This is a genomic window from Curtobacterium sp. Csp2 (assembly GCF_013347165.1).
In genome coordinates, this window is the sequence record NZ_CP054593.1 from 1,386,525 (window position 1) to 1,434,183 (window position 47,659).

Annotated in this window: 38 protein-coding genes, 3 tRNA genes, 1 other RNA gene and 1 pseudogene; 33 read left to right on the forward strand and 10 right to left on the reverse strand. The window is 72.6% G+C overall.

The genetic code is table 11. The annotated features are described in order from the left end of the window. From HUN59_RS06970 to HUN59_RS06990, 5 genes and pseudogenes are all read left to right on the forward strand, one after another. A pseudogene (locus tag HUN59_RS06970) lies at positions 1-277 on the forward strand (pyridoxal-phosphate dependent enzyme); the annotation flags it as partial. Between the two features lie 192 nt (positions 278-469). Beyond that, a complete protein-coding gene (locus tag HUN59_RS06975; RefSeq protein WP_174779413.1) occupies positions 470-1,834 on the forward strand; it encodes a cystathionine beta-synthase in 1,365 nt (454 codons plus the stop codon). Positions 1,835-1,895: 61 nt separating this feature from the next. After that, on the forward strand, positions 1,896-3,041 hold the full coding sequence (locus HUN59_RS06980) for a cystathionine gamma-synthase (protein WP_174777941.1): 1,146 nt from the start codon (positions 1,896-1,898) through the stop codon (positions 3,039-3,041). A gap of 105 nt (positions 3,042-3,146) precedes the next feature. Beyond that, positions 3,147-4,535 carry an MFS transporter gene (locus HUN59_RS06985; protein WP_174777942.1) on the forward strand — a complete coding sequence of 463 codons (1,389 nt, stop codon included), beginning with the start codon at positions 3,147-3,149 and terminating at the stop codon, positions 4,533-4,535. 5 nt (positions 4,536-4,540) lie between these two features. Continuing rightward, positions 4,541-5,095, forward strand: a complete 555-nt coding sequence (locus HUN59_RS06990) for a substrate-binding domain-containing protein (RefSeq protein ID WP_174777943.1) — start codon at positions 4,541-4,543, stop codon at positions 5,093-5,095. Positions 5,096-5,127: 32 nt separating this feature from the next. Here HUN59_RS06990 and HUN59_RS06995 read toward each other — a convergent pair whose 3' ends face one another. Further along, positions 5,128-5,706 (reverse strand): TetR/AcrR family transcriptional regulator, encoded by a 579-nt coding sequence (locus tag HUN59_RS06995; RefSeq protein WP_174777944.1) that lies wholly within the window; start codon positions 5,704-5,706, stop codon positions 5,128-5,130. 299 nt (positions 5,707-6,005) lie between these two features. On the opposite strand from HUN59_RS06995, the gene HUN59_RS07000 reads away from it, so the two are divergent. Then, the gene (locus HUN59_RS07000) at positions 6,006-7,262 is read left to right on the forward strand and encodes a multidrug effflux MFS transporter (RefSeq protein ID WP_174777945.1); all 1,257 of its coding nucleotides are present in this window, start codon (positions 6,006-6,008) and stop codon (positions 7,260-7,262) included. A gap of 58 nt (positions 7,263-7,320) precedes the next feature. Further along, the gene (locus HUN59_RS07005; RefSeq protein WP_174777946.1) at positions 7,321-9,339 is read left to right on the forward strand and encodes a helicase HerA-like domain-containing protein; all 2,019 of its coding nucleotides are present in this window, start codon (positions 7,321-7,323) and stop codon (positions 9,337-9,339) included. Positions 9,340-9,407: 68 nt separating this feature from the next. Here the strand turns inward: HUN59_RS07005 and HUN59_RS07010 are convergent, their stop codons facing one another. Together HUN59_RS07010 and HUN59_RS07015 are read right to left on the reverse strand one after the other, a co-directional pair. Beyond that, the gene (locus HUN59_RS07010; protein WP_174777947.1) at positions 9,408-10,052 is read right to left on the reverse strand and encodes a hypothetical protein; all 645 of its coding nucleotides are present in this window, start codon (positions 10,050-10,052) and stop codon (positions 9,408-9,410) included. A gap of 316 nt (positions 10,053-10,368) precedes the next feature. Further along, a tRNA-Ser gene (locus HUN59_RS07015) sits at positions 10,369-10,456 on the reverse strand. Positions 10,457-10,578: 122 nt separating this feature from the next. On the opposite strand from HUN59_RS07015, the gene pta reads away from it, so the two are divergent. Next, positions 10,579-12,687 carry a phosphate acetyltransferase gene (pta, locus tag HUN59_RS07020; RefSeq protein ID WP_174777948.1) on the forward strand — a complete coding sequence of 703 codons (2,109 nt, stop codon included), beginning with the start codon at positions 10,579-10,581 and terminating at the stop codon, positions 12,685-12,687. A gap of 52 nt (positions 12,688-12,739) precedes the next feature. Further along, the gene (locus HUN59_RS07025; protein WP_114849676.1) at positions 12,740-13,936 is read left to right on the forward strand and encodes an acetate/propionate family kinase; all 1,197 of its coding nucleotides are present in this window, start codon (positions 12,740-12,742) and stop codon (positions 13,934-13,936) included. A 119-nt stretch (positions 13,937-14,055) separates the two neighbouring features. Here the strand turns inward: HUN59_RS07025 and HUN59_RS07030 are convergent, their stop codons facing one another. Further along, a complete protein-coding gene (locus HUN59_RS07030; RefSeq protein WP_174777949.1) occupies positions 14,056-14,730 on the reverse strand; it encodes an NAD(P)H-binding protein in 675 nt (224 codons plus the stop codon). Between the two features lie 36 nt (positions 14,731-14,766). Between HUN59_RS07030 and ffs the strand changes: the two genes are divergently transcribed. From ffs to HUN59_RS07090, 12 genes are all read left to right on the forward strand, one after another. Then, positions 14,767-14,863: signal recognition particle sRNA small type (gene ffs / locus HUN59_RS07035), an RNA gene on the forward strand. Between the two features lie 84 nt (positions 14,864-14,947). Then, the gene (locus tag HUN59_RS07040; protein ID WP_174777950.1) at positions 14,948-17,722 is read left to right on the forward strand and encodes a DNA polymerase III subunit gamma and tau; all 2,775 of its coding nucleotides are present in this window, start codon (positions 14,948-14,950) and stop codon (positions 17,720-17,722) included. Beyond that, positions 17,722-18,321 carry a recombination mediator RecR gene (gene recR / locus HUN59_RS07045; protein ID WP_058743291.1) on the forward strand — a complete coding sequence of 200 codons (600 nt, stop codon included), beginning with the start codon at positions 17,722-17,724 and terminating at the stop codon, positions 18,319-18,321. Before HUN59_RS07040 ends, recR begins: the two co-directional genes overlap by 1 nt. A 166-nt stretch (positions 18,322-18,487) precedes the next feature. After that, entirely contained in the window at positions 18,488-19,753 is a 1,266-nt protein-coding gene (locus tag HUN59_RS07050; RefSeq protein ID WP_058743290.1) for an aspartate kinase, read from the forward strand. A 31-nt stretch (positions 19,754-19,784) separates the two neighbouring features. Continuing rightward, positions 19,785-20,834, forward strand: a complete 1,050-nt coding sequence (locus HUN59_RS07055) for an aspartate-semialdehyde dehydrogenase (protein ID WP_174777951.1) — start codon at positions 19,785-19,787, stop codon at positions 20,832-20,834. A gap of 112 nt (positions 20,835-20,946) precedes the next feature. Then, a complete protein-coding gene (locus HUN59_RS07060; protein WP_174777952.1) occupies positions 20,947-22,434 on the forward strand; it encodes a malate:quinone oxidoreductase in 1,488 nt (495 codons plus the stop codon). Between the two features lie 51 nt (positions 22,435-22,485). Next, positions 22,486-23,634, forward strand: a complete 1,149-nt coding sequence (locus HUN59_RS07065; RefSeq protein ID WP_174777953.1) for an Rv2578c family radical SAM protein — start codon at positions 22,486-22,488, stop codon at positions 23,632-23,634. 106 nt (positions 23,635-23,740) lie between these two features. Then, positions 23,741-25,015, forward strand: a complete 1,275-nt coding sequence (locus HUN59_RS07070; RefSeq protein WP_180224946.1) for a sensor histidine kinase — start codon at positions 23,741-23,743, stop codon at positions 25,013-25,015. Further along, positions 25,012-26,211: a hypothetical protein gene (locus HUN59_RS07075; protein ID WP_174777955.1), complete on the forward strand. Its 1,200-nt coding sequence runs from the start codon at positions 25,012-25,014 to the stop codon at positions 26,209-26,211. Before HUN59_RS07070 ends, HUN59_RS07075 begins: the two co-directional genes overlap by 4 nt. Further along, on the forward strand, positions 26,198-26,899 hold the full coding sequence (locus HUN59_RS07080) for a response regulator transcription factor (protein ID WP_229666641.1): 702 nt from the start codon (positions 26,198-26,200) through the stop codon (positions 26,897-26,899). Before HUN59_RS07075 ends, HUN59_RS07080 begins: the two co-directional genes overlap by 14 nt. Beyond that, positions 26,899-27,525, forward strand: a complete 627-nt coding sequence (locus tag HUN59_RS07085; protein WP_174777956.1) for a thymidine kinase — start codon at positions 26,899-26,901, stop codon at positions 27,523-27,525. The genes HUN59_RS07080 and HUN59_RS07085 overlap by 1 nt, the downstream gene beginning before the upstream one ends. 91 nt (positions 27,526-27,616) lie before the next feature. Continuing rightward, complete coding sequence (locus HUN59_RS07090; protein WP_141862216.1) at positions 27,617-28,660, forward strand: LLM class flavin-dependent oxidoreductase; 1,044 nt, start codon at positions 27,617-27,619, stop codon at positions 28,658-28,660. Between the two features lie 148 nt (positions 28,661-28,808). Here HUN59_RS07090 and HUN59_RS07095 read toward each other — a convergent pair whose 3' ends face one another. The 5 genes from HUN59_RS07095 to HUN59_RS07115 all read right to left on the reverse strand — a co-directional run bounded on the left by HUN59_RS07095 (position 28,809) and on the right by HUN59_RS07115 (position 34,353). Then, positions 28,809-29,441 (reverse strand): response regulator transcription factor, encoded by a 633-nt coding sequence (locus tag HUN59_RS07095; RefSeq protein WP_174777957.1) that lies wholly within the window; start codon positions 29,439-29,441, stop codon positions 28,809-28,811. Then, positions 29,438-30,466, reverse strand: coding sequence for a sensor histidine kinase (locus HUN59_RS07100; protein ID WP_174777958.1), 1,029 nt, complete (start codon positions 30,464-30,466; stop codon positions 29,438-29,440). The genes HUN59_RS07095 and HUN59_RS07100 overlap by 4 nt, the downstream gene beginning before the upstream one ends. A 200-nt stretch (positions 30,467-30,666) precedes the next feature. After that, positions 30,667-30,740 (reverse strand) — tRNA-Pro (locus tag HUN59_RS07105). A 104-nt stretch (positions 30,741-30,844) separates the two neighbouring features. Continuing rightward, positions 30,845-31,801, reverse strand: coding sequence for a metallophosphoesterase (locus tag HUN59_RS07110; RefSeq protein ID WP_174777959.1), 957 nt, complete (start codon positions 31,799-31,801; stop codon positions 30,845-30,847). Next, positions 31,798-34,353: a transglycosylase domain-containing protein gene (locus tag HUN59_RS07115; protein ID WP_174777960.1), complete on the reverse strand. Its 2,556-nt coding sequence runs from the start codon at positions 34,351-34,353 to the stop codon at positions 31,798-31,800. Before HUN59_RS07115 ends, HUN59_RS07110 begins: the two co-directional genes overlap by 4 nt. Positions 34,354-34,403: 50 nt before the next feature. Here HUN59_RS07115 and HUN59_RS07120 point away from each other — a divergent pair, with 50 nt between their 5' ends. Together HUN59_RS07120 and HUN59_RS07125 are read left to right on the forward strand one after the other, a co-directional pair. Continuing rightward, the gene (locus HUN59_RS07120) at positions 34,404-34,562 is read left to right on the forward strand and encodes a DUF4177 domain-containing protein (protein WP_111227112.1); all 159 of its coding nucleotides are present in this window, start codon (positions 34,404-34,406) and stop codon (positions 34,560-34,562) included. Continuing rightward, entirely contained in the window at positions 34,559-35,020 is a 462-nt protein-coding gene (locus tag HUN59_RS07125) for a RidA family protein (RefSeq protein WP_174777961.1), read from the forward strand. The genes HUN59_RS07120 and HUN59_RS07125 overlap by 4 nt, the downstream gene beginning before the upstream one ends. An 85-nt stretch (positions 35,021-35,105) precedes the next feature. On the opposite strand, the gene acs is transcribed toward HUN59_RS07125, so the two are convergent. Further along, a complete protein-coding gene (gene acs, locus HUN59_RS07130; RefSeq protein WP_174777962.1) occupies positions 35,106-37,058 on the reverse strand; it encodes an acetate--CoA ligase in 1,953 nt (650 codons plus the stop codon). 622 nt (positions 37,059-37,680) lie between these two features. Between acs and HUN59_RS07135 the strand changes: the two genes are divergently transcribed. The 10 genes from HUN59_RS07135 to HUN59_RS07180 all read left to right on the forward strand — a co-directional run bounded on the left by HUN59_RS07135 (position 37,681) and on the right by HUN59_RS07180 (position 47,525). Continuing rightward, positions 37,681-38,694 carry a TadA family conjugal transfer-associated ATPase gene (locus tag HUN59_RS07135; RefSeq protein WP_174777963.1) on the forward strand — a complete coding sequence of 338 codons (1,014 nt, stop codon included), beginning with the start codon at positions 37,681-37,683 and terminating at the stop codon, positions 38,692-38,694. Further along, positions 38,691-39,623: a type II secretion system F family protein gene (locus HUN59_RS07140; RefSeq protein ID WP_174777964.1), complete on the forward strand. Its 933-nt coding sequence runs from the start codon at positions 38,691-38,693 to the stop codon at positions 39,621-39,623. The genes HUN59_RS07135 and HUN59_RS07140 overlap by 4 nt, the downstream gene beginning before the upstream one ends. 99 nt (positions 39,624-39,722) lie before the next feature. Next, a complete protein-coding gene (locus HUN59_RS07145) occupies positions 39,723-39,920 on the forward strand; it encodes a DUF4244 domain-containing protein (RefSeq protein ID WP_174777965.1) in 198 nt (65 codons plus the stop codon). 10 nt (positions 39,921-39,930) lie between these two features. Beyond that, a complete protein-coding gene (locus HUN59_RS07150) occupies positions 39,931-40,236 on the forward strand; it encodes a hypothetical protein (RefSeq protein ID WP_144804296.1) in 306 nt (101 codons plus the stop codon). A 470-nt stretch (positions 40,237-40,706) separates the two neighbouring features. Beyond that, the gene (topA, locus tag HUN59_RS07155) at positions 40,707-43,496 is read left to right on the forward strand and encodes a type I DNA topoisomerase (RefSeq protein WP_174779415.1); all 2,790 of its coding nucleotides are present in this window, start codon (positions 40,707-40,709) and stop codon (positions 43,494-43,496) included. Then, positions 43,493-44,167 (forward strand): dTMP kinase, encoded by a 675-nt coding sequence (tmk, locus tag HUN59_RS07160; protein ID WP_174777966.1) that lies wholly within the window; start codon positions 43,493-43,495, stop codon positions 44,165-44,167. The genes topA and tmk overlap by 4 nt, the downstream gene beginning before the upstream one ends. A gap of 25 nt (positions 44,168-44,192) precedes the next feature. Next, positions 44,193-45,335: a DNA polymerase III subunit delta' gene (locus tag HUN59_RS07165; protein ID WP_058741671.1), complete on the forward strand. Its 1,143-nt coding sequence runs from the start codon at positions 44,193-44,195 to the stop codon at positions 45,333-45,335. A gap of 144 nt (positions 45,336-45,479) precedes the next feature. After that, the gene (locus HUN59_RS07170) at positions 45,480-46,121 is read left to right on the forward strand and encodes a TetR/AcrR family transcriptional regulator (protein WP_174777967.1); all 642 of its coding nucleotides are present in this window, start codon (positions 45,480-45,482) and stop codon (positions 46,119-46,121) included. 44 nt (positions 46,122-46,165) lie between these two features. After that, positions 46,166-46,241: transfer RNA gene (locus HUN59_RS07175), tRNA-Thr, on the forward strand. Positions 46,242-46,454: 213 nt separating this feature from the next. Next, positions 46,455-47,525, forward strand: coding sequence for a Gfo/Idh/MocA family protein (locus HUN59_RS07180; RefSeq protein ID WP_174777968.1), 1,071 nt, complete (start codon positions 46,455-46,457; stop codon positions 47,523-47,525). Positions 47,526-47,659: the final 134 nt, after the last annotated feature.

Sequence of the window (47,659 nt, forward strand, 5' to 3'; positions counted from 1 at the left end):
GGCCGAGGCCTCCGGCGACCTGCGGCCCGGCGGGACGATCGTCGAACCGACCTCGGGGAACACCGGGGTCGGGCTGGCGCTCGTCGCCCAGCAGCGCGGGTACCGGTGCGTGTTCGTCCTGCCGGACAAGGTCGGCGAGGACAAGCGGAACGTCCTCACCGCGTACGGCGCCGAGATCGTCGTCACGCCCACCGCGGTCCCGCCGGAGCACCCCGAGTCGTACTACTCCGTGTCGGACCGGCTCGTGCAGGAGATCCCCGGCGCCTACAAGCCGCGCCTCCAGGCCGGATCTCCGCCCACCTCCCGCCACCTGCCCGCCCCGCCGCGCCGAGCGGACGGCCGATCCCACACCCCTCACGTGGTGACCGTGGTCCGTCCAGGAGGTCCTGCAGGCCCAGGCCCAGGTCCGCCTGCAATCCCGCGTCGCATCCCAGCGGGTCGCCCGGGGGTGCCGCCTAGACTCGCCCGCGTGCGTTACGCGAACTCCGTCGTCGACCTCGTCGGCGACACCCCGCTCGTCCGTCTGAACCGCGTCACCGAGGGCATCCGGGCGACCGTCCTGGTCAAGGTCGAGTACCTGAACCCGGGCGGCTCGTCGAAGGACCGCATCGCGACGCGGATCATCGACGCGGCCGAGGCCTCCGGCGACCTGCGGCCCGGCGGGACGATCGTCGAACCGACCTCGGGGAACACCGGGGTCGGGCTGGCGCTCGTCGCCCAGCAGCGCGGGTACCGGTGCGTGTTCGTCCTGCCGGACAAGGTCGGCGAGGACAAGCGGAACGTCCTCACCGCGTACGGCGCCGAGATCGTCGTCACGCCCACCGCGGTCCCGCCGGAGCACCCCGAGTCGTACTACTCCGTGTCGGACCGGCTCGTGCAGGAGATCCCCGGCGCCTACAAGCCGAACCAGTACGCGAACCCGAACGGCCCGCGGAGCCACTACGAGACCACCGGTCCCGAGATCTGGCGCGACACCGAGGGGCAGATCACGCACTTCGTCGCCGGCGTCGGCACCGGTGGCACCATCTCCGGCACCGGCCGGTACCTCAAGGAGGCCTCGGACGGTCGCGTCCGGATCGTCGGTGCGGACCCGGAGGGCTCGGTCTACTCGGGCGGCACCGGGCGGCCCTACCTGGTGGAGGGCGTCGGCGAGGACTTCTGGCCAGCCGCGTACGACGCCGGCATCCCGGACGAGATCATCGCCGTGACGGACGCCGAGTCGTTCGCGATGACCCGCCGCCTGGCGCGCGAGGAGGGCCTGCTCGTGGGTGGGTCGAGCGGCATGGCCGTGGTCGCCGCGCTCCGGGCCGCGCAGGACCTGACCGAGGACGACGTCGTCGTGGTGCTCCTGCCGGACGGCGGCCGGGGCTACCTCGGCAAGATCTTCAACGACCGGTGGATGCGCTCGTACGGCTTCGCCGAGACCGACGACGCGCGGACGGTGGGGTCCGTCGTCGCGGGCAAGGACGGCCGTCTGCCGGACCTCGTGCACGCGCACCCGTCGGACACCGTGCGGGACGTCGTCGAGATCATGGCGACGTACGGCGTCTCGCAGATGCCGGTCCTGAGCGCCGAGCCGCCCGTCGTGATCGGCGAGGTCGTCGGTGCCGTCGCCGAGAAGGACCTGCTCGAGCAGGTGTTCACCGGCGCTGCCGCGATGACGGACGCAGTGTCCGACTTCGTCGGGGACCCGCTCCCGCTCATCGGCACGGGGGAGTCCCTGTCCGCGGCCCGGCGGGCGCTCGAGTCCGTCGACGCCCTGCTCGTCGTCGACGACGGCAAGCCGGTGACCGTGCTGACCCGGCACGACCTGCTGACCTCCCTGTCCGAGTGACCCGGGCCGCGCACCGACGCGGCCCCGACCACGACCCCGAGCTGCAAGGAACCCCGATCGCATGACCGAGTTCGACACCCGCGCCGTCCACGCCGGCCAGGACCCCGACGCCACGACCGGCGCGGTGATCCCGCCCATCCACGTCACGAGCACCTACGTGCAGGACGGGGTGGGGAACATGCGGAACGGCTACGAGTACTCGCGCGGCGGCAACCCGACGCGGGACGCCCTGCAGACGCTCCTCGCCGACCTGGACGGCGGGGTCGCGGCGTACTCGTTCGCGTCCGGGCTGGCCGCCGAGGACGCCCTGCTCCGCGCGTACCTGGAGCCCGGCGCCCGCGTGGTGATGGGCAACGACGTCTACGGCGGGACGCACCGCCTGGTGAACCGGCTGCACGTGCCGTGGGGCGTCGAGCTCGTCGTCGTCGACATGAGCGACGTCGACCGGGTCCGCGCCGCGCTCGAGGGCGCCCCCGCGAAGACGGTCCTGTGGGTCGAGACCCCGACGAACCCGCTCATGAAGATCGCCGACATCGCGCTGCTGTCCGAGGTCGGGCACGCCGCCGGTGCGCTCGTCGTCGTGGACAACACGTTCGCCTCGCCGTACCTGCAGCAGCCGCTCGCGCTCGGCGCCGACGCGGTGTCGTACTCCACGACGAAGTACCTCGGCGGCCACTCCGACGTCGTCGGCGGTGCGGTCGTGCTCCGGGACCGGGAGTTCGCGGAGCAGGTCGGCTTCCTGCAGTTCGGTGCGGGAGCGATCGCCTCGCCGTTCGACGCCTTCCTGACCACCCGTGGCATCAAGACGCTGCCGCTGCGGATGGAGCGGCACTCCACGAACGCGCAGGCCGTCGCCGAGGCGCTCGTGTCCGCCCCGGGCGTCGAGCGGGTCTTCTACCCTGGCCTCGCCGACCACCCCGGACACGACGTCGCCGCGAAGCAGATGCGCGGCTTCGGCGGCATGCTCTCGGTCGCGCTGACCGGGGGCCCCGAGGCGGCGAAGCGGTTCGTCGAGTCGACCGAGGTGTTCACGCTCGCCGAGTCGCTCGGCGGGGTCGAGTCGCTCATCGGGTACCCGAGCGAGATGACACACGCGTCCGTCAAGGGCACGGAGCTCGCGGTGCCGGAGAACGTCGTCCGTCTGTCGGTGGGCATCGAGGACGCCGGCGACCTGGTGGCGGACGTCCTGCAGGCGCTGGCGCGCTGACGTCGCGGCGCGCTGGCGCGCGCGCAGGGCGGACGGGAGGATCGTGGCGACGCCGCCACGATCCTCCCGTCCGCCCCGTCCGAGGTCACCGGTAGCGTGACGGGGGTGAGCAGCGTGGCGACGACGACCGGGATCCTCAGCGGGCGCTACGCGCTCGCGACGATCGGCATGATCGCCATCGTGGGCGTCGCGGCGTTCCAGAACCTGGCGATGACGACGGTCATGCCGGAGATCAGCCGTGACCTCGACGGCGAGACGCTGTACGCGCTCGCCTTCGCGGCACCCCTCGCCGCGGGTGTCCCCGGGATGGTGCTCGCGGGGAACTGGACGGACCGGTCCGGCGGTCGCGTCGTCGCGTGGGTCTCGGCCGCGCTCTTCGCGCTCGGCACCGCGGTCGTGATGCTGGCGCCCACGATGGAGGTGTTCCTCGTCGGGCGGCTCGTCGAGGGCTTCGGTGCCGGGGCGATCGACGTCGTGCTCTACGTGCTCGTCGCGCGGATCTTCCCTGCCGAGCTGCACGGCCCGGTGTTCGCCGGGTTCGCCGCGGCGTGGGTCGTCCCCGCGCTCGTCGGGCCGGCGGTCGCGGGCATCGTGACCGAGACGTGGGGCTGGCACTGGGTGTTCGCCGGAGCGCTCGTCATCGCCGTGGTGTCGTTCGCCCTGCTCGTGCCGACCCTCGGGAGGCTGCACGCCCCGGCCGCCGCGCTCCGACCGGTGTGGCAACGCACCAGGATCGGCTGGTCCGTCGGCGCGGCGGTCGCGATCCTGCTCCTCAACGTCGCCCCGGACCTCGGCCCGTGGCCGCGCGTCGCGGCGGTCGTCGTCGGGGTCGTCGGCACGTGGGCGGCGCTCCGTCCGCTGCTGCCGACCGGGACGTTCCGTGCGGCGCCCGGGCTGCCGAGCGTGGTGCTCCTGCGAGGGCTCGTCGCGGCGGCGTTCTTCGGGAGCGAGGCCTACGTGCCGTTCCTGCTGCAGTCGCGGCACGGTCTGTCGGCGTCGACGGCGGGCCTCGCGCTGACCGTCGCCGCCCTGAGCTGGGCCGGTGCCAGCTGGGTGCACGGACGCGTCGGCGAGGAACGCCTGACGGCCGCCAGGACGTTCGGTGTCGGGCTCGCCCTGGTGCTCGTCAGCCTGGTCACGGCGCTCGCGGTCGCCTGGTTCGACCTGCCGTGGTGGGTGCTCGTCGTCGGCTGGTTCGTCGGCGGCGCCGGCATGGGCGGGCTGTACCCGCGGGCGTCGATGCTGACACTGCGCTTCTCGGGCGAGGGCGACGACGGGTTCGCGAGCTCGGCGCTGACGATCGCGGACGCCTCGGGCAGCGTCGTCGGGCTCGCGGTCACCGGGTTGCTGTTCGTCGGCAGCGGGGGAGCGGACGCCGCGTGGTCGTTCCCGCTCGTGTTCCTCGCGATGATCGTGATAGCGCTGCTCGCCACCGCGGCGGTCCGACGGCTCGGCCCGGTGCCGCCGCCGGCGGATGCCCAGCGGGTAGCGTGACGCTCGTGCGCATCGGGGTCGGGGCCGTCGTGGCGGTCGTGGTGGGGGCGGCCCTCGTCGCCCTGACCGGTTGCCAGGGACCCACGACCGCGGCGCCGACGCCCGTGCAGAGCTCGGACCTGACCAGCTCGGACGGCGGCTTCGACCGGCACGCCGTGGTCGGGGTGGTCCTGCCCGCCGCGGACGGCTCGCTCGGCACGGCTCTGGGCGACCGGCTCGACGCGGCGGGGTTCCGGTCGGACGTCCGGGTGGCGCCCGAGCAGGACGGCGCGGCGGCCCAGCGCGAGGCGGTCGACGCGCTCGTCCGGGGTGGCGCGAAGGCGGTGCTCGTCCGCGCGGTCGACGCCTCGGCCCTGACCGGGGTGCTCCAGACCGCGCACGACGCCGGCGTGGTCGTGGTGTCCCTCGGCGGTTCCCTGCCCGCGAGCGGGACCGGGGGCGACGGGGTGTCCGCCGACTACCGGGTGCCCGGCGACGACGACGAGGACGCGCTCGTCGACACCACGGTCGACGTGGTGCGGTCGCTGCAGCGCGGCGAGAAGCCGACGGTCAGCGACTGACGGTCAGCGATCGACGACCGGGACCGTGGTGGTCAGTGCCACCAGGACGGGAACGACAGCGTGATCGTCTCGACGAGCGACCTGCGCGACCGCCGGGGCCCGGCGAGCCAGGCCTCGATCGCGCCGACGAACCCCTGCGCGACGAACCCGGCCGCGACGTCGTCGAGCATGGTCGGGCGCTCGGTGGGGAGCTCGCGGATGTGCTGCGCGCTCGAGACGGTGAAGTGCTCGACGAGGAGCCGGTGGAGCGAAGCGTCCTCGGTGTCCGGCAGCCCCTTCGCGTAGATGTCCCGGTGGGACACCACGTGCTCGACGACCGCGTCGATCCCGCGACGGGTGATCGCCGCGAGCTCGTCGGCACTCGCACCACGGGCGGCAGCCGTCCGGCGGGCCTCGGCGTCGTCCTCGCGGATGCGGTCGAGCTCGGGCGTGAGCACGTCGGCGAGCAGCGACCCGGGGGAGACCGCGTGCGAGTAGAAGGTCGCACGGTTGATCCCGGCCGCGCGCGTGACGTCGGCGACGGTGATCGTGGACACGGGGCGGTCGGCGGCCAGCCGCAGGATCGCCTCGCGCAGGGCTGCGGTGGTGTGCAGGATCCGTGCGTCGACCACGGTCCCACCCCCTTCTCGCCGAGTCCGGTGCCCGGTCCGACCGGGTGTCGACGAGCACGGTCGACGCTACCGTACGGCGACCGCCCGGACGGGACGGAGAGCGCGGTGTGACGCGACGGATGTGATGCGGGAGGTTCCGGGAGCGCTCACGCAGCCCGTAGGATGGTTCCGTGGGCGAATCGATTCGATTCGACTCGGCCGGGTCCGCCCGGTGCGACCCCGCTCTCCCGGCGCCGGGCAACCACGGCGCCCGTGATCACCTCCCTCTCCCGTCTCTCCTGTCGAAGGACCGCTCGCTCGTGACCGCGCCCGCCACCACTGGTTCGCTCCGCGTCGTGCTCCACCCCGGTGACTCGCTCACCCGGGGGCAGCGCCTCGTCTACGTCTTCGTGCTCGGCGCGCTCACCGCGCTCGGGCCGTTCACCATCGACCTCTACCTGCCGGCGTTCCCGTCGCTCAAGGAGCAGTTCGGGGTCTCCGACGGCGCCGTGCAGCTCACGCTCACGGCGACGACGCTCGGGTTCGCGATCGGTCAGCTGCTGGTCGGCCCGTGGAGCGACAAGGTCGGTCGTCGCCTGCCGCTCATCATCGCCACCACGGTGCACATCGCGGCGTCCATCGGAGCGGCCACCGCGCCGGACATCGAGCTGCTGGCCGTGTTCCGCGTCCTGCAGGGCATGGGTGCCGCGGCGGGTGGTGTCGTCGCGATGGCCACCGTCCGCGACCTGTTCGGCGGCAAGCCCCTCGTGCGCATGCTGTCCCGCCTGGCGATGGTGAACGGCCTCGCACCGATCCTCGCGCCGCTCATCGGCTCGCAGATGCTCCGCTTCACCAGCTGGCGCGGCATCTTCGTGTTCCTCGCCTGCTACGGCCTGGCCGTCGTGATCGCGTCGATCCTGCTCATCGTCGAGACGCTGCCGAAGGAGCGCCGGCACGAGGCCGGTCACTCCACCGTCGGCCAGCGGTACAAGGCGCTGTTCTCCGACCGGATCTTCGTGGGCGTCGCGCTCATCGGAGCGATGGTGTTCAGCGGCCTGTTCTCGTACCTCAGTTCGTCGCCGTTCCTGTTCCAGGGCGTCTACGGGCTCAACGCGCAGCAGTACGGACTGCTCTTCGCGGTGAACTCCATCGGCGTCGTCGTCGGCGTGCAGATCTCCTCGCGGATCGCGCAGCGTGTCGGCCCGCAGTGGATCCTCGCCTGCTCGACCGCGACCCTGTTCCTGGCGTCGGTCGCGATCATCGTGCTCGACGCGCTCGGTGCCGGACTGGTCGGCGTGCTCGTGCCGCTCTGGTTCTTCATCGCGGCGTGCGGCTTCTCGTTCCCGCTCGTCCAGGTCATCGGCCTCGCCGCGCACGGCAAGGAGGCCGGCACCGCCGCCTCGCTCCTCGGCGCCCTGAACTTCGGTGTCGCCGGGCTCATCTCGCCGATCGTCGGCTGGCTCGGCATCGAGACCGCGGCGCCGATGGCGGCCGTGATGGCGTGCACGGCGGCGGTGGCGATCGTCCTGCTCTGGGCCGTGGTCCGTCCCCGCACGGTCCCCTCCCTCACGCACTAGTCACTCCCCGTCGTCGTGCGGCCGGACCGGCGTCGGTCCGCGTCCGTACGCTGTGGCCATGAGCGACGACGCGGTGGAGCAGGCGAGGGCAGCGGCGGCGGCGGCGCAGGCCGCCGCCGAGGAGGCGCGTCGGCTCGCCGACGAGGCCGCACGGCGGGCCGAGGAGCTCGCCGCAGCGCTGAGCCGGACCGCGGCAGCGGCGCTCGCCGAGCCGGCAGCGACGACTGCCGAGCCGACCACCGCGCCGTCGGGCCCGGCCGCCCCGGTAGCCGAGCCGACGGCGAGCACGGGCACCGAGCCTCCCGTCCGGCCCGACACCCGACCCGGCGACCAGGCGAGCCCGCCGCCCACCGCGCCACCCGCCGGACCGCTCGGCACGGACGCCGTGGCGGCCGTCCGTGCCGGGTACGCCGTCGGCGGCACCGCCCTCGAACTCGGCGCGCTCGTCAACGGCGAGGCGCTGCCGGACGTCCAGGTACGCATCCCGCTCGGCATGCTCAACCGGCACGGGCTCGTCGCGGGTGCCACCGGCACGGGCAAGACCCGCACCCTGCAGCTCCTCGCCGAGCAGATCGCCGCGGCTGGTGTGCCGGTGTTCGCGGCGGACGTCAAGGGCGACCTGTCCGGCCTCGCGACCCCCGGCCAGCCGAACGACAAGCTGCTCGCGCGCACGGCGGGCATCGGTCAGCAGTGGCAGGGTGTCGGCAGCCAGGCCGAGTTCTACGCCCTCGGCGGCGTCGGCACGGGCGTCCCGGTCCGGGCGACGGTGTCCGGGTTCGGGCCGCTGCTGCTCGCGAAGGTGCTCGGTCTCAACGAGACGCAGGAGTCGTCGCTCGGGCTCGTCTTCCACTACGCCGAGCAGGCCGGGCTGCCGCTCGTCGACCTGTCCGACCTGCGGAGCGTCCTCACCTACCTGACGAGCGACGCGGGCAAGGGCGAGCTCGCGGACCTCGGCGGTCTGTCGAAGCAGACGGTCGGCGTGATCCTGCGCGAGCTCGTCACGTTCGCCGACCAGGGCGCCGACGCGTTCTTCGGGGAGCCGGAGATCGACACCGCCGAGTTCCTCCGGACCGCTCCGGACGGCCGCGGGATCGTGAGCCTGCTCGAGGTCCCCGGCGTGCAGGACCAGCCGCAGCTGTTCTCGACGTTCCTGATGTGGATGCTCGCGGACCTGTTCAACGAGCTGCCCGAGGTCGGCGACCAGGACAAGCCGAAGCTCGTGTTCTTCCTCGACGAGGCGCACCTGCTGTTCACGGGTGCGTCGAAGGACTTCACCGAGCAGGTCGTCCGCACCGTCCGGCTGATCCGTTCGAAGGGCGTCGGCGTGTTCTTCGTCACGCAGACGCCGAAGGACGTCCCGAACGACGTGCTCGCGCAGCTGGGGTCGCGCATCCAGCACCAGCTCCGCGCGCACACGCCCGACGACGCGAAGGCTCTCCGCGCCACGGTGTCGACCTACCCGACGAGCGAGTACGACCTCGGCGAGGTCCTGACCTCGCTGGCGACGGGTGAGGCGATCGTGACCGTGATGAACGAGCGTGGTGCGCCCACGCCGGTCGCGTGGACGCGCCTGCGCGCGCCGCAGGGTTCCATGGAGCCCCTGCCGGGGGCCGACCTGGAGGCCCGGGTCACCTCGTCCCCGCTCCTCGCCCGGTACGGCACCCGCGTCGACCCCGACTCGGCGCACGAGATCCTCGCGCGCCGGATGGAGGCCGCGGCCGCCGAGGCCGCCGCGGCGGAGGCGGCGGAGCACGCCGCGTCCGCGCAGGCCGAGGCCGAGAAGGAGGCGGCGCGGGCCGCCGCGGCAGCCGCGAAGGAGGCGGCGGCACGGGCGAAGCAGGACGAGCGGGAGCGTCGGACCGCGCAGCAGGAGTACGAGCGCACGCAGCGGGAGTTCGAGCGCGCGGAGCGGGCGGCCGAGTCGCGGCGGAGCGGGCGTTCGTCACGGTCGTCGCGGACGTCGACCTCGCGGCGGTCGGGGGACCCGCTGTCGGACCTGCTCGGTCCGGGGCTCGGCGGGACCATCGCCAAGGAGGTCGTGAAGGGGATCTTCTCGACCCTGCGACGCCGGCGCTGAGGGACGGCGCGGCCGGTCGGCGAGCTTCGGCGAAGCGGTCGGTCAGCGTGCTCGGGCGGCGCGGACGGTCAGCGGGCGAGGAGCCCGATCGTCTCGACGGCGAGGACCCCGACGACGATGAGCGCCGCTGCGCCGCCTGCGACCGCGATCCCGGCACGACGCTCGTACCAGGCGCGGCTCGACGGCCAGCGGCGGGCGACCTCGCGCGCCGGCAGGACGCGGCCTTCGCGGTCCACCCGGACGTCGAGCACGTCGACCACTCGCTCGAGCGCCGCGTCGCCCCAGACGTCGCCGCGCATGCGGAACAGGTGCTCGCCGTCGGCGTCGAACGCCAGGAGCGTCCGGACCGGGCGGTCGGCCGTCCCGCGCTGCGTCGTGACGAGGACGAGGTGGTGCACCCGGGCCCGCGGGATGCGTCGGTTCGCGGTGACCACGCCGTGCAGCACGACGTCGTCCTCGTCGATCCCGAGGAACGCCGAGCCGAGCCGCACGAACAGCACGCCGGCCAGGACGGCGAGGAGCAGGACGAAGCCGGCCACGAGCGACCACCAGCGCATCGGGAGGGTGACCCAGACGAGCGCGACGACGAGTGGGACGGCGGAGCAGACGACGCTCAGGGCGGTGGAGCGGACCAGTGCGCGACGGGGCCGGAGCACCGTGTCGAACACCGGCGCGCGCAGTCGTCCCGTCGCCGGTACCGTCGCGTCCCCCACGTGGGTCTCCTCGCCCTCGGGTGCGCGGGCAGCGTCGACCGCACGCCCGTCGAGCGACGCCCCTGCCGCCCGGTTGCACCGTGTCCGACCCGTCCCGGGGTCGTCCGTGAGCACAGACTAGGGCCTCGGCGGGGCCGGAGGACAGTGCGTTCCACTGCGCAGCGGCGTGTTCCGGCCACCCCGTTGCGGACGGGGGGCACGATGGTCGGCCTGACGGGGGACACGGGCGTCGACGGGCGCCACCGGAACGACGAAGGGCACCCGCTCGGCGGGTGCCCTTCGTGCTCCTGACAGGTACGGCCCTGGTCGGAGCTGCTGGCGGAGAATGGGGGATTCGAACCCCCGAGGGCTTGCACCCAACACGCTTTCCAAGCGTGCGCCATAGGCCACTAGGCGAATTCTCCAGGCGACATCTCGCGATGACGACACCCCATGGTACAGGTTCCCGAGGGTGTGGATGACCACGAGCCTCCACAGCCCCGCCGGCTCCCAGAGGGCCCGTCGAGCGCGCGACTACCCTGGAGGTGTGTCGACCCGCATCTACATCACGTCAGCAGAGGGGCACACCGGCAAGAGCACCGTGGCCCTCGGTGTCCTCGAGACCCTCGCCCGATCCGTCGGTCGCGTCGGCGTGTTCCGACCCGTCGCCCGGTCGGTCGCCGAGCCCGACTACGTGCTCGAGCTGCTCCTGCAGCACACCGCCGTCGGGCTCTCCTACGACGAAGCCGTCGGCGTCACATACGACGACGTCCACGCGGACCCCGAGGCCGCGCTCGGCACGATCCTGTCCCGCTTCGCGCAGGTCGAGCGGCAGTGCGACGCGGTCGTGGTCCTCGGGTCCGACTACACCGACGTGGGCAGCCCGACGGAGCTGTCCTTCAACGCGAAGGTCGCGGCGAACCTCGGGGCGCCCGTGCTGCTCGTGCTCGGCGGCCGCGACTCCGCCGAGCGGGGGGCGCGCACGGCCGAGGCGATGGCGCAGGTCGCCGACGTCACGACGAGCGAGCTCCGCGCGGCACACGCCCAGCTCCTCGGCGTGGTGGTGAACCGTGCCGACCCGGACGCGCTCGCGGCGATCGTCGCGAGCGTCGAGCACGCGGTGCGCGACGACCACCCGGACACGCCCGTCTGGGCCATCCCCGAGGACCGAGTGCTCGTCGCACCGACCGTCCGGGCCCTGCTGCAGGCGACCGGCGCGACGCTCGTCCGCGGGGACGAGGCACTGCTCGACCGCGAGGCCCTGGGCACCGTCGTCGCCGGCATGAGCATGGAGAACGTGCTGCCCCGGCTCATCGAGGGCGGGATCGTGGTCGTGCCGGGGGACCGCAGCGACGTGCTGCTCGCCACGGTGCTCGCGAACCAGTCCGAGACCTTCCCGAGCCTGGCCGGTGTCATCCTGAACGGCGGGTTCGAGACCTCGCCGCAGATCACCCGCCTGCTCGAGGGCCTGTCGAGCTCGCTGCCGATCGCCCGGAACGACCTCGGCACGTACGACACCGCGCTCCGGATCACCCACACCCGCGGGCGGCTCGCGGCGGACTCCCCGCGGAAGGCCGACCTCGCGCTCGCGCTCTTCGAGCAGCACGTCGACGCCGACGCCCTGCGCGACCGGCTGCAGCTCACGCCGTCCGGCGTCGTGACGCCGCTCATGTTCGAGCACGGCCTGCTCGACCGGGCCCGCGGCTACGGCAAGCGGATCGTCCTGCCCGAGGGCGACGACGACCGCATCCTGCACGCCGCGTCCACGCTGCTGCAGCGTCAGGTCTGCTCACTGACGATCCTCGGCGAACCCGCCGCGATCCGTGCCCGCGCGACCGAGCTCGGGCTCGACCTCGAGGGTGCGCAGCTCATCAGTCCGTTCGACCCCGAGCTCCGCGAGCGCTTCGCCGAGGAGTACACCCGGCTGCGGGCGCACAAGGGCATGTCGATCGAGCTCGCCCGCGACACCGTCACGGACGTCTCGTACTTCGGCACGCTCATGGTGCAGCTCGGGTTGGCCGACGGCATGGTGTCCGGCGCGAAGCACACCACGGCGCACACCATCCGGCCGTCCTTCGAGATCATCAAGACCCGGCCGGACACGTCGATCGTGTCGAGCGTCTTCCTCATGGCGCTGGCCGACCGCGTGCTCGTGTACGGCGACTGCGCGGTGATCCCGGACCCGACGAGCGAGCAGCTCGCCGACATCGCGATCTCGTCGGCCGAGACCGCGGCGCAGTTCGGGATCGACCCGCGCGTGGCGATGCTCAGCTACTCGACCGGGGACAGCGGCACCGGGGCGGACGTCGACAAGGTCCGCGCGGGCACCGCCTTCGTGCGGGAGCGTCGCCCGGACCTGCTCGTCGAGGGCCCCATCCAGTACGACGCCGCCGCCGACCCGACCGTCGCGAGCACGAAGATGCCGGACTCGCCGGTCGCCGGCCGGGCGACGGTGTTCGTCTTCCCGGACCTGAACACCGGCAACAACACCTACAAGGCCGTGCAGCGCTCGGCGGGTGCCGTGGCCATCGGTCCGGTGCTCCAGGGCCTGCGCAAGCCGATCAACGACCTGTCGCGGGGCGCCCTCGTCGGCGACATCGTGAACACCGTCGCGATCACCGCGATCCAGGCCGGCACCGCGACCGACGCGGCCTGACCGACCGACCCGCACCGCGCCTCCAGTCCGTCCCGAGAAAGGCACCACCCCAGTGACCGCAGCCCTCGTCGTGAACTCCGGTTCGAGTTCGTTCAAGTACCAGCTCATCGAGCTCGAGGGCGAGCGCACGCTCGCCTCCGGGCTGGTGGAGCGCATCGGCGAGTCCGCCGGCGCGTGGAAGCACACGAACGCGGTGACGGGGGAGTCGTCCTCGAACGACGCCGCCGACGTCCCGGACCACGCGGCGGGCTTCCAGGCCATGCTCGACGCGTTCGCGAAGGTCGGACCCTCGTTCGACGAGCACCCGCCGGCGGTCGTCGGCCACCGCGTGGTGCACGGCGGGACCACGTTCGACCGGGCGACGGTCGTGACGGACGAGGTCGAGGAGCAGATCGAGGCGCTGAACAGCCTCGCGCCGCTGCACAACCCGGCGAACCTCGAGGGGATCCGGGCCGCGAAGCAGGTCTTCGCCGACGTCCCGCACGTCGCCGTGTTCGACACCGCGTTCCACCAGACGATGCCGCCGCACGCGTACACGTACGCGATCCCGGCCGACCTCGCCGAGAAGCACCAGATCCGGCGCTACGGCATGCACGGCACGAGCCACAAGTACGTCTCCGAGCAGGCCGCCGCGTTCCTCGACCGCCCGCTGTCCGAGTTGAAGACCATCGTGCTGCACCTCGGCAACGGGGCCTCGGCCGCGGCGATCGACGGCGGTCGCTCGATCGAGACCTCGATGGGCCTGACCCCGCTCGAGGGCCTGGTGATGGGGACCCGCTCCGGCGACCTCGACCCCGCCGTCCTGCTGCACCTGCACCGCGAGGCCGGACTCGACTTCGACGAGCTCGACACGATGCTCAACAAGCAGTCGGGCCTGCTCGGGCTCACCGGCAACGGGGACATGCGGGACGTGCAGGACGCGGCGTCGCGCGGCGACGAGACCGCCGAGGCGGCGCTCGCCGTGTACCGGCACCGGATCCGCCGGTACGTGGGGGCCTACACGGCGCAGCTCGGTGGGCTGGACGCCGTGGTCTTCACCGCGGGCGTCGGGGAGAACAACGCGCTGCTGCGCCGGCGCGTGCTCGCGGGGCTCGAGCACCTGGGCATCGAGGTCGACGCGGACCGGAACGAGTTGGCCTCACGGGAGGCACGGCGCATCTCCACGGACGCGTCGCGTGTCGCGGTGCTCGTCATCCCGACGAACGAGGAGCTCGAGATCGCCCGGCAGTCGGCTGCGGTCGCGCTGTAGCTCGCGGCGGTCGCGCGCGAGACGCCCCCGAACGCGCGAGACGCCCCCGGATCCGGGGGCGTCTCGGCGGTTCAGGGGCGTCGAAGCAGCGCGGGGGCGTCTCGTTCGTGCGGATCGGGTCAGCCGAGGGCGTGCAGGGCGGCGGGGATCGGTGTGTTGCCGCTCGTCACCTCGAACTGCACGCCGACCGCAGAGTCGTCGAGGAGCGCGTGCAGCACGACCGCGGCGACGTCCGCACGGGGGATCGACCCGCGCGGCACCGTGCGCCCGACGGCGATCGTGCCCTGCGGCGGTGTGTCGAGGAGCGCACCCGGACGGACGATCGTCCAGCGCAGGTTCCGCGCGCGGATGTTCGCGTCCGCCTCGGACTTCGCGCGCAGGTACACCTGGAAGACGTCGTCCTCGGAGCGGGCGGGCACGACCGCGCGCTCCGGGTCGTACGAGTCGGCCGCCATCGCCGAGATCATCACGTAGCGGTCGATGCCCATCCGCTCGGCGGCGTCGGCCAGGAGCAGTGCTGCGTCCCGGTCGACGGTCTCCTTCCGCTCCGCACCGCTGTTCGGGCCGGCACCGGCCGCGAACACCACCGCGTCGACCCCGCGCAGGCGCAGGGCGAGTTCGTCGTCGTCGACCTGCTCCAGGTCCACGACCAGCGCGGTGGCACCCTGCTGCTCCACGTCGGCGCGGTGCGCGGGGTTCCTGATGACGGCGACGGCGTCGTGGCCGGCGTCGGTGACGAGGCGGGCGAGGAGCAGGGCGATCTGTCCGTGTCCTCCGGCGATGGCGATCTTCATGTGTCCGATACTGCCCGTCGCGTCCGGTAGACTTCCGGAGGCTCCTCACGTGACGCCATCCAGGCCAACTCCCCCAGGGCGGAAACGCAGCAAGGGTAACCGGGCTCTGGCGGGTGCGTGAGGAGTCTTCTTCGTTCCCGGAGGGCTCTCGGACGGCCCCGTCCACAGCCTCGGTGCGACGGCTGGTGGTGTCGGCCGTCCCGGCTACCCTTGGTCCGTGGTCACCGCCCTGTATCGCCGTTACCGGCCCGAGAACTTCGCCGAGCTGATCGGGCAGTCGCAGGTCACCGACCCGCTGCGGACCGCGCTCCGGACGAACCGTGTCAACCACGCGTACCTGTTCAGCGGGCCACGCGGCTGCGGCAAGACGACCTCGGCCCGCATCCTCGCGCGCTGCCTCAACTGCGCCGAGGGCCCGACGGACACCCCGTGCGGTGTCTGCCCGAGCTGCGTCGAGCTCGCCCGCGGGGGCAGCGGTTCCCTCGACGTGATCGAGATCGACGCGGCGAGCCACAACGGTGTCGACGACGCCCGCGACCTGCGCGACCGCGCCGTCTTCGCGCCGGCGCGTGACCGCTTCAAGATCTTCATCCTGGACGAGGCGCACATGGTGACGCCGCAGGGCTTCAACGCGCTGCTCAAGCTGGTCGAGGAGCCCCCGGAGCACGTCAAGTTCATCTTCGCGACGACCGAGCCCGAGAAGGTCATCGGCACCATCCGGTCGCGGACCCACCACTACCCGTTCCGTCTCGTGCCGCCGGCCACGATGCTCGAGTACGTCGAGCAGCTCTGCGCGCAGGAGTCCGTGTCGGTCGCGCCGGGCGTCCTGCCCCTGGTGGTCCGGGCCGGTGGCGGATCGGTGCGTGACACCCTGTCGCTGCTCGACCAGCTCATGGCGGGGAGCGAGGACGGCGCCATCGCGTACGAGCGTGCCGTCGCCCTGCTCGGCTACACCGACGCGGCACTGCTCGACGACGTGGTCGACGCGCTCGCCGTCGCGGACCCGGCATCGGCGTTCGCGGCCATCGACCGCGTCGTGCAGACCGGTCAGGACCCGCGACGCTTCGTCGAGGACCTGCTCGAGCGGCTCCGTGACCTGATCGTCGTCGCCGCCACGAACGAGAGCGCGGCGGCGGTCCTGCGCGGCATCTCGCCCGAGGAACTCGACACCATGACCCGCCAGGCCGGGGTGTTCGGGGCAACGGCGCTGTCCCGGGCGGCGGACATCGCGAACCGCGCCCTGACGGACATGACCGGTGCGACCTCACCGCGGCTGCACCTCGAGCTGATGACGGCGCGCATGCTCGTGCCCGAGGCCGACGACACCCAGCGCGGGGCCCTCGCCCGTGTGGAGCGGCTCGAGCGCCGTGTCGGTGTCGGCGACGCGGGTGGACACCAGGGCGGTCCGACGGCGGACGCGGCTCCTGCCGCTCCGACCCGGACGGCGCCGCCTGCCGCTCCGCAGCGCACCGCAGCTCCGGCGCCCGCGTCGACCGGTTCGCCTGCGTCGACCGCTGCGCCCGCGCAGTCGGCGGCTCCTGCAGCGAGCCCGCGCTCGACCGGTGAGCCGTCGTCCGGCAACGGATCTGCCGCCCCCGGGGACGCCGTGCGTGACGCCGCCGCAGCGTGGGGAGCGGTCGCACCGAGCACCCCGCAGCCCGCGCAGCAGCCGCACGCCGAGCGCCCGTCGACGGATGTCCCGGCCGCCCCGTCCGCTCCGTCCGCTCCGTCCGGCACGGCCAACGCCTCGTCGACCGGGCAGGGCACGGCGGTCGGCGACGAGCCCGTGGTCCGTCCCATCGCGGCCGTGGGCTTCCAGCAGCTCCGCGACGCCTGGCCGCAGGTCGTCGAGCACGTGCAGAAGGCCCGTCGGTCGGCGTGGTCCGTGGTCGTCACGGCGCAGGTCACGGCCCTGCGTGAGGACGTGCTCACCCTGACGTTCCCGAGCCAGCAGGACGTGGCGTCCTTCAAGGAGATGTCCGATCCCGCGACGAGCGTCAGTGAGCTCCTCCGCTCGGCGATCATCGACGTCCTCGGACTCCGGGTGAAGTTCGTCGCCCGCGGGCCCGGGCAGCACCAGCAGCAGCAGCCGAACGGTCAGCAGCGGGCTCCGCAGCAGCAGATCCGGCAGCAGCAGGCCCCGCAGCAGGCGCAGCAGGCCCCGCAGCAGGCGCAGCAGGCGGCGGCGCCGGAGCGTCGTGCCCCCGAGCCGAAGCCCGAGCCCGAGGTCGCGGCGCCGCGGGCCCAGGCGCCGCAGGCTCCGGTGCAGCAGCAGGCGCCCCAGGCTCCCGCGGCACCGACTCCCGCGCCTCAGCCCGCGGCGACACCGGCACCGGCGTCCAGCAGCCCGGTCACCGACTGGGCGGTTGCCACCATCCCAGCGGCTGACCCGACGCCCGCACCCGCCGCCCCGGCCGGACGAGCGGAACCGAGCTGGTCGGCGCCCTTCGGCACGACGGACACCGGCGAGCCCGTCACCCCCGTCCCGGTCGTCGGCGACCCCGCCGCCGACGCAGCGCTCGCTGCGCAGCTGCGTCCAGCCTCGGCGCTCGGCGGAGGCGCCTCCGCGACGCCGCGCCCGCGTGCCGAGTCCGCCCCGGCCGCCGCACCGGCGGCAGCCGAGACGTCGGCGTCCGCACCCGCTGCGCCCGACACCACGGCGACCCGGTCCGACGTGCCCGTCGACGACTACCCCCTCGACGACGAGCCGTACGACGACGGCGCCCCGTTCCCCGACCCGGGCACCGGAGTGCCGGCCGCGGCGCCGACACCGCCCGCAGCGGCGTCCGGCCAGCAGCAGGGCGCTGCCCGACAGCAGGGCGCCGCCCAGCAGCAGGCCGCACCCCGACAGCAGGCCGCCCGGCCGCAGCCGACCACCACACCTCCGGCCCGTCGCGCCCCCGTCGCGGGACGCTACGGCGAGGCCGTCGTCCGTGAGATCCTCGGTGCCCAGTTCATCGAGGAGACCGCCCTGCACGAGGAAGGCGCCTGATGTACGACGGCATCGTCCAGGACCTGATCGACGAGTTCGGTCGCCTGCCCGGCATCGGCCCGAAGTCCGCGCAGCGGATCGCGTTCCACATCCTGCAGACCGAGTCGTTCGACCCGAGCCGCCTGGCGGAGCTCCTGGCCGACGTCAAGGAGAAGGTCCGCTTCTGCGAGGTCTGCGGCAACGTGACCGAGTCCGAGCGCTGCAGCATCTGCCGCGACCCCCGTCGTTCGCCGACCGTGATCTGTGTGGTGGAAGAGGCGAAGGACGTCGCCGCGATCGAACGGACGCGCGAGTTCCGCGGGCTCTACCACGTGCTCGGCGGTGCGATCAGCCCGATCGACGGTGTCGGTCCGGACGACCTGCGCATCCAGCAGCTCATGACGCGCCTGGCCGACGGCACGGTGGACGAGGTCATCATCGCGACCGACCCGAACCTCGAGGGCGAGGCGACGGCGACGTACCTGAGTCGTCTGCTCGTCCCGATGGGCATCCGGACGACGCGACTCGCGTCCGGTCTGCCCGTGGGCGGCGACCTGGAGTACGCCGACGAGGTCACACTCGGACGGGCCTTCGAGGGTCGTCGCCTGGTCGGCGGCTGAGCACGACGCCACCGGCCGGCACGCACCCGCCGCGCGGCTCCTCACGCCCAGCAGCACGCAGGATCCTTGCGTCCCACCCCGTTCCGACGCAACATCCGCGGAACACCCTCTACCATTGTCGAACCGCGTCACATCGCGGATCCGTCGTCCCCGGGAGTACCAAGCAGTGGCCTTGATCGTGCAGAAGTTCGGTGGATCGTCCGTCGCGGACGCCGAGAGCATCAAGCGCGTGGCGAAGCGGATCGTCCAGACGAAGAAGGCCGGCAACGACGTCGTCGTCGCGGTCTCGGCGATGGGCGACACCACCGACGAGCTCGTCGACCTCGCGCACTCGGTGACGCCCATCCCGGCTGGTCGTGAGCTCGACATGCTGCTCACGGCGGGGGAGCGCATCTCGATGGCCCTGCTCGCGATGGCGATCAAGAGCCTGGGCGTCGAAGCCTCGTCCTACACCGGTAGCCAGGCGGGCATGCTCACCGACGCCCAGCACGGCAAGGCCCGCATCGTCGACGTCACCCCGAAGCGCGTGCGCGAGGCGCTCGACGCCGGCCACGTCGCGATCGTCGCGGGCTTCCAGGGCTTCAACCGCACGACCGGCGAGATCACCACGCTCGGTCGCGGCGGCTCCGACACCACGGCCGTCGCCCTCGCCGCCGCGCTCGACGCCGACGTCTGCGAGATCTACACCGACGTCGACGGCATCTTCACCGCCGACCCGCGCGTGGTCCCGAAGGCCAAGAAGGTCGACCGGATCACGAGCGAGGAGATGCTCGAGCTCGCGGCCTCCGGCGCCAAGGTCCTGTACATCCGTGCCGTCGAGTACGCCCGTCGGCACGGCGTCACCCTGCACGTCCGCTCCTCCTTCAGCAACGCCGAGGGAACCATCGTCTACAACCCTGCAGAGGGGGAAACCGTGGAAGAACCGATCATCACCGGGATCGCCGGAGACCTCTCCGAGGGCAAGATCACCGTCGTCGGCGTGCCCGACACCCCGGGCAAGGCCGCCGAGATCTTCACGATCGTGGCCCGTGCCGGCGCGAACATCGACATGATCGTGCAGAACGTGTCCGAGGCCGTCACCGGCCGCACGGACATCTCCTTCACGCTGCCGAAGGACCAGGGCCAGGGCGTACTCACGGCGCTCGAGGTCGCGAAGGCCGACATCGGCTACGAGGGCATCCAGTACGACGACCAGATCGGCAAGCTCGCCCTCGTCGGTGCGGGCATGCGCACGAACGCCGGCGTCTCCGCCGCGCTCTTCCGCGCCCTGCACGAGGCGTCGATCAACATCGAGATGATCTCGACCTCGGAGATCCGCATCTCGGTCGTCACCCGTGCCGACACCCTGAACGAGGCGATGCGCGTCGTGCACGCGGCGTTCGGCCTCGACGCCGACCAGGAAGCCGTCGTCTACGCCGGCACGGGCCGCTGACCGCGGTCCCGCGAACGAGCAGGAGCACCACATGAGCACCACCGTCGCCGTCGTCGGCGCCACCGGTCAGGTCGGCGCCGTGATGCGTCGCCTCCTCGAGGAGCGCGCGTTCCCGGCCGACCGCGTCCGGTTCTTCGCGAGCGCCCGGTCCGCCGGCACCACGCTGCCGTTCCGCGGCGAGGAGATCGTCGTCGAGGACTCCGAGACCGCCGACCCGTCCGGCATCGACATCGCGCTGTTCTCGGCGGGTGCCACCGCCTCGCGCGCCCTCGCGCCGAAGTTCGCCGCTGCGGGAGCCGTCGTCGTCGACAACTCCAGCGCCTGGCGGATGGACCCGGACGTCCCGCTCGTGGTGAGCGAGGTGAACCCGCACGCCATCGACCAGGCGCCGAAGGGCATCATCGCGAACCCGAACTGCACGACGATGGCGATCATGCCCGTGCTCAAGGTCCTGGACACCGAGTCCGGTCTCCGCCGACTCGTGGCCACGACGTACCAGGCCGTGTCCGGGTCCGGGCTCGCCGGGGTCGAGGAACTGCTCGGCCAGGCCAAGGCCGCCCTCGAGCAGGACGCCGTGGCGCTGACCCACGACGGCTCGGCCGTGACCTTCCCGGAGCCGGTCAAGTACGTGCGTCCCATCGCGTTCGACGTCGTGCCGCTCGCCGGCTCGATCGTCGAGGACGGCGAGGGTGAGACCGACGAGGAGAAGAAGCTCCGCAACGAGAGCCGGAAGATCCTCGAGCTGCCCGACCTGCTCGTCGCCGGCACCTGCGTGCGCGTCCCGGTCTTCACCGGGCACTCGATCTCGGTGCACGCCGAGTTCGACCGTCCGCTCTCGCCCGAGCGCGCGACGGCGATCCTCGCCGAGGCGCCCGGCGTCGAGCTCGCCGACGTGCCGACGCCGCTGCAGGCCGCCGGGCAGGACCCGTCGTTCGTCGGCCGGATCCGGGCCGACCAGTCCGCGCCCGCCGGTCACGGCCTCGCGCTCTTCGTGAGCAACGACAACCTGCGGAAGGGCGCCGCGCTCAACGCGGTGCAGATCGCCGAGACGATCGTCGCCAGCCGCACCGTCGCCGCGTAGCGGCCGGGGAGGGACCAGAAGACGGACGGGAGGCACGTGGCGGGTTCGCCACGTGCCTCCCGTCCGTCTGTCGGTCGGCTCGCACCCGGCCGCACGCCGGTAGGATCGACGGGTGGCAGTGAAGCAGGTGGACCCCATCGACGTCGTCCTGGTCGGGGGAGGGATCATGAGCGCCACGCTCGGCGCGATCATCCACCGGCTCGAGCCCACGTGGCGCATCCGCGTGTACGAGCGGCTCGGATCGGTCGCGCAGGAGTCCTCGAACCCGTGGAACAACGCGGGCACCGGGCACTCGGCGCTCTGCGAGCTGAACTACACGCCCGAGCTGCCCGACGGACGGGTCGAGATCGCGAAGGCCGTCACGGTCAACGAGCAGTTCCAGGTGTCACGGCAGTTCTGGGCCCACCTCGTCGAGACCGGTGCGCTGCCGGAGCCCTCGAACTTCATCAACCCGACGCCGCACATCTCGTTCGTCTGGGGTGCTGACAACGTCGAGTACATGCGGAAGCGCTGGGAGGCGCTCAAGGACCACCCGCTCTTCGCGGGCATCGAGTTCTCGGACGACCCCGCGCAGATCCGGCAGTGGGCACCCGCGCTCATCCCGGGGCGCAAGAAGGACCAGCCGATCGCGGCGACGTACTCGGCCGCGGGCTCCGACGTCGACTTCGGGTCGCTGACGCGCCAGCTCTTCGACGAGCTCGAGATCGCCGGCGTCGAGTTCGAGCCGTCGCACCAGGTCCGGAAGATCACCCGCTCGACGGTGTCCGAGGGCTGGGTCCTCGACGTCCGCAACGAGATCGGTCGCTCCACGCAACGCATCGCGGCGAAGTTCGTCTTCGTCGGCGCGGGCGGCGGAGCACTCCACCTGCTGCAGAGGTCCGGCATCCCGGAGATCCGCGGGTACGGCGGGTTCCCGGTGTCCGGCGAGTTCCTCCGGACCGACGAGCCCGAGGTCGTGCAGAAGCACGCGGCGAAGGTGTACGGCAAGGCGAGTGTCGGCGCTCCGCCGATGTCCGTCCCGCACCTCGACACCCGCATCGTCGACGGCAAGGCGTCGCTCATGTTCGGCCCGTACGCCGGGTTCAGCCCGAAGTTCCTCAAGCAGGGCTCCGTGCTCGACCTGTTCCGCTCGATCCGACCGCACAACCTGCGTCCGATGCTCAGCGTCGCGTTCTCCAACTTCGACCTCGTCCGCTACCTCGTCGGGCAGCTGCTCGCGTCGAAGCAGACGAAGTTCGACGCCCTCCGCGAGTTCATGCCGACGGCCGAGCCGGACAACTGGCACCGGATCACCGCCGGGCAGCGTGTCCAGGTGATCAAGCCCGACCGCGAGAAGGGTGGCGTGCTGCAGTTCGGGACCGAGGTCATCACGTCGGCCGACGGGTCGATCGCGGGTCTGCTCGGTGCGAGCCCCGGGGCGTCCACCGCGGTGCCGATCATGCTGTCCATGCTGCAGCGGTGCTTCCCGGACCGCTGGGCAGGCTGGGAGCCGACGGTGCGCGAGATGGTGCCGACGTACGGCACGGACCTCGGCTCCGACCCGGCGCTCGCGGACGAGACCCTCGCGCGGACCGCGAAGGTGCTCGGGCTGCACCACTGACCCGGGCTCGCCCGGCTTGACCGCCGTTCGAACGTGTGTTCGAATGGCGGCATGCGGTGGAGTGGACAGGCGATCGACGCGGAGCGGACCGACGCGCTCCCGGGGCTCGCGTCGAACAGCGGGCTCGTTCGGAGCGTCACGACGCCGGAGTTCGCGGGGGTCACCTTCCACGAGGTCCTGGCGAAGAGTGCCCTGAACCGTGTGCCCAGTGCCGACGGTGCCGGTACCTACGGCTGGACGATCAATCCGTACCGCGGGTGCAGCCACGCGTGCGTGTACTGCTTCGCCCGGCCGACGCACACGTACCTGGAGTTCGACGGCGGCGCGGACTTCGACCAGCAGATCGTCGTGAAGACCAACGTCGCCGACGTGCTCCGCCGCGAGCTCCGCCGACCGAGCTGGCAGGGGCACCCGGTCGCCCTCGGCACGAACACCGACCCGTACCAGCGCGCCGAGGGCAAGTACCGACTGATGCCGGGCGTGATCCGTGCCCTCGCCGAGTCCGGGACGCCGTTCAGCATCCTGACGAAGGGCACGCTGCTCCGACGTGACCTGCCCCTGCTGGCCGAGGCCGCACAGCAGGTACCGATCGACCTGGCGATGTCGATCGCGGTGTACGACGACGCGCTGCAGCAGCAGGTCGAGCCGGGCACCCCGACGACGGCGGCACGGTTGGCGACCGTCCGGGCGATCCGGGACGCGGGCCTCGACTGCTCGGTGTTCCTGATGCCCGTGCTGCCGTTCATCACCGACACCCGGGCACACCTCGACGACGCGATCGGGCGGGCGGCCGCGGCTGGTGCGACGAGCGTCATGTACTCGGCGTTGCACCTGCGGCCTGGGGTCAAGCCGTGGTGGTTCGCGTGGCTGCAGCAGACCCGCCCGGACCTGGTCGCGCGGTACCGGTCGATGTACCTCGACAACACGTACGCCCCGAAGGACTACCGCCGGTGGCTCGCGGAGCGGGTCCGTCCCATCCTGCGCGCCCACGGGGTCGCGGTCGGTCGGGTCGACCCGGCGACCGGCTCGATGGGGTTCCGCGACCGCGAGGAACGGCTGCGCACGATCCCGACCGGGCGCACGGCCTCGCCGCTCGACGAGCAGTCGCGTCCGTCGGTGTCGCCGCTGCAGCGCGCGGACCCCGGCTGGGGGCATCGGACAGCCAGCGTCGGTGCGGCGTCCGGGCCGACCTTGTTCTGACGCGAGTGCGCTTCCGCGTTCGGGGGACACCGAGTGTCGGTGATCGGCGGTAACATCGGGCGGGTCGCCGAACGGTGCTCGTTTCGGGGTACACGACAGCCTCCCGATGGCCGTCGTCGGCGACACGACGACCCTCCGGAAGGACCCTCGACCCGTGCTCGGCATCCCCACGCACCTCGCGCCCCGCGTGAATGCCTGGTCGACCGTGCGCGCCTTCCACGCCGCCGCCGTCGGGTCCGTGGTGGCCGCGGCGGTCGTGCTGCTGCTCTACCGGCTGGCCGACCCGGACGTCCGGATCGTCGGCGCCGTGCTCGCCCTCGTGCCGATGGCCCTGATGATCGGCGTGCACGTGCAGTTCGGCACGTGGCGGTCGGCCGTGGCCTTCCTGCTCGTCGGCGGGGTGTCCGCGTGGTGGTTCGCGCTCGTCGTGCAGCGCGAGGTCCCGGCGGGCTGGGTGACGAGCTACCTGCTGTCGCTCGTGATCATCCCGCTCGTCCTCGTCGGTGGTGCCGGCGCGGTGGCCGGACGCGTCGTGCTCTGGTCGGTCGGCGGGTTCCTGGTCGGACGCCTCGCGACCTCGATCGCCGTCGCGCAGGTGGACGGGCCGCCACGGCCGCTCCTGCTCGCCTGGGTGACCCTCGGCTTCGTCGTTGCGCTCGTGCTCTTCACCAGCCGGAACACCGCACGGTCCGAGCGGGTCCAGCCCGAGCTGCTCCGCTCCGCGCGCGAGGAGCACGTCTCGGCGTACCGCGCCGGGGTCGAGGCCGAGGCCGCGGCGATCCTCCACGACACCGTGCTCAACCACCTCGGCGCCATCGCCCTGGCACCGGACGGCCCGATGGACCCGCAACTCGCACGCACGGTGGAGTCCGACGTCGCGATGCTGACCGGCAAGGAGTGGCTCGCGCCGTCCGGGTCCACCGTGGACCGGCCGTCCGCCGTCGCCGTCGACGCGTTCGAGGCGATGGTCGACGAGCACCGCGCCGAGGGCCTGCAGGTCGACGTGACGGGTGACACCGCCGTGCTCGGCGCCCTCGACCACACCGCCTCGACCGCGCTGTTCCGCGCGGTCGGCCAGTGCCTCGCCAACGTCCGGAAGCACGCCGGCACCGACCGAGCCGAGGTCAGCGTCTTCGACGACGGTGCATCGTGCACGGTCATGGTTGTCGACGACGGCCGTGGCTTCGACGAGCAGGAGACCAGCCCGGACCGGATGGGCCTGCGCGGCTCCGTCCGCGAGCGCATCGCGCGCGTCGGTGGCGACGTGCAGGTCTGGTCGTCGCCCGGGTCCGGCACCAGCGTGATGATGACGGTGCCGCACGCCGCCGCCGCGGTCCCGGTCGCCGCCACGCTCGACGACGAATGGGGGACCGGCCGGTGAGCCGCGTCGACGACGTCCGGGCCCGCACCCGTGGCAGCCGCACGGCGCAGCAGTACGACCCGCTCGGCGCGATGGGGTCGCGTCCGCTCGCGATCGTCCTCGGCGCCGGTGGGGTCGCCTGGGCGCTGCTCGTGTCCGTGTTCGACCGGGACGTGCCCGGGAGCCCGACGCTCAGCGCGTTGACCATCCTGCTCCTCGCTGCGTCCGGCGCGGTCGTGTTCGTCGCCTCGTCGCCGTTCCGCGCCCCGTTCCCGCGGTGGGCGTTCGTGCTCCACGTCGTCCTACTCGCCGCAGCGACCGTCGCGAGCGTCGCGGCGCAGTGGGGCCCTGACCGCAGCGCCCTGAACGACTTCATGAGCCTGCTCACCGCGACCGGCATCGTGATGGCAGCGCCGTACCGACCGTGGCGGGACCTCGCCGTGGGCGGTGTGGTGCTGGCCGTCGTCGACGCCGGAGCGTGGGGCGCTGCCGCGACCGTGTTCCCGTACGGCGTGCCGGCGTCGGTCGCGGCGTTCCTCGCCGCCGCCCCGACGCTCGTGCTCACCACGGCGTCCGTGGTGTTCGCCGCGACCTTCGCAGGGCTCGCCGAGCGCGTCCAGATCCGGGCCGGGTCCTACTCCGTCGCCCGTGCGGAGCGGGACGGCATCGCCGCGAGCGTGCAGCACGACCGCTCGGTGGTCCTCGCCCGTGACGTCGCTCCGTTCTTCGCCGAGCTCCGCACGAGAGCGGCCATCACGGACGCCGACCGTGCGCGGGCCCGTGCGATCGCCGACGGCATCCGGCGGGCCATGGTCGCCGACGCCGACCGGACGTGGTTCGAGCACGCCGTGGTCGTGGACGGCGGGACGGCCAGCGCGATCGACGACCCGGACGGGCTGATCGCGACGCTCGACGCCGACCAGCGCACCGTCGTCCGGACGTTCCTGCGCGCGGCCCTCCGCGCGGCGACGGTCGACCCGGCCGGGTTCCGCGCCCGGGTCCGGCGGTCGGCGGACGACGACCCTCCGACGACCCCGAGCGCCACCGGAACCGGGACTGTCTCCGTCGCGCTCGACCTGGCCGTGGACGACTCCGACGTGGGCATCCACCGCACCTTCGACCCCTACCTCGCGGTCCTCCGCGTGACCTTCCCCGACCTCGACGTCGCCGTCCGGCCGTCGTCCCTCGCACTAAGGTTCTCCTATGACCAGCACTGACCCGAACCGGACCACGGAGGGCGTGCCCCCGCTCCCGCAGCCCGGCACCCGACGCGTGCGGCTGGCGATCCTCGACGACCACGAGGTGCTGCTCGACAGCCTCTCGAGCTGGATCGCCGTGAACGCCTTCGACTTCGACCTCGCGCTGACGGCCCACACCTGGCTCGAGATGGTGCACAGCGAGAACTTCCCGACCGACCTGGTCTTCCTCGACTTCCAGCTCAAGGAGCCGGTGTCGATCGAGGCACGCGTCCGCACCTGTCGCGCGGCCGGGGCGAAGGTCATCGTGCTGTCCAGCGTCGACAGCCGCGAGTCCCGCGACCGCGCCCTCGCCGCCGGTGCCGCGGCCTTCCTGTCGAAGTCGCTGCCGATGCGCGAGGTCATGGACGTGGCACGCGAGGTCATGGGCGTCTCGCGCGAGACCCCGCCGCAGCGTGACTGGCGTCCGCTGCCCACGGGCGCGAACGCGCACCAGCGGCCGAAGCTCAGCCACGGCGAGGAAGAGGCGCTGCGCCTGTACGTGTCGGGCTACTCGACGAACGAGGTCGCCGCGCAGATGAACGTGCAGTACGAGACGGCCAAGACCTACCTGCGCCGCGTGCGCGAGAAGTACAGCAAGGTCGGTCGTCCGGCGTCGAAGAAGTCCGACCTGATCCGTCGTGCGGCAGAGGACGGGTTCCTCGCGTAGTGGCGAAGCTCTACTTCCGCTACGGCGCGATGAACAGCGGCAAGAGCACCGGGCTCCTGCAGGCCGCCTACAACTACGAGGAGCGCGGGCAGCGCGTGCTGCTCGCGAAGCCGTCGGTCGACACCAAGGGTGACCGCGAGATCGTGTCGCGCCTCGGCGTCACCCGGTCCGTCGACGTCGTCTTCGCGCCGGACGACGACGTCCGCGCCGCCGTGGCGACCGCCGGAGCGGTGGACCCGGAGTCCGACCGGCTCGACGGCATGGTCCGGCCGCTCAGCTGCGTCCTCGTCGACGAGGCGCAGTTCCTGACGCCCCGCCAGGTCGACGACCTGCTCCGCATCGCCGTCCTCGACGACGTCCCGGTGCTCGCCTACGGCATCCGCACCGACTTCCGCACCGAGGCGTTCCCCGGCAGCGCGCGGCTGCTCGAGATCGCGCACTCCCTCGAGGAGCTCAAGACCATCTGCCGCTGCGGTCGCAAGGCGGTCTTCAACCCCCGCAAGGTCGACGGACACTTCGTCTTCGACGGCTCGCAGGTCGCCATCGACGGCGCCGGCGTCACCTACGAGGCGCTGTGCGCCAACTGCTACCTCACCGAGTCGGGCGGTCGCCTGGACGGCGACTGACGGACTGGAGGCTCGTGGCGGGNCCCGCCACGCGCCTCCAGTCCGTCCCGTGGCCCGGAATGCACGCGAGCCGGCGACCGTTGGTGCCCACATGAGCGACGCCACCGTGCACCTGTCCGTCCTGGACCTGGCCACCCGCGAGTACGGCCAGACGAACACCGAGGCCCTGCAGGGCACCATCGACACGGCGGTGCACGCCGAACGGCTGGGCTACGAGCGGATCTGGGTCGCCGAGCACCACGGCATGCCGGGCATCACCTCGTCGGCGCCCGCGGTGCTGCTGAGCGCCGTCGGCGCCGCCACCTCGCGGATCCGGATCGGCTCCGGTGGCGTGATGCTGCCGAACCACGCACCGCTCGTCGTCGCCGAGCAGTTCGGCACGCTGCGTGCACTGTACGGCGACCGGGTGGACCTCGGCATCGGCCGGGCGCCGGGCACCGACGGTGCGACCGCGATGGCGCTGCGCCGCACGGACCGTCTCGACGTGGACGACTTCCCGCAGCAGCTCGCTGACCTGATCGGCTTCTTCACGGGGATGGACGCCGAGAACCCGCTGTCGCGCATCCGTGCCGTCCCCGGGTACGGCGACGTGCCGGAGTTCTGGCTGCTCGGGTCCTCCGGGTACAGCGCCCAGGTGGCGGGGGCGCTCGGCGTCTCGTTCGCCTTCGCGCACCACTTCGCGTCGGACAACACCGAGGCGGCGCTCGCGCTGTACCGGGACTCGTTCCGGCCCTCGCGCTTCCGGCAGACGCCGAACGCGCTGATCGGCGTGCAGGTCGTCACCGACGAGGACCCCGCGGTCGTCGACGAGCAGAGCGCCCCGGGGATGATCTCGTTCATCCGGATGCGGCAGGGTGCCAAGCCCGAGCCGGTGTCGATGGACGAGGCCCGCGCGTACGAGTTCTCCGACCTCGAGCGGCGGTTCATCGCGGCACGCACGGAGCGCCAGGCGTACGGCTCACGTGAGCAGGTCGCGGCGAAGCTCAACGAGCTCGTGGCGTCCACGGGCGCGGACGGGGTGATCGTGGCGCCGGGGGCCGCCCAGGCGCGGTACCGGCACCAGGCGCTCGAGGTCGTCGCGTCGCTGCAGGCCGAGGGACGGCTCGTGCCCGCCGGGGTGGCTGCGGCGCGGTAGCCCGGGCTGCGGCTGTGGTGCCGCTGCGGCTGTTGCGGTGCCGCTGCTGCGGTGTTGACGGCCACTCTTCGCGCTCAGGGACACCTCACGCGCTCGCGATGCCGTGAGATGTCGCTGGGCGCGAACGATCGCTGGCTGGCTGTCCCGCTCAGGCGAGCAGGCCGAGGCGGTTCGCGGCGGCGATCGCGCCGACGCGGGTGCCGACGTCGAGCTTCCGGAACACGTTGTAGACGTGGCGCTTCACCGTGCCGATCGCCAGGCCGAGCTCCGACGCGATCTCGGCGTTCGACCGAGCGGCGGCGACGAGCCGCAGGACCTCGAGTTCGCGGTCGCTCAGGGGCGTGCCCGCCCGTGCCTCGGTGACGAGGTCGATCGGGAACGTCACCGGCGCGGCGTCGGTGCTCGTCGCCCGGACGATGCGGTCGACGAGCTCGCGGCTCGGGGTGTCCTTGGTGACGAAGTCCACGGCACCGGCGTCGAGGAGCGCCCGGCGCAGCACCGCGTCCCGGTGCATGGTCAGCACGACCACCCGGACGTGCGGGTGCCGCCGACGCACCGTCGCGATGGTCGTCCGCGCCGGTGGCCCGTCGAGCTCCACGTCCAGGAGCAGCACGTCGATCGCCGCGACCTCGGGGGAGTCCAGCACGTCGGACGGCCGTTCGCCGTGCGCGACGACGCGGATGGTCGGCACGGCGGACAGGATCGTGGCGAGTCCCTCGCGGAACAGCCGGTGGTCGTCGACGATCGCGACGTGCGTGATGCCCGGCCGCTGCCCGCTCACAGTGACCCCATGGGCACGACGAGCCGGACGGTGGTCCCGGCGCCCGGGGCGCTCTCGACGTCGAGTCGTGCGCCGAGGACGCCCGCGCGCTCGCGCATGGTGTGCTGCCCGAGCCGGCCCTCCGCCGCGGTCCCCGGCGTGAACCCGGGTCCGTCGTCCCGCACGGTCACCACGACCGTCGTGTCGGACCAGGCGAACGTCACCGTCCCCGTCGATCCCGGGGCGTGCTTGCGCCGGTTCGTGAGGGCCTCGAGCAGGATCGTCAGGGTCTCCTCGGCCTTCCAGTTCGGCAGGGCACCGGGCACGCCCGTCGTGGTGATCGTCAGCCGGTCGTCGCCGGGGAACAGGTCGTCGACGTGCCGTCGCAGGGCGTCGTCGAGGCGGTCGTCGCCGACCCGGGCGTGCAGGGAGACCGCGAGGTCCTGGACGTCCCCGAGCGCCGTCCGGAGCAGCCGCCCGGCCGCCTCGAGCTGCGCGGTGCGCTCGGAGGTCGGGGGGTCGGTCAGCAGGACCAGGTCGAGCCGCTGCAGCCCCGCGAGGACGCCGTGGGCGACCCGGTCGTGCAGGTCCCGGGCGATCTGGGTGCGGGAGTCGAGGTTGGTCGTCGTGACCCGCTGCCGCAGCGCCTCGGTGTACGCGATCGCCCCCGCCGGGAACCGGCTCCAGACGCCCGCGTGCAGGGCCCGGGTGGCGCGGAGGACCTCGTCGGTGGTGCTCGCACCGACCTCGGCGACGAAGACCGGCAGGTAGGCGTCGAAGAGCATCTCGGCGGCGAGCATGGCGCCGGCCGGGTGCTGGGCGTGCTCGGCGTGCAGCGCCCCGGTGGCGAGGTGCTCCGGGTCGAGGTAGCGGTCGCTGACGATGCTCGCGGTGCCGTCGCCCGCGGCGTACCGGGCGTGCGCGTCGGTGATCATCGAGGTCACGTTCTCGAGCAGGCTCTGCGCCAGCACGGGGTCGTCGGCGAGCTCCGGGAACCGGGACCCGATCTCGGTGAGGACGGCGGCGAGTTGCGGAGGGATCGTCATGACGCCTGCGAGCGTAGCGGGGGTCCGGCGCCGGGAGCGTGCCGCGGGATGGGCGTGTGCCCGGGGACACACGCCGTTGCGGCCGCGCAGCGGTCGAGGCTCGGCCAGGAGTCGAGGCTTGGACAGGAGTCGCCAGACAGAGCAAGAGGCCCTGGTTCCTTCGAACCAGGGCCTCCTGCGATTACTGTCTCAACACAGTGTCGGGGTGACAGGATTTGAACCTGCGACCTCCTCGTCCCGAACGAGGCGCGCTACCAAGCTGCGCCACACCCCGCGGTGTGATCACTCCGTTCCCGGAGCAACCCCAGAAGTCTATCCGATGTTCGGGGGTGCTCACGACCATCGGCGAGACGCCCGGGCGCGTCGTCGTGGCAGGGGTCAGTCGGTGCGTGCCGTGAGGGTCACGACGACGGCCTCGGGGCGGCAGGAGAAGCGGACCGGCGCGTAGATCGACGTCCCGATGCCCGCGGAGACCTCGAGCCACGACCAGTGCGCGCGGTGCTGCCACTTGTGCAGGCCGCTGACGTACCGCCGCGGCAGGTCGGAGTTCGTGACGAGGGCGCCGATGCCGGGGACCTGCACCTGCCCGCCGTGGGTGTGCCCGGCGAAGACGATGTCCGCACCCTGGTCGACGAAGGCGTCGAGCACGCGGCGGTACGGTGCGTGCGTGATCCCGATCGCGACGGGGGAGGGGCCGTCCTCGTCCTCGGTCCACGGCACGTCGCTGCGCATCTCGTCGACGTTGGTCGGCAGCAGGTCGAGCCGGTCCCAGCCGCGGTGCGCGTCCGACGTGCCGAACAGCTCGAAGCGCGACCCGCGGAGCTCGATCGCGTGCGCCTGGTCGTTGACGTCGAGCCAGCCGAGCGACTCGAAGAAGGCCGTCTGCCGGTCGATGTCGAGCGACACCGGCCGCCGGTCGGCGTGCATGCGGCTCGGACCGCCGAAGTACTTCAGCGGGTTGCGGGGCGACGGTCCGTAGAAGTCGTTCGACCCGTGCGCGAAGGCACCCGGGACGCCGCGGAACGGCTCGAGCGCGTACTCCACCGCGCTGTTCGCCGTGGCGTGCCCGAGGTTGTCGCCGGTGTTCACGACGAAGTCCGGCTCGACGAGCGACAGGTCGCGCAGCCACTGCTGCTTGTCGGCCTGCCACGGTGCCATGTGGATGTCGGACAGGTGCAGCACCGTCACGTCGCGGGAGCCGGGCGCGAGCACCGGCACGGTCTCCCACCGGATGCCGAAGCGGCGACGCTCGACGAGGGAACCCCACGCCGCCGTCGCCGCTCCGATGGTCGCACCCGCGGCGATGACGCCCAGCGCGGCGCGACCGCGACTCACTTGCAGTCCTTCGGTGCCTTGCCGTCCTTGTCCCCGAAGAGCTGGAGCGTCAGCGCCGTGCTCTTCGCGGTGGCGGTCCCGGCACCCGGGTCGACCGCGGCCACGGTGCACTCCTTGCCGCCCTTGACGTACTGGTCGGAGACGTTCACCGAGCCGAACCCGGCGTCACCGAGCGTGCTCCGGGCGTCCTGCAGGCTCTTGCCCGCGACCTCCGGAACGGTCGACTGCGAGCCGTCCGTCGTGTACACGGTCACCGAGGAGCCGGTGGAGAGCAGGGAACCGGCGCCGGGCGACGTCGAGGAGACCGTGCCCGCGGTGCCGGCGCCCGGCTGCGCACCGCCGTCGACGTACGTGAAGCCGGCGGACGACAGGATCGAACGGGCCTCGTCGGCGGTCTTGCCCGACACGTCCGGGACGGCGACGCTGTTGCCGCGGAGGGCGGTCTGCGACGGGGTCGGGAACGGGTCGGCCGGGTGCTTGGCGTTGATCGGGATCATCGCCTGCTGCCACACGTGCGCACGCTGCGAGGCGTAGGAGCCCCACCCGGCGCCGGGCAGGTAGTGGCGGAGGTTGTTCTTGCCACCGTCCGTGTTGCCCTGCCAGTACGCCGTCGCGACCTTCGAGCTCGCACCGACGAGCCAGATCTGGTCGGCGTCGTCCGTGGTGCCCGTCTTCGCGAACAGCTGCGTGCCGTCCGGGGTCTGGGCGCCGACGGCCGTACCCGAGGCGATCGTGCCGCGCATGGCGAAGGCCGCGGTCGCGGCGACGCTCGGGTCGAGCACCTGCTTGCACTGCTTCGGCTGGCCGCCGAGCGACTTGCCCTCGGCGTTCGTGATGTTGTCGATCGCGATCGGGGAGCAGTAGGTGCCGTTGTTCGCGATGGTCGCGTACGCGGACGCCATGGTGAGCGGCGCGATGTTGTTCGTGCCGAGGATCGACGACGGGTAGGCGTTCAACTCGGTCTTCTCGTCGGCGGAGTGCACGCCGAGGTCCTGCGCGGTCTGGCGGATGTCGCACAGGTCGAGCTTCGCGGCCATGGAGGCGAACGCCGCGTTCACGGACAGCGCGGTGGCGCGGGCGACCGTGAAGTTGCCGTTCTCACCCGCGGAGTCGTTCTTCGGCGCCCAGTTCGACGTGATGGTCGAGCCGCACTGCGTCCAACGCGACGTGTTGTGCGGGGTGCCGTTGACGCTCTCGTTCAGCCCGTGCCCGGCCTTCAGCCAGTCGAGGAGCGTGAACACCTTGTACGTCGAACCGACCTGGAAGCCGATCGAGCCGCCGTACTCCTTGTCGACCGAGTAGTTGATCGAGGTCGCCGTGGGCGGGGTCTGCAGGGACTGGTCGTAGTCCTTGTTCTGCGCCATCGTCAGGATGCGTCCGGTCGACGCCTCGACGGAGTTGAGGGCACCACCGAGGCTGAAGCGGCTCTCGGTGTTCGGGTCGTACGTGTTGAGCAGGTCCTTCTGCTGACCGTTCAGGTCGAGGTCGAGGGTGGTCTGCACTGTGTAGCCGCCGTTGCGCCAGGCGGTCGCGCGCTCCTTCTCGGTCGCACCGAGCTGGGACATCTGCTTGACGACCTTGACCGCGTAGTCGCAGAAGAACTGCGAGCCGTTGCCGGCCGCCGACTGGCAGCCCTGGTTCGGCTCCGTCAGGTGCACGTAGTCCGCGGGCTTCGAGGCGATGGCCGCGTCGAACTGCTCCTTGGTCAGGTGCTTCTGCGCGTACATCGACTTGAGGATGACGTCGCGACGGGCGACGTTCGCGTCGTAGTACTTGGGGTCGGACAGGTTCCGCGAGTTCGGCGACTGCACGATCGCGAGGATCGAGGCGGCCTCCTGCGGGGTCAGGTCCGTGGCGTTCTTGTTGAAGTAGTGCTGCGCGGCGGCCTGCACGCCGTACGTCTGGTCGCCGAAGTAGGCGATGTTGAGGTACCCGGTCAGGATCTCCTTGTGCGAGTACTTCTTCGCCAGACCGATCGCGAGCTTCATCTCCTCGAGCTTGCGGGGGATGGTCTGCTCGACGGCGTCGTTGTAGGCCTTCTCGCGCTCCTCCGGGGTGGGGAGCTCGAGCGCCTGCTGCATCTTGATGTTGCGCACCAGCTGCATGGTCAGCGTCGACCCGCCGCCGGACTCGCCGAGGCCGCCGGCGAGGGACCCCACGCCCGCACGCACCAGGGACGTCATGTCGACGCCGCCGTGGTCGTAGAAGCGCTTGTCCTCGCCGTCGATCGCCGCGTTCTTCAGCTGGTCGCTGATCTGGTCGAACTGCAGCTCCTGGCGATTCTGGTCGTAGACCGTCGCCAGGTGCACCGGCTGCCCGTTCGAGTACGCCAGGACCTCGTTGCGCTGCGGCAGGTCACCGATCTCGATGTACTCCGGCAGCGACTCGAAGACGCCGATCGTCGAGGTCGTCGTGACGCCGGCGACCGCGATCGCCGGGGTGACGCCGATCGTGACCAGCAGGCCGGCGAGCGCGCTGAAGCCGACGAAACCGACGAAGGCGCCGATCGCGGAGACGGGCTTGGTCCGCGAGGCAGACTTCTGGGCAGACATAGGATGCAGCCTAAACGACGCCCACGACTGAAAGGCTGGCAAGGAACCGCATGACTCGCTGGGAGTACTTCACCACGCCGTTGATGATCCACAACACCGCCGCCATCCTCAACGCCCACGGCGACGAGGGCTGGGAGCTGGTCCAGGTCGTCACCGGACCCGAGGGCGGACTGGTCGCCTACCTGAAGCGCCCGAAGGCCGACGCGTGAGCGTCGCGGACCGCCTCGCCGAGCTCGGGCTGACGATCCCCGCGGTCGCGGCGCCGGTCGCCGCCTACGTGCCCGCGGTCGTCACCGGCCGGTACGTGTACACCGCGGGACAGCTCCCCTTCGTCGACGGCGCACTGCCCGTCACGGGCAAGGTCGGGACGTCGGTCGACCCCGAGACCGCCACCGCGCAGGCGCGCGTGGCCGCGTTGAACGCGCTCGCGGCCGTCCAGTCGGTCGCCGGTTCCCTCGAGCGGGTCGCCCGGGTCGTCAAGGTGACGGTCTTCGTCGCCTCGGACCCGTCCTTCACCGGCCAGCCCGCCGTCGCCAACGGCGCGTCGACCCTGGTCGGCGAGGTCTTCGGCGACGCCGGCGTCCACGCGCGGAGCGCGGTGGGCGTCGCGGTGCTGCCGCTGGACGCGCCGGTCGAGGTCGAGCTGGTCGTCGAGCTGACGGACTGAACCACCCGCGCACCGCAGCCGGTGCGCCCACGTGAGCGGGGCCTCCAGTCAGGACGGACTGGAGGCCCCGCTCACGTTCCGTGCGCTACATCAGTTCCGCGATGGTCGCCATGATCGTCGGGTCGGCGAGCGTCGTCGTGTCGCCGATGCGGCGGCCCTCGGCCGCGTCGCGGAGGAGGCGGCGCATGATCTTGCCGGAGCGGGTCTTCGGGAGCTCCGGGACCACGACCACCTGGCGCGGCTTCGCGATCGCCCCGATGCGCTTGCCGACCCAGTCACGGAGTTCCTTCGCGACCGCGTCGCGGTCGACGCCCTCGGCCGCCTCGGCGCTGAGGATCACGAACGCGACCACGGCCTGACCGGTCGTCTCGTCGGCGGCGCCGACGACTGCGGCCTCGGCGACGCCCTCGTGCCCGACGAGTGCCGACTCGATCTCCGCGGTGGACAGGCGGTGACCGGAGACGTTCATGACGTCGTCGACGCGGCCCTGCACCCAGATGTCGCCCTGACCGTCGAGCCGCGCGCCGTCGCCCGCGAAGTAGCGGCCGGGGAGGCGCGACCAGTAGGTCTCGACGAAGCGGTCCGGGTCGCCCCAGATGCCGCGGGCCATCGACGGCCACGGGTCGGTGATCGTGAGGTAGCCGCTGCCACCGGGCGCGACGCGCTGGCCGTCCTCGTCGACGATCTCCGCGGTGATGCCCGGGAGCGGGGTCTGGGCGGCGCCCGGCTTGAGCTTCGTGACCCCCGGGAGCGCGGAGATCATGATCGCGCCGGTCTCGGTCTGCCACCACGTGTCGACGATGGGTGTGCGGTCGTGGCCGATCACCTGGCGGTACCACTGCCAGGCCTCGGGGTTGATCGGCTCGCCGACGCTCCCGAGCAGGCGGAGGGACGCCAGGCTGCGCGCCTCGGGGATCTGGCGTCCGGCCTTCATCGCGGCGCGGACCGCGGTGGGGGCGGTGTACAGGACCGTCACGCCGTACGAGTCGACGATGTCCCACCAGCGGCCGGGCTTCGGCTCGTCCGGGGTGCCCTCGTACAGGACCTGGGTGACGCCGTTGGCCAGGGGGCCGTAGACGACGTAGGAGTGCCCGGTGATCCAGCCGATGTCGGCCGTGCACCAGTAGACGTCCTTCTCCGGGTGCATGTCGAACACGTTGCGGTGCGTGTACGCCGCCTGCGTCAGGTAGCCACCTGACGTGTGCACGATGCCCTTCGGCTTCCCCGTCGTGCCGGACGTGTAGAGGATGAACAGGGGCGTCTCGGCGGGGAAGGCCTGCGGTTCGTGCTCGGCGGCGGCCTTCGCGATCTCGTCGTGCCACCACAGGTCGCGGTCGGTCCAGCCGACCTCGTTGCCCCCGCGCTTCACGACCAGCACGTGCTCGACGGTGTCCGTGCCGTCGCCGGCCAGGGCGTCGTCGACCGCGGGCTTGAGCGGCGAGACCGCTCCGCGCCGCCAGCCGCCGTCCGCGGTGACGACGAGCTTCGCGCCGGCGTCCTCGATGCGGGCGCGGAGGCTCTCGGCGCTGAACCCGCCGAAGACCACCGAGTGCACGGCACCGATGCGCGCGACGGCGAGCATCGTGACCACGGCCTCGGGGATGAGGGGCATGTAGACGACGACGCGGTCGCCCTGCTCGACGCCCAGGTCGGTGAGCATGTTCGCGGCGCGCTGCACCTCGGCGGTGAGCTCGGCGTAGGTGATCCGGCGGGTGTCGCCGGGGGCGCCCTCGAAGTGGATCGCCACGCGGTCGCCGTTGCCCGCGCGGACGTGGCGGTCCAGGCAGTTCTCCGCGACGTTGAGCGTGCCGTCGTCGAACCACTTGGCGAACGGCGCGCCCGACCAGTCGAGCGTCCGGGTGAACGGCGTCCGCCAGTCGAGCAGGTTCCGCGCCTGGTCCGCCCAGAACGCCTCGCGGTCGGCGGCGGCGGCCTCGTGCAGGTCCTCGTGCGCGACGGCGTCGGCGACGAAGTCGGCGGGGGGAGCGAAGGTCGGGCCGTCCTCGTGGCGTTCGTCGGCCTGGGTCGGAGTGGACATCGGTGTCCTTTCGCGTCGTTGCGGCAGGGGTGCTCGGTCGTCGGTTGCTGGTGCGGTCGGCGCCGGGTGGCGGTCGTCGGTTGCTGGTGCGGTCGGCGGTCGAGTGGGTGCAGACGGAGACTACCGCCGGGCGCGGACCGGAGGGTCGTCGTGACACGAGCCGGATCACGACCGGGGGTTGCCGAGCAGGCTCGTTCATGGGGTACAGTGGTTCCTACCGGGCTCGTTCCCGGTGGCACCGGTTCGGATTCCCCCCAATCCACCGATGTCCGGCGGCACCAGTTCCCCCCAACCGGTGCCGCCTCTTCTTTTTCCCCGACGGGTGTCGCGCATCCGTCCGGCGGCCCGTCGGGTGATCCCCGATCTGGTGCCGAACCGTGGACAGACCTGTCCATACCGGCGCGACACGCGTTCGATCGGTGTCGGGGCTCCGTGACCCCTCGTGAGACGGGTCAGGGCGGCTCGGTGCGGTGTTGCACCACCCCTGGACTCGCGGCATGGAACGGGGTACGGCTTTGTAGTTCGGGGTACAAAAGAGTCCGCTGGCCGGGATCGGCTCTGTTGTCCACAGAGCCGTTCGTCCGCGCGACGAACCACGGATGGTCGCCCTACCGTCCCCGTCATGCACCGACACCGAGCCGGGACCGATCCCTTCCTGCCGCACGTCGACCGGCCGGCGCACCGGCGTCGGGTGGACGCCGGTGTCTTCGAGGAGCTCGCCGCCCTCGTGGTCGACGCGGACACGACCGACGTCCTGGTCGTCGGCGGACGTGGCACGTGGGTCGACCGGGGGCGCGGACTCGAACGGGTCCCGCCTGCCCTGCCCGAGCGGCGCGTGCGGGCGCTGGCGACCGAGCTCGTCGCACTCGGCGACCGGCACGTCGACGAGAGCACACCGTGTGCGGACGTCCGGATCGGGGACGGCATCCGGGTGCACGTCGTGCTCGCGCCGGTCGCGGTCGACGGGACCGCGCTGTCCGTCCGCCTGCCGCGACCCGGTCGTCCGACCCTCGCCGACCTCGAGGGCCTCGGCGCGTTCCGGACGGTGCCACGTTCGGTGCTCGAGGACGCCGTCGCCGCTCGGCGGAACGTCCTGGTGACCGGCGCGACCGGCAGCGGCAAGACGACGATGCTCTCCGCGATGCTCGCCGCCGTCCCGCACACCGAGCGGATCGTGACCGTCGAGGACGTCGCCGAGCTCCGCGTGGACCATCCCCACGTCGTCGCGCTCGAGGCACGTCAGGCGAACGCCGAGGGGGCCGGAGCACTCGGTCTCGAGCGGCTCGTCCGCGAGGCCCTGCGGATGCGGCCGGACCGACTGGTGGTGGGGGAGTGCCGCGGAGCCGAGGTGCGCGAGCTCCTCGCCGCGCTGAACACGGGGCACGACGGTGGCGCCGGGACCCTGCACGCGAACGGTCTGGCGGACGTCGCGGCCCGGCTCGAGGCCCTCGGAGCGCTCGCCGGACTCGGGGTCACCGCCGTCGCCCGGCAGGTCGTCAGCGCGCTGGACCTCGTCGTGCACCTCGAGCGGCGGGCCGGGAAACGCATCGTCGCTGCGGTCGGGACGCCCGTCGTGGACGAGGGCGGTCGGCTCGCGACGCGACCGCTCCAGGGCACGGCACGCCGGCGCCGGTGACCGGTGGGGGCGCGGCCGGGCGCCGAGGCGCCGGTGCCTCGGCTCCGCGGTGGGTCGGCGGCGCGGCAGGGCGTCCGGCCGACGGTGCTGCGATCGCGCGTCTGATCGACCAGGTCGCGGTCCTGGTGGCTGCCGGCGTCCCACCGCCGCGCGCATGGACGCTGGTCGGCGGACTCCCCGACGGGGACGACCCGGCCTGGCACGACGTGCGGATCGTCATCGCGGTCGCCGAGCGCACCGGGGCGCCCGTGGCCGACGCGCTCCGGGCGCTCGCCGCGGCGATGCGTCGGACGGCGGCCTCGGACCGGGCGGTCCGGGTCGCGCTCGCGGGACCGCGGACGAGTGCCCGGGTGGTGTTGACACTGCCGGTGTTCGGCCTCGCGCTCGCGTCGGCGTGGGGAGCCGGAGCAGTCGAGGTGCTCGTGACCGGTCCGGTCGGCTGGTGCTGCACGGTGTCGGCCGCGATCCTCGTCCTGGCCGGTCGACGGTGGAGCGCCGGCCTCGTCCGCCGAGCGACGCCGGACGGCCGGGTCGCGGGGGTCCTGCTCGACGCCTGGGCGGTCGCGCTGTCCGGCGGAGGGTCGTGGGCCGCGGCCGCCACGACGGTGCGGGAGGTCCTCGCCGAGCAGGGCGGTGGTGCCCTGGCTCCGGCTCCGGCTCCGGCTCCGGCGGAGGCGGCGACCGAGCGCCGGCTCCGGGAGGTCCTGTCCCTCAGCCGTCGTGCCGGTGTGCCCGCGGCGGGGCTCCTCCGTGCCGCGGCCGAGGACGTGCGGGACGACGCCGCTGCCGCCGCGCTCGCCGAGGCCGAACGGCTCGGCGTGCGACTCGTCCTGCCCCTGGGGGTGTGCGTGCTCCCGGCGTTCGTGCTGGTCGCCGTCGTGCCGGTCGTCGTCGGTGTCCTCTCCTCCACCGTCGGGGGTCCGGGCTGACGCATCCACAGACCGCACGGTTCGCCCGTCCCGCAGCCGCCGCGGTCGCGAGGCTGGTCCCACGACGAGCGAGATGCCTCACAGAGAAAGGGGAACGACATGACCGACACCACGAGGGGCCACCGCCGCACGAGGCGCCGGCTGCGGCTCCGCGCCGACGACGGGTCCGCCACGGCCGAGTACGCGGTCGTCATCCTGGCCGCGGTGGCCTTCGCCGGCGTGCTCGTGGCCGTGATGCGGTCGGGCGAGGTCCAGCAGATCCTGACCGACCTCGTCCGCGGTGCGCTCACCTCGTGACGGCGGGAGCGTGACCGTGGAGTTCGCCGTGGCGCTGCCCGCCGTGGTCCTCGTGCTCGTGACGCTCGTGGCCGGGGTCGTCCTGGTCGACCGCGTCGGGAGCATGCAGGCCGCGGCGGGCGCCGCCGCACGGGCGCTCGGGCGGGGCGACCAGGCCGCGGCTGACCGGCTGGTGCGCGAGGGGGCGCCGGGCACGGTCGCGACCGTCCGGCACGCCGACGGCACGGTGTGCGTCGACCTGGCGGGGCGGACGGGCGGCCCGCTGTCCGCCGTCCCGCTGACCGCGACGGGGTGCGCGGCGGAGGCTGGTCGGTGAGCGGGCGCCGGGGGAGTCCGGTGCTCGGGTCGGACCGCGGTTCGGCGACGATCGTGCTGGTCGGGGTCGTCGCCCTCGTCCTGCTCGTCGGCTCGGTGGCGCTCGGCGCCGCGCGCGACCGGGTCCTGTCGACCCGTGCGGCGGCCACGGCGGACTCGGCGGCGATCGCCGCTGCCGGGGCCGCCGTCGGGCTCGTGGCCGGTGCGCCGTGCGCTGCTGCCGGTCGGGTCGCCAACGCGAACGCTGCGCGGCTCACCGACTGTCGGACGGCGGGCTCCGTCGCCCGGGTCGGCGTCACGGTCGGTTCCGGAGCTGTCGCCGTGGGCGCGCTCGCGGTGGCCGGTCCGCCCACCGGGTCGTGCCGACAGTGTGTGTATGGTGTGCACGTCGGCCCCCGGTCACCGTCGTCCCGGTCGTCCATGGTCCCTGTGCGGGACGGAGCCGGCGTGCACCATCGATCAAGGAGTCACGTGCCAGGCACGAAGAAGCTCGTGATCGTCGAGAGCCCCGCGAAGGCGAAGACGATCGCGCAATACCTCGGTGACGGATACGAAGTCCAGGCGTCAGTCGGACACATCCGCGACCTCGTCGAGCCCAAGAACCTGCCGGCCGAGCTGAAGAAGGGGTCGCTCGGCAAGTTCTCCGTCGACGTCGACAACGGCTTCGAGCCCTACTACGTGGTCTCCGACGCGAAGAAGAAGACGGTGACCGAGCTCAAGCGGGCGCTCAAGGACGCCGACGAGCTCTACCTCGCAACTGATGAAGACCGCGAGGGCGAGGCCATCGCGTGGCACCTCCTGCAGGTGCTCAAGCCCAAGGTGCCCGTGAAGCGCATGGTGTTCCACGAGATCACGAAGGAGGCCATCCAGCGCGCGCAGGAGGCCACCCGCGAACTCGACACCGCGCTCGTCGACGCCCAGGAGACCCGTCGAATCCTCGACCGGCTCTACGGGTACGAGGTCTCGCCGGTGCTCTGGCGCAAGGTCGGCCCCGGACTGTCCGCCGGGCGCGTGCAGTCCGCCGCCACCCGTCTCGTCGTGGACCGGGAGCGCGAGCGCCTGGCGTTCGTCTCGGCGAACTACTGGGACCTGACGGCGCGCTTCGAGAAGGTCGGCGACACCGCCTTCACCGCCCGGCTCGCTCGTCTCCAGGGCACCCGCGTGGCCTCCGGTCGCGACTTCGACGACCGCGGTGCGCTCAAGGGCGAGGCCGTCCGGCTGGACGAGGCGTCCGCCGCTGCCCTGACCCGCGTGCTCGAGCAGGCCGGCGACGCCGTCGTCCGCAGCGTCGACTCGAAGCCGTACACGCGCCGTCCGGCCGCGCCGTTCACCACCTCGACGCTCCAGCAGGAGGCCGCGCGGAAGCTCCGTTTCTCGGCCCGGCAGACGATGAGCGTCGCGCAGGGGCTGTACGAGAACGGCCACATCACCTACATGCGAACGGACTCGTCGTCCCTGTCGCAGCAGGCGATCACCGCCGCCCGGAAGCAGGCGTCGTCGCTGTACGGTCCGGAGACCGTCCCCGACAAGCCGCGCAGCTACGCCGGCAAGAGCAAGAACGCGCAGGAGGCGCACGAGGCCATCCGGCCCGCGGGCGACACCTTCAAGACCCCGTCCGAGATGGAGGGGGTGCTGCGCGGCAACGACTGGAAGCTCTACGACCTCATCTGGAAGCGCACGGTCGCGTCGCAGATGGCGGACGCCAAGGGCTCGACCGCGTCGGTCGTCCTCGGGATCACGTCGACCGAGCCCGTCACGGGCCTGGCGTCGACGGCGAACGGCACGGACGCGGAGTTCACCGCGTCCGGCACCGTGATCACCTTCCGCGGCTTCCTCAACGCGTACGAGGAAGGTCGCGACGAGGAGCGCCACGGCGGTGCCGACGGCGCGGACGCGAAGCTCCCGCAGATGGCCGAGGGGGACCACCTCGGCGTCAGCGAGGTCGACGCCAAGGGGCACGACACCTCGGCCCCGCCGCGGTACACCGAGGCGAGCCTGGTGAAGACGCTCGAGGAGCTCGGCATCGGCCGACCCTCGACGTACGCCGCGATCATCTCGACGATCATGGACCGCGGCTACGTGACCCAGCGCGGCAGCGCACTCGTGCCGAACTGGATCGCGTTCAGCGTGGTCCGACTGCTCGAGGACCACTTCGCCGACCTGGTGCAGTACGACTTCACCGCCGGGATGGAAGAGGACCTCGACCGGATCGCCAGCGGCGACGAGGACCGGGTCGACTGGCTCAAGGAGTTCTACTTCGGCGGCGGCGACCAGCGCGGTCTGCGCACCGTCATCGACAACCTCGGCGAGATCGACGCCCGGGACATCAACTCGGTCGAGCTCGCGCCGGGGCTCACGCTCCGCATCGGTCGGTACGGCCCCTACATCGAGGTGCCGGGCGAGGACCCCGAGAAGCCCCGACGCGTGAACGTCCCCGAGGACCTGGCGCCGGACGAGCTCACCGCCGAGAAGGCACAGGAGCTCGTCGACGCCCCGGTCGTCGGCGACCGCGTCGTGGGCATCAATCCGGAGTCCGGGAAGGAGGTCCTGGCGAAGGACGGTCGGTTCGGCCCGTACGTCACCGAGCGGAGCCCCGAGCCCGAGCCCACCGTGGACCCCTCGACCGGCGAGGTGACGGAGCCCGCCCCGGCCGAGGCCGCAGCAGCGACGACGACCGCAGCGGCGACGACCGCGACGAAGGCGCCGGCGAAGAAGACCACGAAGAAGGCCGCCGCGCCGAAGGAACGCACCGCGTCGCTCTTCAAGTCGATGGACCCGCAGACCGTCGACCTGGAGACCGCGCTGAAGCTCCTCGACCTGCCCCGTGTCGTCGGGAAGGACCCGGAGTCCGGCGAGGACATCACGGCGCAGAACGGCCGCTACGGTCCGTACATCAAGAAGGGCACGGACACCCGGACCCTGCCGAGCGAGGACGCGATCTTCGAGGTCGACCTACCCGGCGCGCTCGAGCTGTTCGCCCAGCCGAAGTACGGCGGCCGTCGGACCGCGAGCGCCGCGCTCAAGGAGTTCGAGGCGGACCCGGTGTCGGGCAAGCCGATCAAGGTGAAGGACGGCCGCTTCGGTCCGTACGTCACCGACGGGGAGACGAACGCCACGATCCCGCGTGGTGAGGACGTCGAGTCCGTCGACCACGCCCGTGCCGTGCAGCTCCTGGCGGACAAGCGTGCCAAGGGTCCGGTCAAGAAGAAGGCCCCGGCGCGGAAGGCCGCTCCGAAGAAGGCCGCCCCGAAGAAGCAGTGACCGACGGGACAGCGCCGCGCACAGCGGCGGACAGATCGCCGGCGCGCGGGTGGTTCATCACGCTCGAGGGCGGGGACGGTGTCGGCAAGACGACACAGGCCGCCCTGCTGACGGCGTGGCTCGAGGCGCGCGGCCGCACGGTCGTCCGGACCCGTGAGCCCGGGGGCACCGACCTCGGGCAGCGGATCCGCGAGATCGTCCTGCACGAACGCGGCCACGTCGCCCCGCGCGCCGAGGCCCTGCTCTACGCGGCCGACCGGGCGCACCACGTCGAGACCGTGGTGCGGCCCGCCGTCGCGCGCGGTGACGTCGTGCTGCAGGATCGCTACATCGACTCGTCGGTGGCGTACCAGGGCGTCGCGCGCGGCCTCGGCGCCGACCACATCCGGTCGGTGTCCGACTGGGCAGCCGACGGGCTCGTCCCGGACCTGACCGTCCTGCTCGACCTCGACGTCACGGTCGGACGTGCGCGGGTGGCAGCGGCCCGGGGCGACACGTTCGACCGGCTCGAGTCCGAGGCCGAGGCGTTCCACGAGTCGGTCCGGCAGGCGTTCCTCGCCATGGCGACGGCCGAGCCGGACCGGTTCCTGGTCGTCGACGCCGCCGAGGACCCCGACGCCGTGCAGCAGCGCATCCGTGCGGCCGTCGCTGCCCTGGTGCCCGCGGCGTGACGGTGGCTGCTGACAGGATGACCTCGTGAGCGTGTGGGACGGCCTGACCGGTCAGGACGAGGCGGTGGCTGCGCTGCGGTCCGCTGCCGAGGGGCCGGAGGACACCGGTGGCATGACGCACTCGTGGCTCATCACCGGCCCGCCCGGGTCCGGTCGGTCGAACGTCGCCGCGGCCTTCGCCGCCGCACTGGTCGGTGCTGGCTCCGACGACGACCACGCGCTCCGGCAGATCGCCGCGCGCACCCACCCGGACGTGTCCGTGCTGACCACCCAGCGGGTGATCATCACGATCGACGAGATCCGGCAGCTCGTGACGTCGTCGTACTACTCGCCGTCGGTGGGCCGGTACCGCGTCGTCATCATCGAGGACGCCGACCGCATGACCGAGCGGACCTCGAACCTGCTGCTCAAGGCGCTCGAGGAGCCCCCGGAGCGGACGGTGTGGATCCTCTGCGCCCCGAGCGAGGCCGACCTGCTGCCGACCATCCGGTCGCGCGTCCGGTCGGTGCGCCTCCGGGTGCCCGACGTCGCCTCGGTCGCCGAGCTCATCGTCGCGCGCACCGGCGTCGACCGTGCCCTCGCGACGGATGCCGCACGCCAGGCGCAGAGCCACATCGGGATGGCCCAGCGGCTCGCCACGAGCGAGGACGCCCGGAACCGCCGGCGGCGGACCCTGACCACCGTGCTCGGTGTGCGCTCCGTGGGCGACGCCGTCATGGCGGCGGCGGACCTGCTCGCGGTCGCGGACGAGGACGCGAAGGCGATCACCCAGCAGCGCGACGCCGAGGAACGGGACGCCGCCCTGCGGTCCCTCGGCATCGAGCCCGGCGGCACGGTCCCGCCCGCGCTCCGCTCGCAGCTCCGTGCCCTCGAGGAGGACCAGAAGCGCCGGGCGACGCGGAGCCTGCGGGACGGTCTCGACCGCATCCTGGTCGACGTCTCCTCGCTGTACCGCGACCTGCTCCTGCTCGGGCTCGGTGCTCCGGCGGAACCGGTGAACGAGACGATGCGGGACGAACTCGACCGGGCCCTCGGAGCGGTGCCACCCGCCGCCGCGCTCGAGGTCCTCGACGCGATCGCCCTCGCTCGGCAGCGGATCGCCGCCAACGTCGCCGCGCTCCTGGCGCTCGAAGCCCTCCTGGTCACGATCGCCCGCGCGACACGCTGACCAGCATCGCCCGCACGGCGGACCCCGCAGCGATCGCCCGCGCGACACGCTGACCGCCGCCGCCCGCACGGCGGACCCCGCCCCGATCCTCCCGTCCGTCCCCGGCCACACCTGCGCGACCGGCGCCCGTGAGAAGATCACCGCATGCCCGACGCCGCTCCCGGCCTGCGCGAGCGCAAGCGCCGCGCCACCCGCTTCGCCATCCAGCAGGCCGCCCTCCGGATCGCGATCGAGTCCGGCCTCGCCGCCGTGACGGTCGACGAGGTCTCGCGGCGCGCCGACGTGTCGCCGCGCACGTTCTTCAACTACTTCCCGAGCAAGGAACAGGCGCTCCTCGGCGACGACCCGACGCTGCCGGACGACGACGCCCTGGCGACGTTCCGCGCCGGCGGGCCGAGCGGAGACCTGCTCGGCGACCTGGGCACCCTGCTGGTGCACGCGACCGAGGAGCTCATCGAGGAGCGCGGCCTGCTCGAGGAGCGGCAGCAGGTGCTGCGCGCCGCGCCCGAACTGTTCAGTCGGCGGATGGCGTCGATGAAGGAGTTCCAGGCGCAGATCGAGGACGCCGTCGCCGCCCGACTCCGGACGACGGACCCCGCGTTGGCGGAGGCTGCGGACCCGGATGCGCTGCGGCGCCGGGCGAGACTGGCCTCGATCGTGGCGCTCGCGGCCCTGCGGCACGCCTGGTGGGAGTGGTCGGACAGCGCGACCGAGACGCACCTGGTGGACGAGCTGGAGCGGTCCTTCGCCGAGCTCGGGGCGCTCGTTTCGCGTTCACTCGTCTGAACCTGTATAGTCCTTACCCGTGCCACTCCGGCAACGGAGTGTCCGCCGCCTTAGCTCAGTCGGCAGAGCGATTCACTCGTAATGAATAGGTCGTCGGTTCGATTCCGACAGGCGGCTCCACCGAGAACCCCCGTCCTCCAGCAGGAGGCGGGGGTTCTCGCCGTTCCGGGCCGCAACGCCGGGTACGCCCGGGACCCGCCCGCCGGACGCGCCGGCCACACGCGGGCGCGTCCGCCGGACGCGCCGAGCCCGTGCGCGACACGACCCGTCCGCCGGACGCACCCACCCCGTCACACGACCGGCCGTCCCGGCGCCGACTGGTAGACAGGTCGCATGACGGTTCGCTGGGGAGTCATCGGCACGGGCGGCATCGCCCACTCGTTCGTGCGGGACTGCACCGCCGCCGGGGTCGCGTTCGTCGCGGTCGGCAGCCGCACGCCGGAGCGCGCCGAGGCGTTCGCCGCCGAGCACGGCATCCCGCGGGCGTACGGCTCGTACGAGGACCTCGTCGCCGCGGACGACGTCGACGCGGTGTACGTCGCGACCCCGCACTCCCGGCACGCCGAGGACGCCCTCCTCGCCGTCGCCGCCGGCAAGCACGTCCTCGTCGAGAAAGCCTTCACGATCACCGCCGACGAGGCCCGCCGTGTCGTCGACGCCGCCCGCCGCGTCGACGTCGCCGTGATGGAGGCGATGTGGACGCGCTTCCTGCCGCAGTCCGCGATGATCCGCCAGGTCATCGCCGAGGGGCGCATCGGTCGCCCCCGGGTGGTCGAGGCCACGCACCACCAGGCACTGCCGTCCGACCCGACGCACCGTCTCAACGACCCCGCGCTCGGCGGGGGCGCGATCCTGGACCTCGGCGTCTACCCGATCTCGTTCGCGGTCGACGTGCTCGGCGTCCCGACGGCGGTCACCGCGGCGGGCACGCTGAGCGACCAGGGCGTCGACACGCAGATGGGCGTCGTGCTCACGCACGAGGGCGGCGCGCAGTCGATGCTCCACTTCGGCCTGGACCTGCGGAGCCCGAACACCGCGTCGATCATCGGTGAGGACGGCCGCATCGACCTCGACGCGACCTGGTACACCCCGACGACGTGGCGGATCCGGGACCGGGACGGCGTCGTGGTCGAGGAGTTCGACGGGCGCGAGGAACTCGCCGGCTACGGGCACGAGGCCCGCGCCTTCGAGGCGATGATCTCCTCCGGCATGCACGAGGGCGGTCCGATGGACCCCGAGGAGACCGTCGCGATCATGGCCGTGATGGACGAGGCCCGTCGCCAGGTCGGCGTCCGCTACGCGGCCGACGGCGACGGCGACACCGCTGCTCCCTCGGATGCGACGACCGAGCGTGGACGGTCGGTCCCGGGATCCGGTCTGGAGGCTCCTCCCGCAGTTCCGTAGGATCGGTCGCGATGTCCGACCAGCAGCCCTCGTCGCAGTCCGTCGCCGACCGCCTCCGTCACGCGGTCGCCGCCGTCCGCGGGTCCGTCACCCGCCGTCCGGTGCCGTGGATCGCGGGCGCCCTGGCCGGTGTC

What these genes read in the sequence shown, in the direction of transcription:
- HUN59_RS06980 (WP_174777941.1), top strand. Translation starts at nt 1,896, where the DNA reads ATGACCGAGTTCGACACCCGCGCCGTCCACGCCGGCCAGGACCCCGAC.
- HUN59_RS07005 (WP_174777946.1), top strand. Translation starts at nt 7,321, where the DNA reads ATGAGCGACGACGCGGTGGAGCAGGCGAGGGCAGCGGCGGCGGCGGCG.
- HUN59_RS07030 (WP_174777949.1), bottom strand. Translation starts at nt 14,730, where the DNA reads ATGAAGATCGCCATCGCCGGAGGACACGGACAGATCGCCCTGCTCCTC.
- recR (WP_058743291.1), top strand. Translation starts at nt 17,722, where the DNA reads ATGTACGACGGCATCGTCCAGGACCTGATCGACGAGTTCGGTCGCCTG.
- HUN59_RS07055 (WP_174777951.1), top strand. Translation starts at nt 19,785, where the DNA reads ATGAGCACCACCGTCGCCGTCGTCGGCGCCACCGGTCAGGTCGGCGCC.
- HUN59_RS07065 (WP_174777953.1), top strand. Translation starts at nt 22,486, where the DNA reads ATGCGGTGGAGTGGACAGGCGATCGACGCGGAGCGGACCGACGCGCTC.
- HUN59_RS07070 (WP_180224946.1), top strand. Translation starts at nt 23,741, where the DNA reads ATGGCCGTCGTCGGCGACACGACGACCCTCCGGAAGGACCCTCGACCC.
- HUN59_RS07080 (WP_229666641.1), top strand. Translation starts at nt 26,198, where the DNA reads ATGACCAGCACTGACCCGAACCGGACCACGGAGGGCGTGCCCCCGCTC.
- HUN59_RS07090 (WP_141862216.1), top strand. Translation starts at nt 27,617, where the DNA reads ATGAGCGACGCCACCGTGCACCTGTCCGTCCTGGACCTGGCCACCCGC.
- HUN59_RS07100 (WP_174777958.1), bottom strand. Translation starts at nt 30,466, where the DNA reads ATGACGATCCCTCCGCAACTCGCCGCCGTCCTCACCGAGATCGGGTCC.
- HUN59_RS07115 (WP_174777960.1), bottom strand. Translation starts at nt 34,353, where the DNA reads ATGTCTGCCCAGAAGTCTGCCTCGCGGACCAAGCCCGTCTCCGCGATC.
- HUN59_RS07120 (WP_111227112.1), top strand. Translation starts at nt 34,404, where the DNA reads ATGACTCGCTGGGAGTACTTCACCACGCCGTTGATGATCCACAACACC.
- acs (WP_174777962.1), bottom strand. Translation starts at nt 37,058, where the DNA reads ATGTCCACTCCGACCCAGGCCGACGAACGCCACGAGGACGGCCCGACC.
- HUN59_RS07135 (WP_174777963.1), top strand. Translation starts at nt 37,681, where the DNA reads ATGCACCGACACCGAGCCGGGACCGATCCCTTCCTGCCGCACGTCGAC.
- HUN59_RS07145 (WP_174777965.1), top strand. Translation starts at nt 39,723, where the DNA reads ATGACCGACACCACGAGGGGCCACCGCCGCACGAGGCGCCGGCTGCGG.
- HUN59_RS07170 (WP_174777967.1), top strand. Translation starts at nt 45,480, where the DNA reads ATGCCCGACGCCGCTCCCGGCCTGCGCGAGCGCAAGCGCCGCGCCACC.
- HUN59_RS07180 (WP_174777968.1), top strand. Translation starts at nt 46,455, where the DNA reads ATGACGGTTCGCTGGGGAGTCATCGGCACGGGCGGCATCGCCCACTCG.